The sequence below is a fragment of the Desulfobulbaceae bacterium DB1 genome (assembly GCA_001914235.1).
Lineage (GTDB): Bacteria > Desulfobacterota > Desulfobulbia > Desulfobulbales > SURF-16 > DB1.
This window is the reverse complement of record MQUF01000012.1, coordinates 1-57,671: the sequence shown is the minus strand read 5'-3', so window position 1 is coordinate 57,671 and position 57,671 is coordinate 1. Positions and strand designations below refer to the sequence as shown.

General features: G+C 52.6%; 43 protein-coding genes (1 of these 43 running past the window's edge). 22 read left to right on the top strand and 21 right to left on the bottom strand.

The genetic code is table 11. The annotated features are described in order from the left end of the window. From BM485_11495 to BM485_11440, 12 genes are all read right to left on the bottom strand, one after another. On the bottom strand, positions 1-632 hold the 5' portion of the coding sequence (locus BM485_11495) for a hypothetical protein (protein ID OKY74854.1). It extends 460 nt beyond the left edge of the window; 632 of the gene's 1,092 nt are visible here — the first part of the coding sequence; the start codon lies at positions 630-632; its stop codon lies beyond the left edge, outside the window. An 18-nt stretch (positions 633-650) separates the two neighbouring features. Then, the gene (locus tag BM485_11490) at positions 651-1,541 is read right to left on the bottom strand and encodes a hypothetical protein (GenBank protein OKY74853.1); all 891 of its coding nucleotides are present in this window, start codon (positions 1,539-1,541) and stop codon (positions 651-653) included. 66 nt (positions 1,542-1,607) lie between these two features. Further along, on the bottom strand, positions 1,608-2,780 hold the full coding sequence (locus BM485_11485) for a hypothetical protein (GenBank protein ID OKY74852.1): 1,173 nt from the start codon (positions 2,778-2,780) through the stop codon (positions 1,608-1,610). Then, positions 2,780-4,723 carry a hypothetical protein gene (locus BM485_11480; protein ID OKY74851.1) on the bottom strand — a complete coding sequence of 648 codons (1,944 nt, stop codon included), beginning with the start codon at positions 4,721-4,723 and terminating at the stop codon, positions 2,780-2,782. The genes BM485_11485 and BM485_11480 overlap by 1 nt, the downstream gene beginning before the upstream one ends. Next, positions 4,704-6,341, bottom strand: a complete 1,638-nt coding sequence (locus BM485_11475) for a hypothetical protein (protein ID OKY74850.1) — start codon at positions 6,339-6,341, stop codon at positions 4,704-4,706. Before BM485_11475 ends, BM485_11480 begins: the two co-directional genes overlap by 20 nt. Then, positions 6,329-6,967, bottom strand: a complete 639-nt coding sequence (locus BM485_11470; GenBank protein OKY74849.1) for a hypothetical protein — start codon at positions 6,965-6,967, stop codon at positions 6,329-6,331. Before BM485_11470 ends, BM485_11475 begins: the two co-directional genes overlap by 13 nt. Further along, complete coding sequence (locus tag BM485_11465; GenBank protein OKY74848.1) at positions 6,949-8,427, bottom strand: hypothetical protein; 1,479 nt, start codon at positions 8,425-8,427, stop codon at positions 6,949-6,951. Before BM485_11465 ends, BM485_11470 begins: the two co-directional genes overlap by 19 nt. 10 nt (positions 8,428-8,437) lie before the next feature. Beyond that, positions 8,438-9,112 (bottom strand): hypothetical protein, encoded by a 675-nt coding sequence (locus tag BM485_11460; GenBank protein OKY74847.1) that lies wholly within the window; start codon positions 9,110-9,112, stop codon positions 8,438-8,440. 51 nt (positions 9,113-9,163) lie between these two features. Next, positions 9,164-11,248, bottom strand: a complete 2,085-nt coding sequence (locus BM485_11455; GenBank protein ID OKY74846.1) for a hypothetical protein — start codon at positions 11,246-11,248, stop codon at positions 9,164-9,166. 408 nt (positions 11,249-11,656) lie between these two features. Further along, positions 11,657-12,790 (bottom strand): hypothetical protein, encoded by a 1,134-nt coding sequence (locus tag BM485_11450; protein ID OKY74845.1) that lies wholly within the window; start codon positions 12,788-12,790, stop codon positions 11,657-11,659. 543 nt (positions 12,791-13,333) lie between these two features. Further along, positions 13,334-13,651, bottom strand: coding sequence for a hypothetical protein (locus BM485_11445; protein ID OKY74844.1), 318 nt, complete (start codon positions 13,649-13,651; stop codon positions 13,334-13,336). Positions 13,652-14,041: 390 nt separating this feature from the next. Then, positions 14,042-14,278: a preprotein translocase subunit TatC gene (locus BM485_11440; GenBank protein OKY74843.1), complete on the bottom strand. Its 237-nt coding sequence runs from the start codon at positions 14,276-14,278 to the stop codon at positions 14,042-14,044. Positions 14,279-14,584: 306 nt separating this feature from the next. Here BM485_11440 and BM485_11435 point away from each other — a divergent pair, with 306 nt between their 5' ends. Then, positions 14,585-15,970 carry a hypothetical protein gene (locus BM485_11435; protein OKY74842.1) on the top strand — a complete coding sequence of 462 codons (1,386 nt, stop codon included), beginning with the start codon at positions 14,585-14,587 and terminating at the stop codon, positions 15,968-15,970. A gap of 105 nt (positions 15,971-16,075) precedes the next feature. Next, entirely contained in the window at positions 16,076-16,609 is a 534-nt protein-coding gene (locus BM485_11430) for a two-component system response regulator (GenBank protein ID OKY74841.1), read from the top strand. Between the two features lie 11 nt (positions 16,610-16,620). On the opposite strand, the gene BM485_11425 is transcribed toward BM485_11430, so the two are convergent. Next, positions 16,621-17,925, bottom strand: coding sequence for a hypothetical protein (locus BM485_11425; GenBank protein OKY74840.1), 1,305 nt, complete (start codon positions 17,923-17,925; stop codon positions 16,621-16,623). Between the two features lie 32 nt (positions 17,926-17,957). Next, positions 17,958-19,040: a hypothetical protein gene (locus BM485_11420; protein ID OKY74839.1), complete on the bottom strand. Its 1,083-nt coding sequence runs from the start codon at positions 19,038-19,040 to the stop codon at positions 17,958-17,960. A gap of 530 nt (positions 19,041-19,570) precedes the next feature. Between BM485_11420 and BM485_11415 the strand changes: the two genes are divergently transcribed. The 12 genes from BM485_11415 to BM485_11360 all read left to right on the top strand — a co-directional run bounded on the left by BM485_11415 (position 19,571) and on the right by BM485_11360 (position 34,455). Beyond that, positions 19,571-19,939, top strand: a complete 369-nt coding sequence (locus tag BM485_11415; protein ID OKY74838.1) for a hypothetical protein — start codon at positions 19,571-19,573, stop codon at positions 19,937-19,939. 175 nt (positions 19,940-20,114) lie between these two features. Further along, positions 20,115-21,362, top strand: a complete 1,248-nt coding sequence (locus BM485_11410; GenBank protein OKY74837.1) for a hypothetical protein — start codon at positions 20,115-20,117, stop codon at positions 21,360-21,362. A gap of 631 nt (positions 21,363-21,993) precedes the next feature. After that, complete coding sequence (locus BM485_11405) at positions 21,994-22,725, top strand: cytochrome C (protein ID OKY74836.1); 732 nt, start codon at positions 21,994-21,996, stop codon at positions 22,723-22,725. Between the two features lie 354 nt (positions 22,726-23,079). Continuing rightward, positions 23,080-23,910: a hypothetical protein gene (locus BM485_11400; GenBank protein ID OKY74889.1), complete on the top strand. Its 831-nt coding sequence runs from the start codon at positions 23,080-23,082 to the stop codon at positions 23,908-23,910. A gap of 206 nt (positions 23,911-24,116) precedes the next feature. After that, entirely contained in the window at positions 24,117-25,889 is a 1,773-nt protein-coding gene (locus BM485_11395; GenBank protein ID OKY74835.1) for a hypothetical protein, read from the top strand. Further along, complete coding sequence (locus BM485_11390) at positions 25,886-27,235, top strand: hypothetical protein (protein ID OKY74834.1); 1,350 nt, start codon at positions 25,886-25,888, stop codon at positions 27,233-27,235. The genes BM485_11395 and BM485_11390 overlap by 4 nt, the downstream gene beginning before the upstream one ends. Positions 27,236-27,389: 154 nt before the next feature. Continuing rightward, complete coding sequence (locus tag BM485_11385) at positions 27,390-28,613, top strand: hypothetical protein (protein OKY74833.1); 1,224 nt, start codon at positions 27,390-27,392, stop codon at positions 28,611-28,613. A gap of 17 nt (positions 28,614-28,630) precedes the next feature. Continuing rightward, complete coding sequence (locus BM485_11380; protein OKY74832.1) at positions 28,631-29,065, top strand: hypothetical protein; 435 nt, start codon at positions 28,631-28,633, stop codon at positions 29,063-29,065. 43 nt (positions 29,066-29,108) lie between these two features. Beyond that, entirely contained in the window at positions 29,109-30,743 is a 1,635-nt protein-coding gene (locus BM485_11375) for a hypothetical protein (protein OKY74831.1), read from the top strand. Positions 30,744-31,061: 318 nt separating this feature from the next. Next, complete coding sequence (locus BM485_11370) at positions 31,062-32,528, top strand: hypothetical protein (GenBank protein ID OKY74830.1); 1,467 nt, start codon at positions 31,062-31,064, stop codon at positions 32,526-32,528. Positions 32,529-32,601: 73 nt separating this feature from the next. Beyond that, positions 32,602-32,997 carry a hypothetical protein gene (locus tag BM485_11365; protein OKY74829.1) on the top strand — a complete coding sequence of 132 codons (396 nt, stop codon included), beginning with the start codon at positions 32,602-32,604 and terminating at the stop codon, positions 32,995-32,997. A 141-nt stretch (positions 32,998-33,138) separates the two neighbouring features. Then, positions 33,139-34,455, top strand: a complete 1,317-nt coding sequence (locus BM485_11360) for a hypothetical protein (protein ID OKY74828.1) — start codon at positions 33,139-33,141, stop codon at positions 34,453-34,455. Between the two features lie 3 nt (positions 34,456-34,458). Here the strand turns inward: BM485_11360 and BM485_11355 are convergent, their stop codons facing one another. Both BM485_11355 and BM485_11350 read right to left on the bottom strand, forming a co-directional pair. Then, positions 34,459-36,195: a hypothetical protein gene (locus tag BM485_11355; protein ID OKY74827.1), complete on the bottom strand. Its 1,737-nt coding sequence runs from the start codon at positions 36,193-36,195 to the stop codon at positions 34,459-34,461. 77 nt (positions 36,196-36,272) lie between these two features. Then, complete coding sequence (locus BM485_11350; protein ID OKY74826.1) at positions 36,273-40,100, bottom strand: ATP-dependent RNA helicase HrpA; 3,828 nt, start codon at positions 40,098-40,100, stop codon at positions 36,273-36,275. A 409-nt stretch (positions 40,101-40,509) separates the two neighbouring features. Between BM485_11350 and BM485_11345 the strand changes: the two genes are divergently transcribed. After that, the gene (locus BM485_11345; GenBank protein ID OKY74888.1) at positions 40,510-41,595 is read left to right on the top strand and encodes a hypothetical protein; all 1,086 of its coding nucleotides are present in this window, start codon (positions 40,510-40,512) and stop codon (positions 41,593-41,595) included. A 16-nt stretch (positions 41,596-41,611) separates the two neighbouring features. On the opposite strand, the gene BM485_11340 is transcribed toward BM485_11345, so the two are convergent. Beyond that, positions 41,612-44,230, bottom strand: a complete 2,619-nt coding sequence (locus BM485_11340; protein ID OKY74825.1) for a hypothetical protein — start codon at positions 44,228-44,230, stop codon at positions 41,612-41,614. 305 nt (positions 44,231-44,535) lie between these two features. Between BM485_11340 and BM485_11335 the strand changes: the two genes are divergently transcribed. The 4 genes from BM485_11335 (at position 44,536) to BM485_11320 (ending at position 48,935) form a co-directional block, all read left to right on the top strand. After that, entirely contained in the window at positions 44,536-47,310 is a 2,775-nt protein-coding gene (locus BM485_11335; protein ID OKY74824.1) for a glycosyl transferase family 51, read from the top strand. A gap of 186 nt (positions 47,311-47,496) precedes the next feature. After that, complete coding sequence (locus BM485_11330; protein OKY74823.1) at positions 47,497-48,015, top strand: hypothetical protein; 519 nt, start codon at positions 47,497-47,499, stop codon at positions 48,013-48,015. A gap of 22 nt (positions 48,016-48,037) precedes the next feature. Continuing rightward, entirely contained in the window at positions 48,038-48,433 is a 396-nt protein-coding gene (locus BM485_11325; protein ID OKY74822.1) for a hypothetical protein, read from the top strand. A gap of 112 nt (positions 48,434-48,545) precedes the next feature. After that, on the top strand, positions 48,546-48,935 hold the full coding sequence (locus BM485_11320; GenBank protein ID OKY74821.1) for a hypothetical protein: 390 nt from the start codon (positions 48,546-48,548) through the stop codon (positions 48,933-48,935). Here the strand turns inward: BM485_11320 and BM485_11315 are convergent. Further along, positions 48,858-49,520 carry a hypothetical protein gene (locus BM485_11315; protein ID OKY74820.1) on the bottom strand — a complete coding sequence of 221 codons (663 nt, stop codon included), beginning with the start codon at positions 49,518-49,520 and terminating at the stop codon, positions 48,858-48,860. The genes BM485_11320 and BM485_11315 overlap by 78 nt on opposite strands. A gap of 194 nt (positions 49,521-49,714) precedes the next feature. Here BM485_11315 and BM485_11310 point away from each other — a divergent pair, with 194 nt between their 5' ends. After that, a complete protein-coding gene (locus BM485_11310) occupies positions 49,715-49,933 on the top strand; it encodes a hypothetical protein (protein ID OKY74819.1) in 219 nt (72 codons plus the stop codon). Positions 49,934-50,068: 135 nt separating this feature from the next. On the opposite strand, the gene BM485_11305 is transcribed toward BM485_11310, so the two are convergent. Both BM485_11305 and BM485_11300 read right to left on the bottom strand, forming a co-directional pair. Then, on the bottom strand, positions 50,069-51,964 hold the full coding sequence (locus BM485_11305; GenBank protein OKY74818.1) for a 4-hydroxybutyrate CoA-transferase: 1,896 nt from the start codon (positions 51,962-51,964) through the stop codon (positions 50,069-50,071). Positions 51,965-52,040: 76 nt separating this feature from the next. Then, positions 52,041-54,134, bottom strand: coding sequence for an acyl-CoA synthetase (locus tag BM485_11300; protein OKY74817.1), 2,094 nt, complete (start codon positions 54,132-54,134; stop codon positions 52,041-52,043). A 175-nt stretch (positions 54,135-54,309) separates the two neighbouring features. On the opposite strand from BM485_11300, the gene BM485_11295 reads away from it, so the two are divergent. Both BM485_11295 and BM485_11290 read left to right on the top strand, forming a co-directional pair. Next, on the top strand, positions 54,310-55,191 hold the full coding sequence (locus tag BM485_11295; protein ID OKY74816.1) for a membrane protein: 882 nt from the start codon (positions 54,310-54,312) through the stop codon (positions 55,189-55,191). A gap of 169 nt (positions 55,192-55,360) precedes the next feature. Further along, a complete protein-coding gene (locus BM485_11290; GenBank protein OKY74815.1) occupies positions 55,361-55,621 on the top strand; it encodes a hypothetical protein in 261 nt (86 codons plus the stop codon). Between the two features lie 754 nt (positions 55,622-56,375). Here BM485_11290 and BM485_11285 read toward each other — a convergent pair. Further along, complete coding sequence (locus BM485_11285; GenBank protein ID OKY74814.1) at positions 56,376-57,596, bottom strand: IS256 family transposase; 1,221 nt, start codon at positions 57,594-57,596, stop codon at positions 56,376-56,378. Between the last annotated feature and the right edge of the window lie 75 nt (positions 57,597-57,671).

Below are 57,671 nucleotides of genomic sequence, written 5' to 3'. Positions count from 1 at the left end.
GGCTGGTACTCGAATTGGCTGTCTTCCAGCCCTTGGACGGAAAGGAGAAAACGATAACTTTTCGCCAGGGTCGTGCCGTCTTTCCATGCCGTCATATTATTGGCATGGTGGCTGCCATACATGGCCGCAAGCTGTCCGGTCTTCGTCCGGTCGCCATGACAGCCGACTGAACCGGCGCAGGTTAATTGGCCGGCAAGTTCCGTCCCACCCGGAGGAAGATTCCCCAAACGAGCATCAGGGACTGCAATCCCGGCCACATTATGCCCCATGGCGTGCTGGCCGCTACTGACCCAGTAAAAACTGCCGCCGGCCAGGGTGTGGCCTTCCGTTCCGGTGTCACCGTATGTCGGCTCCTGAAATTGCAGCACGTAGGGTATTTCCCGGTCACCGACACTGTTATCTCCAAGATGGCAGCCGATGCAGTTGGTTTTCAGTAAAGCTTCATTTGGATTCGCGGTAGACTGCCATGAATCAGTCGACAGATTTGCCTCATAGGCCACCGCCGCGCCGTCCTGGCTGTTGTGCATGGTATGGCAGTTGCCGCACTGCCCGCTCACCTTGGCAAGGCATACTTCCGGGATCAGGGAGAGTGACAGGACAAAATAGATACATGCGGCCTCTCTTTTCTGCATAGCCCACCCCTTTTTTTATCAGCGGCCGAAAATTTCCACTCGACCATTGCCTTCCTCGGTCACGCACAAACGCCCCCATGGGTCAAACTGGATCTCAATGGGATAATAAAGTTCTCCCCGCGACCAGCCTTTGCTGAGAAAGGAATATTTAAATACTCCTTGTGCATCGAAAACAGCGATGCCGGCCCCATGCCGGTCCAGCACATAAACATTCTCCGCTTGATCCACGGCCAGGGAAACGGGGAATTGCACATGGGGCGCCACGGAAAAACCTTTCTCGGGTTTTCCATCCCGGGAAAAACGCTGCACCTTTTTATCAAGCTGATCCAGCGCCCACAGGCCGTTCTTTGTCAACTTGAAATCAACGATGCCGCCCCGGCATTCCTCACAGACGAACCAACGCTCCACCTGCAATTTTCTGCTCAGCACCGCCACGGCCCCACGGGATTTGTCCAGCACATAGAAAGTGCTGTCCTGATAGTCCATGCGATCCGGCACCATGACCCGGCCGTTGTCCTGCAGCACATTGACGGATATGTTTTTGGCCTTGACGTCGATACTTGTCAGACTGTTGCGCCCTTTTTCCACCACCCAGATGACATCCCCTTCATCCCGAATCATGTCAAATGGAGTCTGCAGTTTGCCCTCCGCGCCGAAAGAATGGACAAATGCTCCTTGCCGGTCAAAGGACATGAGTCTGTTCCCACCGCTGTCCACCACATAATAGCGTTCACGCTCGGCATCAACATAAAGCGCTGTCGGCATTTTCATCGCCTGGCCTGAAGCGGTGCCGTCAAGGGTTGACTTCCACGACCACGGACCCGCTGCCTGCGCAGCGCAGTCGGGAAAAACGTTGGACAGAACCAGCAGAAGGGCCGTCACGCTCAAAATTTTACTCACATGCTGCATATAATTACCCTCATGATTACGATTGTGGGTGTCCTTCACCGCGTTGACCGCCGCCTGTCACCATCGTTAATATTTTTTATGGCACTGGACACAAAGGTCTTTTGTTCCGCTGAAGACAAGATGATATTTGAAATCCGAACCCATCGGGGTATGACAGCTGACACAGCTCACCATCTGATCGGAGCGGGGGTCGCGCACCTTCTCGCCCACCGGATGGGTAAATTTTCCCTGGGTTTCATGACAGCGGGTGCAAACGGTATTCCCGTCTCCCTTCAGCATTGCCAATTCATTCGAGCCATGCACATCATGGCACTCCGTACACACCCCGGAATCCCTGTGCCGGTACATCTTGGCATCATAGTAGGCCATGGAGTCCACGTGGCAATTACGGCAGACCTGCCCCTGTCCGCCATGCAGCATTTTTTCGTCATCGGCGGCATGGGGGGAATGACAACTGGTGCACTTATTTTCCGCCGCACCGGTTAAATGACTGTGGCGCGTGTGCATTTTTTCCGCAACAGCGCCATGACAACCAAGACAGACAGCGGTTCCGTCCTGCTGCCCTCCTGTTCCATGGCAATCGTTGCATCCCTTGGCAAAGGGGGCATGCAACACATTGCGCACCAGCCCCTTGCGATCACTGCCGTGGGGATTGTGACAGGAAAGACAATTGCCGACCTGGGCTGGATAATTCGGGTGTTGCCGAGATATATCCTGGGACTTGTGGCATGACAGGCAGACTTTATCCGGTTCATCCTTCAACAGCTGATTGTAATTTGACTGATGCGGTCGGTGACACGCAAAACACTGCCCCTGGGCATAGGGTGTATGGGTATGTTTGAATTTTTTCGGCAATTTTTCATGGCAGCTGAAACAGGTTTCCGTCAGTTGGTCCCGCAAAAGAGCTGCTCTGCTGCCGGCATGAGGCTCATGACAGGACAGACACTTGCCCGCGCGCACCGGCTGATGCACCGTCCCTTGACTGAAGGATTCTTTTTCCTTCTGATGACAGCTATAGCAAAGTTCGGCACCCTCTTTATCCAGAAGTCCCTTGAAATGGGCGACATGAGGATTGTGGCAAGCGCTGCATTGCCCGGCAGCGAGGGGTTGATGAACAACTTTATTGGAAAACTGTTCTTTCTTATGACACTGGAAGCAGACGTTTTCCGCTGCGGCATGACCAGGAAAAAGAAAGGCAGCAAGCCAGAAAATAACCAGAATACGGAGATGAGATATCATTATTTTCCGCCCTCCCCGGGATGACATGGACGACACTGGCCCTGGGCAAAAGGATTATGACTGACGGGAAACAACAATCCCTTGGCCGGGCCGCCATGGGGGTCATGGCAGCCCAAACAGGAATCGCTTCCCGGACGAATTCCCTGATGAACGCCGATAAATCGCGCGTCACTGATGGTATGGCATTCGGCGCATAGATCTCCGCCTTTTTTCAGCAGGAGTCCCTTTGTAGCCGACCCATGGGGATCATGACAGGTGGTGCAGTTTTCCTTTGCCGGCTGGTGGGCAACGCCTTCCTGCCAATATTTGGAAATTTCCTCATGACAGGAAAGACAGAGATCAGGCTGATTTTTTTTCAGGATTTTCGGCTGCGCGGAACCATGGGCGGCATGACAAGCCCCGCAATTCTTGCTGCCGACAGGCGCATGAACATGAGCGGACTCCGTTATCTTGCGGCCCATGGGGCCATGGCAGGAAAGACACTTCTCCCCCGGATCGGCAATTAAATTAAAGGCGTAATCTCCCCCATGGGGGGAATGGCAGGATCGGCAATCCTTTCGGGCAAAAGGCTCATGTGGTGTCACGTTCGCAGCCTGTTTCTCCAGGGTCTGATGACAGGAAAAACACAATTTCCCTCCGGCCTCGGTTTCTTTCAACAGTTTTGGCCGTTCTCCCTGATGCGGCTCATGGCAGCCGCTGCAGTCGCCGTCGGCAAAAGGTGTGTGAAGACTGAAGCTGCCCATTTCCTTGGCGCTTTGCTGATGGCAGGCGAGACAAAGTGTTTTTTCGTTCTTGACCAGCAATTTTTTCTCCGTGCTTTGGTGCGGATTATGGCAATCAAGGCATTTCCCCTGGGAGGCGGGTGAATGAGCACCCCTTCCCCGGCCAAATGTTTTGCTGTCATGGCAGGAATAACAGAGCTCTCCGGCCTCGGCGGCCAGCAATGCGTCACTCTCTGCGGCATGTCCCACATGACAGGAAAGACACCGCCCATCCGTGTATGGGGCATGGGTGCTTTTTGCGACATCATCCTTTTTTAGCTGGTGGCAGCCGACACAGGCTTTTTCCGGGGCAACGGCAAGCATATCCCGGTAATCACTGGCATGGGGCGAATGGCAATCAAGACATTTCCCCTGGGCAAACGGCGCATGCACCTTTTTTTTCTTATCGTCAAGCCCACTATGACAGGTCAGACAATTTGCATTGGCATTGCCGGCGTCCTTGAGCGCCATCGTCTCACCCTTCGCCGCATGGCAACTGCCGCACTCACCCTTCACCATGGGTTGATGGACGACGCTGCGCAAAAGCGACTGACCGTCCGCACTATGAGGATTATGACAGAGCACGCAACCGCTTTGCACGGGGAAGCCATAATGTTTCTCGCGAAAGGCCTTATCCGGGGTGTGGCAGGTAAGACAGAGTTCGTCAGCTCCCTGCTTCAGCAGGAAATCGGCATTCGAGCCATGGTTCAGGTGGCAGGTGGCGCACCCCTCTTTGACCGGAGCATGAACATTCTTTCGCAAAATGGTTTTGCTGTCATGACAGGAAAAACAGAGGTCTGATCCGGGAATTTTCAATAATCCCTTGTGCGGACTGTTATGCACCTCGTGACAGTCCACACACTTCCCCTCGGCAACGGGCTGATGCACGCTCTTCATCTTGGCTTCTTCAGCCTGTTGCCGGTGGCAGACATAACACTGCTCAGGGGGATTCCGACGCAGATAAACACCGCCGATCATACCGTGATGCAGGTGGCATCCCTCACAATTATTTTCCAGAACCGGCTTATGCACAACCCCCTGTTTATAGGCGGCAGCAAGATCCGCATGACATTCAACACAGTTTTTCTTGGGCTTTTTTGCCGGTTGGCCGGTAACGCAGGCAGAAACCAGACAACCCGCCAATGAAAGAACAAGCCAGAATTTAATTTTCCTTGCCGACATGAAAATCACCGAGCTCCTTTTTGAGTTTCTCCCAGACACGGTTGTTAATAGTGACCTCCGACCTTGCCTTCAACGCAGTCAAATATTTATCCCGCGCAAGCGCAAACTGTTGCATTTCAACCTGCTTGGCAACGGCTTCCCGGACATGATCAAGGGGCATGGGGGTGGCAGGAGTTTTCTTGATCAGCTTGATGATCGTATGGTGTCCGTTAATAAAGAAAGGAGCACTCACCTCCCCCGGACTGAGTTTGTCAAGCACCTCCCTGACCTTGGGATCAAGCTTATCATACTGCATATCCTGCGTCTCCGGTTCGCTTGAATAATAACGTGCCGCCACCGCAAAAAAATCCGTCCCCTTTTTCATCTCCCCATACATCATGTTGACAAGACCCTCTTCATCCTCCACCAGGGCGATGGAAACCATGGCCGGCCGGGAATAACCGGCAAGGTTGTCATTGTAATACTTTTCGACATCCGCCTCGCTGACCATGATCTGCGGGCTGAAAAGACGTTTTTCCAGTTCTTTGATCAAACGGTGCTGCCGATAAAACTGATACAAAGGCCGCAACGGCTCTTTTTCCTCGTAATGCTCGTCCATCGCCCCCCGGCTGGTAAGCGTCTGGGCCAGTACGCCGTCAAGCAATTTTTTCTTGAAAGCATCCTCGCCTCCCACTTCATAGCCGTATTGGTTGCGGAACTGCATCTCCTTCGTGGCCAGGCCGAGAAAAACCCTGGCGGAATATGTTCCATTGTCCATGGTAATCAGCGTCTGATCAAGAAGTTTTTCGTCCGGAGCCTTGATGTCTAATTTATCAAGGAGTTCCCGGTTGATGGTGACCTTATATTTCTTCTTCAGTTCGTCAACAAGCTCCCGGGTCAACCGCTCCTCTTCTTCACTTCGTATTTCATCGGCAATGATCGGCTTGAGTTTTTGAAAATCTTCTTCGTCAAACCCCTTGCGCTCCATCAATTTTATGATGACATAACCTTTGCTCCATGGAAATGGATGGGTTATTTCGCCGGCAGCGATGGGCGCAAGAGCGGTCCGCCATTCAGGCTGCAATTGGTTTTCCCGCAGCTGTTTTTCCTCAAAAAACAACGCATCACTCTTTTCCTTGATCGCGGCATGAGCATAATCCGCTGCATCGATTTTTTTCTCCGTGATGCTGGAAAATGCCTGCTTCGCGGCCGCTTCATCGTTAAAATAAAGCAATTGCAAGCCTAAACGGGGGAGATATTTTTTCTCATACCGTTTTTTCAGCTCACTATCAGAGATCTCGACCCGGTCGGCGATCTTCTCTCCCTGATAGATCAACAGGGTTCGCGCCTTGAGAAAAACATCAAGTTTATGGCGGAATTCCGGCTCATTATAGAGTTCCATGCTTTCCGCCTCCTCAACCAGCATGTGCCAGTCGACAAAGGGATCAGGCGTGTCGGGCAAGGATGTTCCTTCTTCCTTCCAGTTGACCCACCAATTTCTAAAATCATCGCTGGTAAAATTCCGGCCGTTGATCACCGCCAGATTCTCAGGGCCCCAGAACCATGCCTGCACTTCACTCTGAACAAACACCATCGCCCAGAGCATGACAAGCCCTGCAATCAAACCTATTCTCCGCATTTCTTCACTCCTTCTTCAGCCCACACTTCAAGTATCTCATCCGACATAATTTGACTGAGCTGGGTAACGGTATTTACCAGCCCAAAATGCATTACCTTCCGAAACTCCTTCCCTTCTCTCCGATGATAAGTGGTCCACAAAATTTTTCCCGATTTTCCGTCATAAACCTGCATGTCCACCGACAAAACGGGGTTGACAAAATTGTCCCCCATCTTTTCCTCCATTTCCGTAATTCTGCCGCCAACCAGCAGATCCGCCTTGAGACGACTGCCGACGACTCGTAATTGGTCGATATCAGGCATCGCATTCGGATAAATACGAAGCTCGGTATATATCTTCCGTACATCTCCCTCCGAGGCAATATCGATGCCGGTATTACGGCTCATCTGAGATGCAAAAATTCGTTGAAAAACAATATCGCCTTGATCAAAACGGCTGGTATTGCCGAAAGGAAGTATTGCTGCCCGGCAAACGCCGTTTCCCTGATAAGCTATCTTTTTCTGCAACAGAAGGCGAGACGGGGTGCAGGAAGCGCACCAGATCGACACTCCGGCCAGAAACACAAAAAGACGGATGATACGAAAAATTTTCATTTCTTTCATGATTATCAGAATTCCGGTATCCATTCTTCCTGCTGCTTTTCCGTTTCGGCCTGTTCCTCCGGATGAACAAACTGCATGAGATCTTCAATTTTCTGCTGTGCCCGATTCCCCAGGACATCTTTCATAACAATGAGGCATTCAAGTTTTCGTCCTTCCGATTTCCCCGGATACGGTACACGGAAAGCAGCCGGAAGTTTTTCTCCCTGTTGCTGCTGCAGAACTTCGCCGTCGGCATACATCACCTCGGCACTCCAGAAATTGACCGGGAACCCATCCTCGCTGGCCAGTTCGACCTCAATGACATCTGTGCCGAGCGATGCAGTGACCTTCGGCCTGGGCGGATTATTCCGCAAAAAAACCTTACTGATCGCGGTTGCGACATTGTCCGCCCTGTCCCACACCTGCACGATAATTTCATGCACCCCGTCTTCCGCATTGCGGCCGTCCTGTCGTTTCCCTTTCCAGGTAAAACGTTTGGGCAGATTGCCGTTGCCTTCACTCCCGGCAACAGTCTCGCCGGCCAGGTTCCTCACCTGCAAAGTCCAGCGCGATATCGGTTCAGGCGCTTGCCACAAGGGGACAATAACAATACTCTCCTTGAAGGTGGGTATATCATGAACATCCAGCCCCTTCACCTTCAAAACCAGTTTGGGCGAACTGTTATCTATCTGGTAACTGCCCGCGTAAAAGACCTGTTTCTCTCCGGAGGGATAGACCAGGACAAGACTGACCGGAAGAGAGCCGTTCCAATCCGGAGCAAACCAGGAAATGGAAAAATTATTTTCTGCATTTTCAACAAGCTCAAGATAATTGTCATCGCCAACCATGAGCAATACCTGGGCCGGCGCTTCTTCCCCGCCGGCCAGACAAAGGGTCGTCGTGAACTGCACCTTGTCGCCCGGCTTGACAAACCGGGGCGACAGCGTTGTCTTTTCAACAAGGGAACATTGCTTGCCCGCATTCTGTTCAATGCTTGCAGGCCAGTTTTTCAGGAGATCCCCGGCAAGAAAAGGAAGCAGATCATCCATGCTCCGCGGCTCGTTGATGGCAAGAAAATTGGAAATATCCGCCTTGCTGCGGCCTCCCGCCTCGGTCCAGATCACCTTCCCGTCACTGGTGCGGACACAGGTAAGCACCATGCCGATGGCGGCCATGGGCAGTTCCTGGCGCTGACTGACGGTGCCGTAAAGAACCAGATCCGCCCCCAGTTCCTCCCGTAACTGAAAAATGTGGCTCGTCTCCATGAAGCCAAGCCATCGCAACCGGTTACGGGCAAGAAAGGCAATCATATCCTGTGACGGAATCACATCAAACCCTTTTTTTTCAAAGCTTTGCCGGAGAAAGTCGGTCAACGGAAAATTGACGCCATTACGCCCCTGGCTCAAATCTTCCACCGGCAACAGCGCAATGGTAACGGCGCCGGCCTTGGCGGCAACCAGCAGCGCCATAAAAAACACTACCATGACAAAACGTTTTGTGTTCATGGACCCCAACTCAGCCTTTCGGAGCGGCGTCTTTCTTATCATCGTTGGTGTCGTCATTTTCGTCACCTTTGCCGGGCGCAACCTCAACCGCCGGAACCGCTTCCTGTCCGACTTCGGCGGGGATCGTCCCCAGCAACTTCCCCACAAGTTTTGCGGCGACCATGAAGCGGTCGTCCGGAGTGATACCGAACAACCGCCCGATTATCGAATCACCGTCATAGTGGCCGCTGCCCTGCCACAGGACAAGGCCGGACTTGATCTCGACCAGACGCAGGGTAAGACTCATTTCCGGGACAGTGACCGAGCCGACTCGATTATCTCCGGCAATATCAACCGAACCGATCATAAGCGCCTGGACATTCAATCGTTGTCCCAAACGGCTCAACATCATCTGGCTGACCGGAGTGCCCGCCTCCACCGCCTCCTCATAAAGAACACTGTCGACTATTCCCTTGTCAACAGCGTCAAAGAGATTCATTTCAAGAATTTTGGTATTGATCACGTCACGCGCGAGTTCCGCGGCATACTTTTCATCAGTATTGTTCTGCAGAGGCAGAACCGCAACTCGTTTGACAAAATCAAGGGTGACATCTTCCCGGACAAAGGTGATCGTCTTCCTGCCGCTGCAACCACTGATCAGCAAAACAACAATGAGTACCAGGAGAAAATACGCTCTTCTTCTCATGAAATCAGTCCTTATCATTTTTTTTAACAAAAACCCGGAACAACCGCAAAATCAGTACCGGACATTCAATTGACCTCCGAAAGCCAAACGGCTGTCATTACGGTCATCGTTGAAAAAACGGCTCACCCGGCCGGTTTCGGAATCACTTTCCTTTCGATCAACATAATTGGCATAGAATTGCAAGGAAAAGATATCGTTAAGAATCCAGGTGTAGTTGGCATTGTAACTATCAGTCTCCTCCTGATGACTGTATCCAAGACTTAATTGCGTTTTGTAGGTGGGAGCCAAGGAAATCGTCATATTATAAAGAAACGGGGTCGAATCATCACTTTCCCAGGTCTGGGTTCCGGAAACACTCATGGCCAGGATATCGGAAGCCCGCCATGAAACAGTCAGATTGGCGCCCTTGCTCCAGCTGTCGGTTTCCCCACGGCTGGTGGAGTAAATCCCGGCAAGTTCGGTGGTCAAGCCGGGAGTCAGACGGGCGATGAAGCGCAGTGTCTGGCTGTAATCCTGGCTAAACAGATCGGTTTCCTCTTCACGACTGGTAAAATAAACCAGATCAAGGGTTGAGGTCAAATCAGGAAAAAGCAGTGCGGTAAAATAGGCATTATAATTATAGCCGCTATCGATCAGAGCATCATCTTCATAGTTCTCACTCCGGGTGACGCCAAGGTCCATATCAAGGGTCGGCAACAGCTGGGAGGCGCAACTTACCGCATAGGAACGGCCTTTTTCTTCCGGATCATCCGCCACCTCCTGACTCCTTGATTCGGAGGCGCTCATCCTGGACGAAAAAAAATCAACCGGCACCCAGGAGAGATAGGCCGAATTGGCGGTACGGTCGATATCATCGCCCAGCGCGGTTTCGCCGTCTTCCAGGGTAAGGCTGTAGCCGGTCATCCAGGCTTCGGTAATCTTCCAGCTGATACCGGTGTCCGCGGTGTAATGAGTCGTTTCGCTTTCAGACTCCACCTTTTGACCGGCAGTCCCGGTAATGATGGGGACTGCCTGCACGTTGGTGATGTTAAAGTCTTCAAGCAGCTGAATTTGCCTTTCCTCAAGCATAATATACCGGGCATGCTGCTCGGGTATCTCGAGCTCAAAGCGCTGCATGGTCCGATTGTAAATCGGCAACGGAGAAGGGGTTTGCGCCGTCCATTTCTTCCCATCCGAGCTTTGGTAAACATCCCAGCGGAAAAGCGCCGCATCGGCGGAGAGATCCTTGTCCGTGTAGAGATACAGCACATTGACCTGCTGGGGAGCATCAAGCTTGACGGCAAGATTGTAACGCCTGAGAGATGTAACCTGCGGAAGAGGCGACGCCATATCCTTTTCCCATTCCGGCATTTTAGCGTCATCAAAGTCAACAACCCCCCGCATGTCGGTTATCGTGACTCGAGGGCCGAGAACGGTTCCGCTGCTCCCCAGATCAGCCGAAAAATTCTGTTTATTTGATGAATATTGCCCTTGAAAAGAAATATTGACCCGATCCTGCCAGAGGGACTTGTCGGAAGTAAGGCGGAGATACTGGTTGGTGGCCGTGTTGGTGCTGTTTGCCGCATAATCGTCACTGATATTCTTATTGATGGTGTAGTAGATTTTCCCCACCAGCAGATCCCAGTCAACCATCATATCGCTGTTATTGTTTTTCGAATCGATCCTGGCTGGATCCTCGTCGTCAATGGTCTGGGACTGACCATACCCGAACTGGATTACAGGCACGTAATCTTTCTGCCAGTTACTGCGCCATCGACTCTGCCAATTTTTGTTGTCCAGATTCGAGCTCTCGGAATTGCGCATTTGCTGGGAGGTTCCTGAAAGATCCAGATAAAAAATATCATTGTTCAGCTGCAAATTGACGGTGGGAGCGATTGATTCGGTATCACGATCCTCCTCATAGCTCGTGCTGTAGCGGACAGACTCATCAAGGCCCAGGACCGGCGTCAGGGTCTGATCGAAATTCAACGTGGTATTCTGATTGAAACTGCTTGTGCCGCTTTCATCTTCCTCTTTACTGTAAGAGGCGGTACCGTTGAAGGTAATGGGTTTTGCATGGGCACAATCCGCTATGAGCGCCATAAGCAGCGTCAAAAAAACGGCCACAATGCTCTGTTGCGTAATCCCAGCCTTCATACGTTTTTTATTTCCCAAGCCCTGAAGAGATGTGCATGTTATGAGCGACCACTCAAACTCGTCTCCTTTAAAAGAACAATTCAAGAACGCAGCGACCAAGAGACAACATACTGAAAAAAAGGAAAAAAAATATACCGATTCATTATGAAATGATATTTTTTGACAAAATCACCATTCAGCAAATAAAACAAAAAAGATCCCCAATGACAAGTTAAACCGAAGCAACCATGAAGCATCATTCATTTTTTTTGCAAAAAAAATTCCGGCCCGGAAACGATTAGGAGGGAAGGGGTATCGTTTCCTGGCCGGAATTTATATCATGAGGCTAACTGTTTTCCGTTAGCAATTTCTCTTGTCAATTAATACGCACACGGAGTGCGGGCTTTACGCATAAGCAAAGATCACAAATTAAACGTCATCCTTGGTGGAGTGGCAGACAAAACAACCGCAATCAGTTTGATTTGATCCAGCATCTGCAGCGTTGCACTCATTGTAATCCCAACGGAGCATATCCTTATATGGAGATCCATGCACCCGATGACAGGAGATGCAGTTGACAATGGCATCGCCGTCAACATAAATGTCCGCGGAAACATCTTTATCCACAACGCCGGCTGTTTCGCTTTCAGTTGCCACCGGGGTGATCGGATTATACGCGGAGCTGCCCTCGTTATATCCGGCATAGTCCGGCTTTGTTTTGACATTGTTCATGTCATAGTCGGTGGGATGTCGCAACCATGCTGCCCCGAAACTTGCATCATCAGCACCAAGATCTCCGTCTCCGGAGTGGAAATTCCCGTGACATTCAGCGCAGAGATAATTGATGGTTTGCGTGGCGAGCCCGGCAACAGGCTGTGTATCATCAGCCCTGTCAAGTCCGAAATATTGATTATGATCGGCAGACCCGACTGTCAACTCCCAGTCATCATCTTCAGTGCCGATAATCTGATACAGAAAGCGATAGCTGGCAGCGGTTGAAGACCCGTCAATAGTGGTATCATCACCGTGATGAGCACCGGATATGGCACTGAAATCATCAAGCCCGGAACCCGCGTCGGTATGCATGCCGTGACAGCCGTAGACCCCGGCACAGGTCAACTGATTTACCCCCCAGTCTGCCGCGCCCGCGGTGGCGACCTGGGTATTGGCATCGAATGTGGAATTCCAGCCGGGAGGAGTTTTCCCGATAAGCGTATCCGCCACCGAAATACCAACCACGTTATGACCGTAGGTTTCATCTTGGGTTACCCAGTAAAAGGAACCGCCGGCGGTTTCCGTTCCCGCACCAGGTGCAGGACCCATAATATATGGTATGTTTTTTCCGTCGCCATTTGTGCCCGTGTGGCAACCAACACACCCATTGGCATTCGTCAAGGCGCCATAGGGGCCATCGCCGCTCACAGGATCGCTGTCCTGACTGTTATGCATAGTGTGACAGTTAACACAGGGGCCGGTCGCCTTGGAAAAAGAAAGCGACGGCAACAGAAAACAAACTCCGGCCATACCGACAAACAGCGCAACTCCCTTCATTCTTTTATTCATGAATCCCTCCATCTCGTTTTTTAGCTTGCCTTACCACGACTTTTACCTAGCATGATTTGAGCGGAATGGAAATGCGGCAAATTGTCGCACCGTCTCACGCCAACGTTATCCTCTTCCCACAATGTACCAGAGTCGCATAAAACATGCCATTCATCAATTTATTGTACGCTCTTCCTTTTCATCAAGACTATTGAACCAGTCTCATTAAAATATTAAAAAAACTTCAATCCGGCAAACACACAGTCAGTGTGCATTTCCACCGGAATCATCACCTGGCAAGGACAAACCGGCCGTCGCCGCGGCTTGCCGCGATTACCGTCCCGACCTTTTCTGAAATTTAGAGATACATTTTCTCCTGAACACTACAACTTAACTATTGAAACATTGAACAGTTACGGCATGAAAAAAACTTAAACACTAAAAAAAGTTAAGCGAGGAGTTAATTTTTTTTAGCCCACATCCTCTTTCACCTGCCTCCTTGCTAAAACCTGCAAAAACACAACAAACGATGTCGTTTTTCATTTTTAAAAAAGCAGGGGAAAATCAACTTGCCCGGATAAATTTCAACCCGGACCTGAACCCCTGATTATCTCTTCGCGACCACATAACGACCGCCTTTTTCGACATATTTTCCTGGGCATTACCAGCTATATTGACCATTTGACCAAGCTCAAGTTCGCCGTCGGTCATGATGCCCATGCCGGTTTCGCTGATGTTCAGCAAACGGGCCTCCATGCTGTCCAGGGAAAGAGCACGTATCTCAAGCATCATTGTCGATTCGCCGCCGAACTGTTCACAGGTAAGTCGTTTTGCCAACCTGCCGTCGGATAAAACGGTTGTGCTGTCACCTTCCATTTTCATTATTGCTCCCCGGACTTTATTATCTTCACAACCTTTGCGGCCGCAAACCTGATGCAGGCGCAACCGACATTACAAAAAAAATAGAATTAACAATCAATTAATTTAATTAATAACACAGATCCCCCTGTGGCGGTATGCGGTGAATTGTCGCACCCTGAAAAAGTGTCTCGCCAGGTGTATCATGCTGAAAATTTGGCCTGATAGCCCCGCTTGTAAGCACGTACAGTTGTTAATTTGATTCCACGAATGCAACTTCAGAAAAAAACAGGGATTGCCGCAGCAGCCGACAAGGCAACAGGTAGGTAGGTAGGTAGGTAGGTAGGTAGGTAGGTAGGTAGGTAGGTAGGAAAATCCGAGGAAAAGAAATCCCCGGATTTTCCCCGGCAGGAATTATTTTCCGCGTCGAATATAAAACTTGAAAAAACCACCGCCGTCTTCAGCGCCGAGAAACTCATGTCCCGATCGCTCGCACCAGCCCGGGAGATCGTTTTTTGACCCCGGATCCGTGCCCAGCACCTCAAGCACCTCGCCCAGCTTGATTTTACCAATAAACTGCTTGGTCTTAAGCAACGGCATGGGACAGCTTAATCCTTTTGCGTCCAACGTCAAATCAGCCTTCACATCCATGAGCTCCTCCATTTTAGCGTTGTCAGTTGATGAATAAATTGACAAGTTACCCTGAAAAGTATTTAACACACATAATGATTTGTACAGATGTGGTATAATGTCGCATATTCATTTTTTTTGTTGCTGTTCAGGAGACAGGAGCCGGAATAACATGCGGCAAAGGAACGAACCGGCATCCATCCGCAACTGACTCGATTTGCAAGCAGAACCTATGCGCGCAATTTCTTAGCCGGAAAAAGGTCCTGCTCCCGGTTTTGTGATACTGACTCCTGATTTCCGTCTTGCGGCCTCCAGAAGGAATATTCAGTGAATACAACCGATCAAAAAATCATATCCCCAACCTCGTACAGCAAGCAGAACATCACGTTTCTCTGGCTTCTTCGCCTCCGCTGGGCAACCATTGCCTGCCAAATTCTGCTGCTCTTCTTCAGCTTGAAAATTTTTCACCTTTCAATTTCACCCCCCCAGGCTTATATAACCATCGGCCTTGGCCTGATCAGCAACATTCTGCTTTACGGTCTATTGCGGGCAAAAAAAGAAATTCCCTGCAGGATGCCGTCGCTGGTCATGTCGCTTGACGTGACATTGATGACTCTGCTCTTTTTCAATGTTGTTTCCATTTTCAACCCCTTGAACATTCTTTTCATCATTTATATTGTCCTGGGCGCCTTGTTGCTGGAAAAAACTTGTTCTTACTCCCTTGCCGGCTTCACTGTCTTCTGTTACTCACTCTTTTTTTATTTTTCCGATCCGGCCCGGCTTGACCATTCCCTGCTGGCAGGCTCAGACCTGGCCGGCTTGCAACCCGATCTCCTGGCTGTTTTCAACAATCAAATGGATGCCTATTTGCGCAGCCACAGTTATTTCATGTTTTTCATCTTTTTCCTGGTGGTTATTCTTATTGTCTACCCGGTGGGCCAGATCAAAAAAAACATGCAGGAACAGGAAGCCGTGCGCAAGGAACTTGACGAAGAAAAAATGCGAAACGAAAAACTCGCCTCCCTGGCCACTTTTGCCGCCGGCGCGGCCCATGAATTTTCCACACCGCTCTCCACCATTGCCGTGGCCGCCGGCGAAATGCTCTTTCATTTCAAAAAAAACGGTGGCGACAAAAATTTAATAGACGATACACGGCTTATCCGCGATCAAGTATCACGCTGCAAGGAAATCCTTTACCAGATGTCGGCCGACAGCGGTAAACTTCTTGGAGAAGCGGTTGACAAATTCAGCATTAAAGAGCTAGTGTATGAAGCCATGGCCTTGTTCAATTTTGAGAATCTGCAACAGGTCAATTTTATCAACCAGGTTGGTGATCTTCAGGTCGTGATGCCGGTTCGCACCTTGACCCGCACCATCCGGGAACTCATGAAAAATGCCATGGATGCCTCTGAGCCGGGATCACCGATTGACATCACATGCCGAAAAGACGCAAATTTTCTTTATTTTGAAGTGTTGGATCACGGGACGGGCATGGACCCGGATTTTCTCAAGCGAGCAATTGAACCGTTTTACACCAGCAAGCAACCAGGAAAAGGCATGGGCCTTGGCCTCTATCTTGCTAAAATTATGGCCAACCGATTCGGCGGCGACTTAAAGCTCATCTCCAAACCGGGGGAAGGAACAACCGCCGTGCTTACTTTTGCCCTGGAACGGGTTGAAGCAAGCCGTTTGCGAAGAAACACCAATGGCTGACCCAGGTTGGCCGACGACAGTAAACCATGAAAGTCCGGCATTCGGCCTGGGTAATTTTGAGGCGGGTCCGATGTGACTATAAATGCAGGGGAGAACGTTTTACAAATGGAAGCTATTCTTATCGTCGACGATGAAGATCTTTTTCGAAGCAGGATGGGCAGGGCTTTTGAAAACAGAGGATTCGTCGTTTACATGGCGGCAAATTACGATGAGGCCATGGAAATCATCGAGCGACACAAGCCGAAACTCGCGGTGGTGGACATGAAGATGCCCGGAAAATCGGGACTTGAACTGATCAGGGATGCCCTGCAAATTGACCCTGCGCTCAAAGCGGTTGTCTTAACCGGTTACGGCAGCATTGCCACGGCAACGGATGCAGTCAAATTAGGGGCTGTTTACTACCTGCCGAAGCCCGCGGACGTGGGCGATATCCTGAACGCATTTACCCGTAATCCCGAAGTGGAAATCGACAACCAGGAGGAAGATTTCATGGCACCCTCCCTGGCCAGAACGGAATGGGAACATATCAACCGGGTTCTGGCGGATTGCGGCGGCAACATCTCGGAAACAGCAAAAAGGCTTGGCATCCATCGAAGAACCCTGCAAAGAAAGCTCTACAAGTACCCACCCGACAAATAACTTCCCTCCTGCTACTTCGCCGATTTATCGCCGGGGCCGAACAAGGAAACAGAGGCCTCAAACTGCACATCCAGCACCTGCACCCTCTTATTAAAGAGGTCTGCCACGATGAGATTTCCCTGTCTGTTCAAAGCCAGATCCGCCGGAAAATTAAACCAGCGCGGCGACCGTCCAAAGCCGCCGATTTCAAAAAGAAATCGTCCGGCAAAATTATAGAGCAGAATCGTGTGGCGCATATAATCAACGACATAGATGCTCTTTTTCTCCTCGTCAACCGCCAACGCCCGAGGACGACTCATCTTGCCTTCGGAACCGCCTTTCTGGCCGAAGGAAAAAAGATATTGTTCCGCGGCGTTATAGACATACACCTTACTGGTTTCTTCACTCAAAAGATAAATATGCCCCTTGGAATCGCACACCACATCCGTCAATTGTACCGCCCCGGCCGGATCAGTAACATTCGCGCCTTCTTCGGCTTCTTTTGTCACCGGCCTGAGAAATTCCGGTAAACCTTCCATTTCCGCCGCCCGTTGATCCCGGGGTTGCGGTTCCTCATTGCCGGCTGGCGGCGTCTCGGCTTGAGGCTCGCCCTCTTCGGTCGCATCGCCCAATGATTCCGATTCCCGCAAGCCGCCGACGCCTTCCCCCGCAACAGGCGCTTCTTCCTCGACCTGCACTTTATCCTTCGGTTTCAGCCAACGAAGAAATTTTCCGTCCTTGTCCAAAACGAGCGCTCCGGGCATATTGGTGGGAACAATATACATATTGCCGTTTATGCCGACGGAAAGACGGCCGGGAATAAAGGATTCGGCTCCCGGGATGTCGGCAAAGGTAATTTCCTTTTCAAGGAAAAAAGCACCGTTCAGGATCGTCAGCCGAGGAGGTTTCCCGGCAGACTGCCCCTGGCAGACAAAAAGACGCCCATCGTCGGCGACATGGAGACCGTTGGGCGTTTCTACTCCACGGCCGACACCAAGGGAAATTTTTGGGAAATAATCAGACCCGTACACACTAATCCGACCCTTGCCACCCGTTACCACATACGTTTCATCCATCGTTTTATCAAAAAAAACAATGGAGGGAAACTGCAGCGGCGCACCCTGATCATCTTCCGTTATAATCGCAACCGTCTTGACAGGGACATGCCATGGCGAACCGTCATCCTGCTGGGCGCGGAGGGACGGGACAAAGACAGCAAGAAGAATCGAGCAGAAGACAAGAGGCAGCATGACCCGCATTGCCGACCGCGGAAAACAATTTGATCTGCTGCCGGTTATTGTGTCCATGAATGTGATAAGTAATTCCGATGAATTCATTAGGAGAATCGAAAGCGGCTCACAATCCACCGTCAGTTATGACACTTGGAACAAACGTGCCCTCCCAACAGATCGCCAACCAGCAGATACTGGTAGACCGACCCATGAGGATTATGACAACTCGCGCAGTTAAATTCCTTGTCCGGCTGCAGGGGATTTGTCGGTCCGGCAACGGGATGACCGCCGACAGGATGTCCTTTGACGACACCGGCCAGTCCGTTATGGCAGCCGGTGCACAGTTCGTTGACCGGCTTGTAAAGCATATACGGGTTTTCAGAGGCATGGGGGTCATGACAGGCGACGCAGCCGCTGCCGTTAATGATGCCGTGCACCGTCATACCCTCAACCTCGTTTGTCACATATTTTTCCTTGTCCACATGGCAACTGATGCACAGTTCCTTCTTGCCGTCCGCCCACAGCTGAAAACGATTGGCGTCACCATGGGGATTATGACACATGGAACAGACGCCAAAGCCGACAGGCTGATGAACATAGGCCATTTTATTCCACACCCTTTCTTTTTCCACATGGCAGCGATAACAGAGAGCGGCATCCTTTCCCTTGGAAACAAAAAATCTCCCGGCCTTGGCATCCTGCGGATGGCATGTTTCGCACAGCAGACTCTCAGCCGGGCTGTGATGCCAGGCGGTATCCTCGAAGATTCGCCTATGGCAGGAGTAGCAGATGGCGGAGTTCATGCCGAAGGGAAGCGGTTTGTTGGAAAATTTCTTCGGCAGCTTTTCCACTTCGTGACATTGCCGGCATTCAGGCTGCATGGTTCCGGCCCGGTGGAACATGTAGACACCGGGAACATCGAAATTGACATTGAGCACGGTGCGCATCGGCTTATAATCGATGGTAAACTGCTTGTTGCCGGGTGACAGGGCAAAAACGTTGTTCCCCGGAGTAAGGGGAAGCTGGAAATGAGCATAAAACCTCGCGCCGCCGGAACGGACGGCCAGCGGGGGGATACTCAGCGAACCGGCCTTGACCCGCAGCTGATCCGCCGCATTTTTATCTCCGACTTCAACAACCGCGTAATAGGAGGGAACCCGCGCATAGACGATGTTGGTCGCCTCGGGCGTCAGCAACTTGATTTCCCCGGCAGTGACCACGCCTGCCTTAAAAAAAAACAGCACGGAAAAAATCAACATACAACATGAACCGTGTCTCATCAATTTTGCGGAAGAAAACATTTTTCCTACCCAATCCGTTTTTTCATTTCACAATGGCGAAATCAAAGAATAGCTTTGAAATCCCGCCGTTATATGTTTGATTTTTCACCTACCATTTTCATTTTCCATTGTCAATAACACCACGTGTTCACCCCATGACCCGCAGGATCTTTTCTTTTGTGGATTGCTCGGCAAGCTGTCGACAAATAGCGACATAACATGATGTTATTACGGCATTATCTTTTTTCTCCCCCAACAATCTCAACCACCCGGCAAAAAGAAAAAACCAGTAAAAACGCTGACTCTGCGACAATTTGCCCTATTCCAACTCGTTTTTTTTTTTGCTAAAGATAAAATCGATGATTCTCTCAAACCACATACCGTACTAATTTAATGAGGGGCGAAAAATGACTTCCCACTACAACGTACTGAACAAAAGGAGATTCCCCAGATTTAAACCAAAAAAAGAAATGTATGTTCTCCATTACAACTTCGGTAAGGTTGTCGATATCGGCATGGGAGGCATAGCATTTAATTATGTGGACAAAGAGTATTTGACGGAGAAGCCGCCGGAAAGGGGCATCCTTTTCGGCTATAACGACCATTATATGGATGAAATTCCATTCACCACGATTTCCGATACGACTATTTCAAAATCAAGCACCAGTAAACCGGTCATCAAACAGCGAAGAATTCTTTTCGGAGACTTGACTCCCGGCCAGCTTCAGCAGCTTGAACGATTTATCCTGGATAACGCCAACATCCCCCAGCTCGCCCAGGAAGCCCAATTAAACGAAACAACAATGCTGAAACCGCAAACAGACATGTATTATTTTTAATAAAGATGAAAGAGATCATCATCCAAAAGAGCACGAAGAGTTCGTGCTCTTTTTTTTTCAGTCACGCCAGGCAATCTCTATTTGAAAAACAGCCCCCATCCTGCTACATTTTACCAAAGAGTCGCATTCGCTTCCTTTTCATCTCAGCCGGGGTTCCCGCATGACAGCGCACACGATGACACGATATCGCTTTCTTTTTTCTTTTCTCGCCATGACGGCGATCGGCGTCACCCAACCTCTCCACGCCGGCACATATACCGACTCAGCCCACGGAGGGACAACCGGGGTAAAACGGACGGTCTTGCCCGATTATTCCCAAGGCAATTGCGCCCATTGCCACGAACAGCACGCCGGCATCGACGGCGCTGAACCGACGCCCCAATCCGGCAGCGCCTCGCCCTTTGCCCTGTTTGCCGCCAACTTCGACACCACGGCCACGGTCAAGCCCTACGCGCAGTCGGACAACTTCTGCTTTTATTGCCACACCACGTCCTCCTCGCTCCAGTCCGGCGGCATCGACAACAAGGACTATACCGCCACCTTCGGCGGCTACACGACGAGTTCGCCCGCGGGCATCTTTGAGGCGTTCAACCAGGCATCATACCATAACCTGAACGATATCGTTGTATTTGCCGAACCGAAGTTCAGCTATTTCAAAGCCACCTCCAATCCCTGCACCGCCTGCCACAATCCGCATCTCGCCCGGCGCAACAAGGCCAATGTCACCGACCCGGCCTACACCGCCATCTCCCGGCCGACCGACCACTTCGACCTGTGGGGAAACGACGCATCCGAGCGCATGGACGTATCCAGCGTCAACAAATACCAATCCCCCTACTACTATAATTCCGCCGTCACCTATGAGCCGGGCGCCACGGGAACCAGTGACGGCTCCCTCACCCCGGACTACAACACCTTCTGCACCGACTGCCACGACGCGGTGAACACCATCTACAGCACCACCCTCGGCCGGAATCTCAAAAAAATCGACTGGAACAATGAAAAACACGGCAAGGGCAATGCGGACGGCGACATCCGGGTGAGAACACCTTACACCGTCGGCAGCGGCAGCCTCGGTTACGTCCTTTCCTGTCTCGATTGCCACGAACCGCACGGCTCGCCCAATCGCTATCTCCTGCGCCGGAAGATCAATCGCATTCCCTTAACCGGGACAATCACCGACGGTTACAATCTCTCCTACCTGTGCGACCAGTGCCACGACAAGGGTGGCGCCACCTGGGAGAGCATCCACCATTCCACCATGAGTGTCGGCAATGACTATCCGTACGCAAAATTTCAATGCGCAACATGTCACGGCGGCTATCCCCAGCAATGCGAGCGCTGCCACTTTCACGGGGCGATCACCGGCACCAGCGGCATCCAGCAACCGACCAACGGCGTGACGAACAGACGAACCTTTTAAAAGCCAAAACAAGGACTCTCCCATATGGCAATATGCCCCGCCGTGACTCGGCCATCTCCTGAATGATCAATCATGCCGGATTCCCTGCGGCTCCGGCATGCACCAGAGGCGCCTTCCGCCGGAACGCTTTTTTGCGACGCACAAGCCGCGGTTCCGAAAAACCATTGCCGTCGCATTTTTTTCCTTTCAAAACAAGTGAGTTGCGCAACGGACGGCACCACAAAAACATATTGCGGCGCAAAGACAAAATTCTCAACAATCCATTCAAAAATATTGCTTTTTTTTGCAGAGTGTGCGAGTATTTCAACTATTTTTCAGATAATGAATTGCCATTCATGTTCTTTTTTTTTACTATAAGAAGGAGCCATGGGCGGGCAGCTTTTTTGCCCCCGGCAGATGTTTTATATCACACGCCTCATGCATCGGTTCCGCCGGCATCGCATGACCGGCGTGCTATTTTGCGCAACATCAAGGTTATCGCCAGGATACTTTGCTGCCATGTATTATTGCGAAGTCGTCAAATTTCAACATCGGGAGGATAAGGTAAGTGAAAACGTGGATAAAAGGTAAAAGGAATCAATTGATAAGGCACTTGTTGACAACATTTGTCATCTTCCTGACAGCAGGGGCGATGGCCCCTCTCGCTTCAGCCGCGGATGAAGCCCGGCCCACATTGAGCACGGATGACTGCGCGAAGTGTCATGACGCGGCCCCCAAGGCCATTGAAGAACAGGGGATGAAACATAAGACCAGTGTTACCTGCATCGACTGCCACCAGGGTCATCCGCCGAAGGACACCAACATTATACCCCAGTGCGGCATGTGCCATTCCGGCAAGGACCATTACAAATTGGAAAACTGCCTGCGCTGCCACACCAATCCGCATACCCCGCTGGTGATTACCCTGGCCGACGAGCATACCGACGCCTGTCTGACCTGCCATACCGAACAGATCGACCAGCTGCGTCAGCACCCGACAAAACATACCCAGCTTTTCTGTACCACCTGTCATACCGCCCATGGCGAAATTCCGAACTGCACCAACTGTCACAGCCCCCATTCCAATGACATGGTCCAGGCCGATTGCCTCACCTGCCATAAGGCACACATGCCGATGCCGGTCACCTATCCGGACGACATCTCTTCCAAATTCTGCGCTTCCTGCCATGACGTTGCGTACAACCTGTTGCAGGCCAGCCCGTATAAGCATAAGGATGTCCCCTGTGCCGACTGCCATAAAACAGAACACAAAATGATTCCGCAATGCCAGGACTGCCACGGCGTTCCCCATCCGGATGCCATGATGAGCAAATTCCCCACCTGCGGCGCATGCCACGGCATAGCCCATGATGTAAAAAAATAGACTGGACATTCCACCGGAGCGGCTGGATCACATCCCCGCTCCGGTCGACTTTGCGTTTGAAACAAAAAATTTGATGAACTCGTGACAGCCGCCGAACGAAACGAACGGCACATTCGCTCACCAAGTTCCAGAGCCTTTAACGACGGCCTGTTTTTTTCCAGGGCCGCGGATTTCCAGAGCTCTTCAAATCAATTTTAACCAACATAAGGATTGCATATGAAAAAGGAACGAAAGATTCTCTACAATGTCCTCTCTGTTTTCTTTATCTCCTCGGCAATTTCGTGCATGCCGATCAATGCCACGGAACTGGAAGCGGAAAAGACAGCCGGCCACCAGGCTGAAAAACCCGTGGTAATGGCACAGGCCGATGTCGCTGCCGCACAACCCGCTCCCGCTCCCGCTCCGGCTGAAATGACCATGCCCACCGGCAAAAAAATCACCCCGGGTGGCGCGTCACTTTATGAGCAGGCTCCCCAGATGCTGACCGTCAGCCAGTGTGCCCAGTGCCATACCAATGTTTTCAACAAACTGCGGAGCGAGGGCAGCGGGCACCAGATTCATTGTCAGGATTGTCATGAACAGTTCCATTCGTATAGCCCGGTAAAAAACAACTGGAATGAAATCATGCCCAAGTGCAGCCAATGCCATATCGAGCCGCATGGACCTAATTTCCTTAACTGCCTGACATGCCACAGCAATCCCCATGCCCCGCTCAACGTCCCCATGAATGACATGCTGGGAGGCCAGTGCGGCAACTGCCATACCGGGCCGGCAGCACAATTGGCGGCTAAACCGAGCAAGCATACCCTGGTTGCCTGTACCGAATGTCACCATACCAAGCACGGCAACATTCCTTCCTGCATGGAGTGCCATGAGCCCCATATTCCGAATCAGCCGGTCGAGGCATGTCTTTCCTGCCATCCGGTTCATCAGCCCCTGCAGATCACCTACGGCGCCGGCACGGAAGACACCTGTGGATCCTGCCACACAGCCGTGTACAAAACCTGGTCCGGCACGCCGAGTAAACACTCCGGTGTCGCCTGTGCCGATTGCCATGAGCAGCATGGCCAGATTCCCCAGTGCACCCAGTGTCATGAGCAGCCGCACGATCCAAAAATGCTGGAAAAATTCCCGCGTTGTCTCGATTGCCACATTGACGCGCATAATCCTCCGGTTAATAAATAATTTCACTTTCACCTGATTGCATCGCAAAACAAAAGCCCCGTTTATCGGGGCTTTTGTTTTGGCTCAATCCGTTCATTCCCCTTTTCACGATCCCCAGCTCCGCTATTCCCGTTTTTTTAATTGCTAAAAAAAAAACATTGGGTAAAGATACCACACATTCAAATCAGTCTCGCTTTCCAATTATTTACCCAGCAGGCCGCAAAATAATGCCGTTTTCTTCCAACCTGAAAAGAAAGATTTTCACTTATGTGGCTATTGCAGGTCTTGTTCCGCTGCTGATATTCGCTTTCCAGAACTATTTTTTCGGCAAAAGGGCCATTGAAAAACTGGAATCCGAGCATATGAATTACGCCTTAAAATCACGCATGCTTTGGCTGCGGGAATGGTCACGTCATACCAAAAAAGAATTTTTCAGACTAGGCTCCCTGCCGACAAACATCGATCAGCAAATTACGCAGGACGATATCAAGGCATTACAGGTAGCAGCGCAAAGCCTATTTCACGGGCACTCCAGGTATCGTTCCCTTACCATCTACAGCCCGAAATGGACAATTATCCGCCAAATCACCGAAACTCCGGGAAAAGAGGTCAATCACCCCAGTGATGAATTCAAACAAAAACTGAAGAATTCCGATGAACTGTTTTTTGGTCCCCAGTACACCACTCCGGAAAAAAATCTGATCTTGCCCCTTGGTCAGACGATCATGGACCGCACCGGAGAACCGCTTGCCTATCTCGTTGCGGAAATGGATACCGGCAAATCCCTGGAACGGATTCTCGGCGATACCTCCGATCTTGACAAGAGCGGCACGATGTATCTCATCAACCGCGAAGGCTCCCTGCTCTATCACAGCGACCCCTATCACTCCGCGGAAAATCCCTGCTCCGACTCCACCTTAATCGCCCCCACCCTTGTCAACGGCCCTTTCTGGACTTTAGTGAAAAGACGCGACTGCTCCGGTGTTCCCGTTCTCTCCGTATCCGCTCCCATCCCTGAAATGAACTGGGTGCTGATTATTCAGGTTGACAAAATGCAGGCATTGAAAGAACTGGAAAAATACATGGGTATCGGCAGCTGTACCGCCCTTGCGGTTCTGCTCATCATTCTCATAATCTCCTGGAGAAGCGCCAGTCGTTTGGCCGATCCTCTTGACGAACTGGCCAGGGTGGCCCGTCACATCTCGTCCGGGAACCATCAGGAGCGGTTACCGAAATTCAAGGACAGCTATCTCAACAATGTCGGGGAGGCCTTCAACAGCATGCTGGACACCCTGGAGGTCAACAAAAAATCAATGATCCAGAGTATTTCTCTGAGTGCAGTGGGCAAGCTCAGCTCCAGCATTGTCCATGAAATGCGCAATCCTCTTTCCTCGGTTAAAATCAACCTGCAGGCCCTGGGCCGCAAGGTGAAAGACGATCCGGCTTATTCCGAGATGGCGGCCATCGCCTTGACCCAGGTGAAAAGACTCGAATCCATGTTCTCCGATCTCCTCCAGTTCAGTAAACCCATCGAACTGACTCCGGAAGAAATTTCCTTTCCCCAGTTGGCCGATGAGGCACGGGAAATCCTCACCCAGAAAGCGGCGGACAAAATTATCTCCCTGGAAATCATTAATCATCTCGGCAGCCGGCGAATCGTTGCCGACAAAAAGCATCTTTTACTTGCCGTAATCAACCTGGTGGATAATGCCGTCCAGTGGTCTCCTCCGGAAAGTATTGTGCAGATCATCGGCGATCCGCTTCCGAACCAGGCGGAGGGATTTATTATAACGGTGAAAGATCAAGGTCCCGGCCTGAATGAGCAATTCATTGAAAAACTTTTTCAGCCGTTTTACACCACAAGAGAAACAGGGACGGGCCTTGGTCTGGCCAACGTGAAAAAGATTGTCGAATTTCATGGCGGCACGGTCAGCGCGACAAACGTCTCAACCGGAGGCGCACAATTTTCCATGATCTTTGAAAAAAGGCCCACCCCATGAGCACCATTGCCATTATCGATGACGACAAGGCCCTCTGCCGCAGCCTGCAGATCCAGCTTGAAGCGACCGGACATTCAATCCACATCGCTTATAATATGACCGCCGGACTTGAACTCGTGTCCTCGATTCCCTTTGATCTCGTTCTGCTCGACGTCAATCTCCCGGACCGCAGCGGTTTAACCGCTTTGCCCCAGCTCCTCGAAAACAGCAGGGACATCAATGTCGTCATCATGACCGGCAATCCGGACAACAAGGCAGTTATCGAATCAATGCGCAACGGCGCCTATGATTATCTGCGCAAGCCCCTTGATCTGGACGAACTTTTCACCATGATCGACAGGGTGGAATCCCGCAAAAAGAAAACTCCCCCCACCGCAGAAGAGCCTGAAAGCGGGCAGCAGCCCTCCCCCGATGACATGATCGGTTCCCACCCGAAAATTATCGAATTGCTCAAGCATATCGGTCTGCTGTCGCGAAACCGTGTCACGGTTCTCATTCGCGGCGAGTCCGGCACGGGCAAGGAGTTGACCGCTCGCATTCTGCATCAGGCATCCTCACCCGACAAACCTTTCGTGGCAATAAACTGTTCGGCGGTGGTGGCCACCCTGTTGGAAAGTGAACTCTTCGGGTATGAAAAAGGGGCCTTTACCGGGGCGGAAAAAACCAAAATCGGCAAATTGGAGTTTGCCGGTGAAGGTACTGTTTTTTTTGATGAAATCGGCGATATGCCGCTCAATCTGCAAAGCAAGCTGCTGCGTGTTCTCCAGGAGGAGGAATTTGTCCGGGTGGGCGGCCTGGAAACAATCCCCCAGAAAGCACGCATCATTGCCGCCACCCATCGGAATCTTGAGTCCATGGTGGCGGATGGCGATTTCCGCCAGGATCTTTTCTACCGGCTCAATGTATCGCCTCTTTACATCCCCCCGCTCCGCGAACGCCGCCGGGATATCCCCTTGCTGATCAACCGCCTGCTTGTCAAGATATGCGCCAAACTGCAAAGCCAACCCGTATCGGTCAACGAGCATGCCATGGCGAAAATGATTGACTATGACTGGCCGGGAAACGTCAGGGAACTCGAAAACGTCCTCACCCGTGCTGTTGCCCTTTCCCGCGACAACAAAATTCTCGCTGAAGACATTGCCTGGCAACCGCAGATGGCGACTGGGCAAAATCCAACGATGGCAAACGATTCGACCACTCTTGCCGAGGCGGAAAAACAGCACATTGAGAATGCCCTGCTCCGCCATGAGTGGAACATTACCCATACGGCCCAGAAACTGGCCATCTCGCCCACCACGCTTCGCAAGAAAATCACCGATTTCAATATCAAAAAAGCCGGTGGGTAACATTCAGCACCTTTTTTGTTCCGGAAAATCATTTAGTTGCAACCGTAAAAATCATGAAGCCAAATACCTTCACCGCGAATCGTCTTCCGCCCGACCGGGTCCACCAGTCATTCCGGAAGTTGACGCCATCCTTGTCCAGGAATATACCTGTCTCATGAAAAGCCTGAACGCCTTCATCTTCTCCCTTCTCTTGCTTGTTCTCTTTCCGCCAGATTGCGCGGCTGCATCTGACCGTAACGACATCATCCAGTTTCACGGATTTCTCTCTCAGGGATACCTCGACAGTTCGGACAATAACTTTCTGGCCGACAGCGAGGAAGGTACCTGGCATTTCAACGAAATAGGACTGAACCTCAACGGTCGGATTAATCATCAACTGCGCTACGGCGCCCAGATCCTTTCCCGGTCCATGGGGGATTACGGCAACAATACGGTCCGGCTCGACTGGGGCCTGATTGATTATCATCTCCAGGACTGGGCCGGTCTTCGCATCGGCAAGGTCAAAATCCCCATGGGATTTTACAACACGGAACGTGATTCGGATTTTCTCCGACCCATGATTTTTCTTCCTCAAAGCATTTACGATGAAACACGCCGCGACAACTGGCTGGCCCACTGGGGCGGCGAAATTTACGGCACGGTGGCAACCGAATCCGCGGGTGATTTTGACTATCAGCTTTTTTACGGCCGGGTGAAATACGACGACGATTCAGTGGTCCATGACGCCACCCTTATCAGCATCAACAAGCGCCTGGAAGACAACCGGAACGCTCCGGTTCCCGATCCGACACTGCCCGCCCGCATCAATAATTGCGACCAGGACAATGAATATCTTTACGGAGCAAGTCTCGTCTACGCGCCGCCCATTGACAACCTGCGGCTGGGAATCAGCTATGTCAGCCAGAAAGATACCGGCTATGGCGACGGAACGGAAATCGGCACCTACAAAACCAACAGCAACTTCGTCCTTTCCCTGGAATACATTTGGCGAGAATTTATCCTGCGCACCGAATACGGTGAAAATGACCGGACCCAGACACTGCTCGACGTGACCACATTTGATGGGCCCAATCAGTCCTGGTATGCCATGCTCAGTTATGCGCTGACTGAACAGCTGACCCTGTCAGTGCTTTATGATGAATATTACAGGGACAAGCATAACAAAACATCATCCATCCATGCCAGCGGCCGCATCAACACCACTCCCTGGCGGAAAGACTGGGGATTCGGCATCCGCTATGACGTGAATGAACACTGGACCCTGAAAGGGGAATGGCATACGGTTGACGGAGTAGCACAGCTGCAGGAGTTCTTCAACCAGGATGGAACAAAGAGATACTGGCAATACGGCGCATTAAAAATATCGTTTAATTTCTGACGACTTGCGGGAATTTCATGCCCACCCATTTGAAAACAATATTTTTTCTGCTCCTTGCCCTGATTTTTTTCGGCGGCACCCATTGTGTTGCCGCCGAGATCGTTCTTGTGGTTCATAACAACAACAGCATTTCCACTCTGAGCAAAAGGAACGCGGAATTGATTTTTCTCGGCAAGAAAACTCGCTGGTCATCCGGTGACCCTGTTCATGTGGCGGTCAACAATGAGAAGGATGCCTATGACACGTTCTGCCGGGAGATTCTCAAAAAAACTCCGGGCCAATACCTTCTCTACCGGAAAAAGATGCTTTTTAACGGTTCGGGAATCCCGCCTCTGACCATGGAGAATGATGATGAGGTAAAAAATTTTGTTGCCGAATCACGGCAGGCAATCGGTTTCATCAACAGGAAATCTCTTGACACTCGGGTAAAACAGCTGATTATCATTGAATAAAATCGATGCGGTTGTCAAAATGATGCATTAGGGCGGACATGCTATGACGATCTTAAAAAATATCAGGGCAAAAGTATGGGGTTGCGTCTGGATTGCTCTGTCTGCCTATCTGCTTGCCACCCTGGCAACGTCGGTTGCCAATATCCGTATTTCCGACAGCCTGACCATTCTGGAAGAAGTTCATTTTCCCCTGGCACTGAAAGGAGAAAAGGCCTTCACCATGTTCAGCGAACAAACAAAAAACTTTGAAAGCAGCCTGCTGACGGGTGAAACCGATGACCTGGTCAAGGCCGAGCTCTTTCACAGCGAAATAATGGACCTGCTCAACGCCCAGATTCTTACGGCATCCTCCAGCAACACCCCTTCCTATCCGCACCTGCTTGCCCTGCGGGACAGTTATGAGGACTATTACACTGTTGCCTCGGAACAATACCGGATTGCCTGCAACAGCGGTGATCCTTTTGCCCAGACCCAGCAAATGCTGCGCATCGGCAAACTGCGGGCCCATCTCATAAGCGATTTCAGGGACATCGCCAACGAGCTCACCCAGCGGGTCATCGATGAGATCACAAACAACAAGACGCGAGCCGCGGACAACAGCCGACTGCTGCAGATCCTTTTTGTCGCGGTTCTCCTCGTTATCACCGGGGCGATCAACTATGTCGCCAATAACCAGCTCATCAAGCCGCTGAACCAGATGAAAATGATGATCGACAACTTTTCTCTGGGAAAAAAAATAAGCAAACCGGAGATCTGCGACGAGAAAGACGAAATCTGTCAGCTTGCCCTTTCCTTCTGGGACATGACCGAAGAGTTGAAAAAAATATCGGTATCCAAGGAATACCTGGACAGTATCATCATGTATATGTCGGACAGCCTGATTGTTCTTGCCACCAACCTCACCATTTCACAGATCAATCAAGCCGCCTTGAACCTGCTGGCCTACGAGGAAAAAGATATTCTCAACCAGCCCGTGCATCGCCTTCTCGCCCCGTCGGGTACGTTCATCCACACGGTTTTTGATGAACTGTGCCAGGGCAAATCAATCACCAACATTGAACTCAACCTGAAATCCCAAGACAAGGAAACCATTCCGGTTCTTTTTTCCGGCACCCCCTTCTACACCGCAACAGGACAAATTGAAGGAATAATCTGTTTGGCCCGCGACATCCGTGAGCTCAAGGAAGAACTGGTCAAAACGGAAAATATATCCAACTATGACCCCTTGACCAGCCTGCCCAACCGCACCATCATGCAGGACAGACTTACCCACGCCATCAGAAGCGCACGACGCTACCACCGGATGGTCGCAATACTCCTGTTGAGTATCGACGACCTTGTTCGCATCATCGATACGAGCGGCCATGACGCAGGGGATCGGATTATCGTGGAAATTGCCGGCGCCATCCGCTCCACCATCAGGGATACCGACACCCTGGCGCGGATGAAAAAAGACCGGTTTGCCGTCATCCTGGGCAATTTGAACGACAAAAATGACGGTTATCTGGTGGCGGAAAAAATCATCAAGAAAATTTCACAGCAAGCCGCTGTTGCCGCGAGTGAGGCCATTGCCGTCAGCGCGGGAATCGCCTACTTCCCGGATGACGGAGCAAAGGCCGCGGAGCTGATCGAAAAGGCCGCTCTTCTCATGTCCCGCGACCGGAAAAATGAAAGATAATGGCCGGGTAACAATTCCCGCCGCCAGAAGCTGATCACCCGGTCACCAGAAACTGACCGCACGGTCATCAACCGGCGGTGAAATCGCCGCTCACCCCTTTCTTCCGCACCCTTTCTTCCACAAAAAAGCCAAACGAATCAAGGCTGTTAGACACTTTTCCCATCATGTTTCGCTCAACCTCCACGTTGTGGCACCGGAAATGCTATTCCCCTGACAAGTGCGGCAAATTGTCGCAGTGACATTTTGCCGCACTTACTCACACATGGCTGCTCCTTTAGCGGAGCTGAACACTTCAAAAAAATGATGGAGGATTGTTAAATGAAGAAGACCAGGAAACTGATTTCAGCGGCGGTTGCCTTAGGCGCGCTGGCCACTTTCAGTGTCGCCCAGGCGGGAATCATCACCGAGTGGGACCAAAGCAACGTGACGCCCCGCACCCCCACCAACATCGCCGATCCCGGCTTTGTATTCGACCAGTACAACTACGTTGAGCCGGGCTATCTCATTGACCCGATCACCGGCGCGGTTTCCGCCGGCGGATTCATGCCGAGCGGCTGGGCCAAGTACAGTGGCGGTTCAGGGGCCATTTCCAATGCGGCGGGCACCGTGGTCGGCGCCATGACCTGGAAGGAAAGAGACACCCAGGGACCCGGTTTAAGCATCGTCACCGGCGACGATGTTACCGGCGACAACTGCATCATGTCAGCCGGCTGGAATCCGGATTCGACCGTGGTGCTGGACGGTTCCGGCAACGATATCACCGAGATGAGCGACTGGTGGGGTATTGACAAAAAACAGTGTTCCGATCCCTTTCAGTCAAGCAAGCGTTTCAAAGTCGTCAGTTACCTCCTTGACACTCCGGTCGACCTGAACTTTAACGTAGCCAACAACGGCCAGACCGAGCTCTACCGGCTCCTGATGAAATTCGGCAACCAGACGGGCAACAGGGTCACCGGTTTCACCATGCAGGTCGGCTTCCTTGATGCCGCCGGCAACTTCACCGAGGCAGGAGCGAGTGACGGTCTTTCCTTTGCGGCCCGCAGCGGCGCAAGCTACGACTATATCGTGCCGACCACCAGCGACATCATGAAACAGGGCGAACTTGACGCCCTGCAGGCCCACGGGCTTTTCGGCGCGCCGGATCAGCACCATACCAGCTACGGTTATTTCAACCCCTATGTCCGCGCCACCTTCCTGATGACCGCCAACCAAACCCATATCGTCGCCTCCGACATGTCTGCCGTGCACACCGATCTCTTCGGCGAATGGCTGCCCTCCAGCAACCTGAAAGGCGGACTTTATTTTGACGCGGACGGCATTATTTACACCGACAACATCCTCATGGCCAGCTGCCCGGGCAACTTTGACGAGACAGCAGGTCAAAGCGGCGTCGTCAGCGCCGAGTGCGACCAGGCATGCGTTGACAACCTCGGCTGCGACGCCCCCTGGGTAACCTACCGTGAATCCGTCAATATCACCGCCAACGCCGACGGCACCTGGAACATTCCCGCCGTGGTCGGCACCGATATCCGTCAGCCGATTGCGCTGACCGCGGCCGAACTCGACGCCATCAAAGCCAACCCGGCCTGGTCTTCGGCCGACATCGACGACCTGGCCAACGTCAACATCAATGCCTTCCTGAACGTCGGCGATCTCCCCCAGGGCAACTTCACCCTGCGCATCACCCCGACCTTTGATGCAACCACCGCCACCACCGAACCGGGTACCTCAGCCCCGTCGGATTTCGTTATCACCATCAATGCGCCGAACACCGTTATTCCTTAAGCGCAAAAACAGTTGAGCAAACCTAATTAACCGACGAAAAATAAAATTTTATCGATATACCGGAGGATATACAATGAAAGCAGCAAAAATACTCATCCTGGCGATTCTTCTCGCTTTCACCACGATAGGAATGGCGCTGGCAGCGGGATCCGTCAAAATGAATGCTACCACCACAGTCTCCGCTTCAGTAGAAAACACCAGCGACAGCAGCGTGTATGCCGCGGTAAAAATGATGGCGTATGACAAGGTTGGAACAGCAGTTGCCCATCTGTGCAAGGATGTCTATCTGCGCAGCAACACGACAACCCCGGTCAGTTTCACCTGGCAGGCGCCCAACTATGAAACCGGCCTTTACTGGACCGCCAAGGTCGACAAAACCGCGGACTGCGGCACCCATGATTATGATGACCGCGACAGTGACAGCGACAGCGACGGCGACTCCCTGCATTTCGACAGCGACAGCCATTAATAAGCACCTTGCCTTCAATCCAACGAATGCATGGCAAAACGACATCACATCCTGATGTTTGCCTTTATCGCCCCTCACCGGAATTATGCAGATCCCTGCCCGGTGAGGGGCGCCCCGCGGAAATCATGCAGGAGACCAGGCATGAATAAAAAATATGACGCACCGGCATGCTACTCGCTCTTTTTCCTTATCAGCGCATTTTTTGCCCTGATCATCCTCCGCTATCCAGTGGCCTATGTCTGGGCCACCTATGAGGATCTCCTGGGGGAATGGACCCAGTTCTCCTTCTTTGCCATCGCCTTTTTTTTCTCCGCCCGACTGGCCTTGTCAGGATCACGCTTTCGCATTTTTTTTACCGCTCTCGCCCTGGCCTGCCTTTATGTATGCGGGGAGGAAATTTCCTGGGGCCAAAGACTGTTTGACGTTGCCACCCCGGATTTCTTCAGCCGGCACAACCTGCAGCAGGAAACCAATCTCCACAACTTTTTCACCGGCCCTTACAGCACGACCTTAAAACGGCTCATCGAACTGCTGCTGGCCGGAGGATTCATCCTTTACGGCATCCTCTACCCTTTGCAACTGCGGAAGGGCCGGAAACCGGCGCTTCTGCTCACCCGCCTCGGCGTTCCGGCGCCACCGCTTTCTCTCTGGCCTTTTTTTGCCGCCGCCGCCCTGTTCGAACTGCGCATTTTCTCCTTCAACGAAGCCGAAGTCGCCGAAATACTCCTCTCCCTGACACTTGCCATTATCAGCCTTTCTTATTGGCAAAACCACGGATCGGCACGACAAACGCTCAGTTCCGGGCCGGCACCACAGGCCATGGCCATCATCCTGCTCTTTGTTCTCGGAACGGGACTCGGCGCCACCGCCACCGCCGTCTGCTACCAGGTTCCCCGTCTGCGGGCCGATATGGAGCAAAGACTGGAAGGAGGGATCAGAAAATTCGGTGAAAGATACGGCCGTTACGGCAGCTGGCAAAATGCCGCAGGTCTCTATCAGCGTCTGCATGACAAAAAACCGCAGAACATTGAGATACTGCGCAGTCTCGCCGCCTGTTACAAGCAGATGGGCAGGGACGACAAATTTACTGAATTAACCACCAAGGCGATCCGGCTTGATATGACCAGATACGGCCGCAACCCCGAGGATGTCCAGATCAATCTTTCCCTGCGTGCCACCTTTCAGCAGGCCGGCTACCGGGACAAGGCCGATTTCCATCTGCAAAAGGCGTTGACGGCCGGCAAAAACCAGGTCCGCCTGGAACCCTATAATGCCGGGGCCGCTTACTGGCTTGCCAGATCCTATCTGGCTGCCGGCGACATGGACAGCGCCCTGCGCGAAATGGAAAAAGCGGTCTATCTGAAACCGGAATCAACCCTTTACCAAAAAACCCTTGCCCGGCTCACCCTGCGGCAGAAATACGGACCGGACGAAGAAGAAACGGGAATCGAGGGCTGATGGTTACTGCTCCAGCAAATTTTTTAACAAGCCGCGACCAATTTCCTCAATCGCCTTTTTTTCAAGCGTGCGGCTGTCGATCGTGACCTTGGGCTTTTGCAAGTCCCCCGCCATTTTCAGCTTGATCGTGGTTCGTCCCTGTTCATCGGCCAGATAGCGGACAAGGGATGTCTTGCCGACAAGCTTCTCGCTCATTTCAGGTGACAAGGTAAGGACAAGAGGGAGGTCAAGTCCGGCATCAAGACCGATTCTGCCGTCCGCCCGCATATCGACATCCCGGCCGTCCATGGCGCTTGTCAGCAGCACGTCGCCCCGGCTGATCCGCAGATTGCCGCTGTAATCGTTGAAGACCAGCGTGCGCAGTTCGTTAGTCCCCAAGGCATCGGCAATGGAATGGAAAAAAGGTGAATTTTCAATGCGCCCTTCAGCCAGGCTGAAATCCCCCTTTCCGGTCAACTGTTCGCGTATTACCGGCCACTTACTGCCTGATCCCGCCCAGGTGAGCTTTGTGGTCAAAGCGCCGAAGAGCTTCTCCCTGATGGTGGGAAAAAAAATCGGCTGCAACCGGGCAAGCTGAACGGCCTTGAGGTCCAGATCACCTTCATAGGCCGGTCCGGAATCATTGAGATCAACGGCAAAAGCGCCGGCCACCGTGCCCTCGGCGGTTTTGAAGGTCAAATCGTCCACCGTGAAAATTTTTTTTTCCAGCCGATAGACAAAATGCAGATCATTCATCGCAAGCCCCTGATAAAGCGCCTCGGCAATATCGACCTGGCCATGGGCAAAGAGACCTGCCGGCAGTTTGTCGCCGATTGCCCGGGGCGGTGACTTGCGGTCATTGCCGGGAGAAGGCGTGCCGCCTCTTTCAGCTTTCTTTTTTTTGCCTTTTTTTTCTTTTTCCCCACGAAGTTTGGTGATCGCCGGCAGTTTGTCGATATTGAGCCGGGGACTTGCGAGATTTACTTCCACATCCGGAGTCTGCGGATAATTGCCGATTAGGGCCGACACCGTTGCCTTTTCCTCCTGCAAAGCGACATCACAATTGATTGCAACCCGTTCTTGATCAAAATCCACTGTGCCCCGCAGCTGCGGCTCCACCCCCTGATACCGGGCCTTGAGTTCATAGCGGCCGTCACCCGTGAAGCGGAGCGCATTCATCCCGCCGGACAAATCGATCCCGACGTTGATATCGGCCGTTGCCTGAATCGCCGGCAGCGCACCCTTTTCATCACGAAAGTCAAAGAGGGCGTCACGCAGCAAAACCCTGTCCAGTGTCACGGCAAGGGGCGGGGCCGCAGCGCCGGCAGGGACCTGGGTTTTTCCGGCTGATTTACCTTTTTCTTTTTTCCCGCGCAGCGCCGGGGTTTGGAAATTGAAATTGCCTTGTTTATCACGCCAAATACGCACGACGGGCTTGTCCAGAGTGATCTCCGTCAGGACGAGCCTCTTCTCCAGCAGGGGCATGAGATCATAACGCAGGACACATCTTCCGACCGAAACAAAATCCTCTTTGCCGTCCATCTCCTTGACGGTGAAATCCGTCACCTCGATGCCGTGAAACAGGCTGACATCGATGGAACCGATGGCGACATCCCGACCAAGGGCCTTCCGGACCTGGGGCAGCAGCATTTCCGCAACTTTCTCGCCGCTCAGAAAATACCCGACGAAAACGGACAAAGCGCCAACGGCCAGCAAAACGACGATCACCAGACCGCCAAGGATCTTCACAACAATTTTCATGGCAAGGCTCCTCGCGTGTTGTTCCGGCACTTTTGGAGATTTTCGAAGCCCTCTTTTTTTGTATTATCAAAAATCAGCTACAAATTATCAATTGCTTTTCGAATTTCCCGCCATTGACTGTCAAGCCGCTTGGCCGATACCGGAAAGGCGGTTTTCAGCTCCTGGGCAAAAAGAGAAACCGTGAACTCTTCAACCATGAGCGCAAAATCGCCCACCAGTTTTCGCTGTTCCGTGGTCAGTTCGGTGAGCCCAAGGAGTCGTGCCAGCCTTTCCCGGTGAACGGCGAGCTGCACCGCCTTTTCTCCGTCCTTGGCCGGATTATGGGTTTTCCGCTCCATGCGGATGCGGATCGCTTTGAGATAACGGGGAATACGGGCCAAGTCCGCCTCGCTGATCGTGAGCAAAAATCGACCGGGCAGAAGATGCGCCACCTCCTGTCTGAAAAAAAGGCAATCTTCGACAGTGATGCCCGGTTTCGGCTTGGTCCGGCAGGCCTGCTCCATCTCGGCAATATAATCAAGCAGCGCCCGTCTTTCCCGCAACAGCTCAATGACCTGATCCACCAACCGCCGGGCGGCCGGATAGAGTCCCTGCTCCTGCAAACGGGCCACTGTTTGCGCAAACTCGTGCCGACTCGGGACAACGTCCTGCCGGCAGCCGAAAATCTCGGTCATGACAAACTGGATGAGGTCGCAATTGAACTCCTCGTGGGAGGCGATCCCTTCATACAGTGCCCAATGGGAACGAGGCAGGGCCACGTCTTTCTGCAGGGCCTTGCACTGTTTGCCGAAATGCAGCATGTACAGGGCGCGCAGGCCGCCGGCATTCTTTTCTGACCGCACCCTTTCTCCGGGGAAGAGACGCAGGGCCACCCGGCCGTCTTCTTCCACGAGCCCCGGATAGGCGAAACCGGCAAGCCTGCCGCTTTTGTCCTTGACGGCGATCCGCTGGGGTAATTCGGCAAAATCCCAGTCCGTCACCCCGTCCTTTTCCCACACTGCGCGCAACGCGGCAAACTCCGGCGCACCGTCGACCTGGGGCGTGGTTTTGGCAAGGGAGGCATACTCGCGCCCCTGTTCCACGGTTTTGCCCACCCCGTCCAGCAGCTCGTAACGAATTTTCAAATGGGGGGGAAGGGCGTCCCTGGCCCAAAGGCTGCGCTCGATCCGCAGCCGAAAACGGCGGTACAGGAGCTCTTCCAGCTGGTCATACAGTGATCCTTCGTAGAGGCACAACCGGTCGAACAGCTCGGCCGCGGTTTGCGGGATGGGAATCAGGTTGCGTCGGATGGACTTGGGCAGTCCTTTCAGGAGAAGAACTATTTTTTCACGCAGCAAACCCGGCACCAGCCACTCAAATTTTTCCGGCTGCACATGGGTGGCGAGATCAGCCGGGATCTTCACCGTCACCCCGTCGTTTTCCTGACCCGGCGCAAAGGAATAACTCAGGGGAAAAGTCAGTTCACCGCAATGCATGTTCCGTGGATAGTCGGCCAGTTCATCGGACTCCGGCGGCTGCCTGAGGATATCCTCCTCCCGCATCAAAAGAAAATCGTCCCCTTTTTGCTTCACCAGCCGGGCAAGGGCGGCCCGGTCAAAGATATCTTCAGGCAGCCGTTTATCGTAAAAATCAGAAAGCAGAAAATCATCCACCAGAATGTCACGGCGGCGCATGCGCTCTTCCAGGTCGGCCAGGCGGGCGATGAGCTGCCGGTTCTTTTCCAGAAAGAGGAAATGGCCCCCCAGATCCCCCTCCACCAGGGCCGCCTGGATAAAAATCTGCCGGGCCTCCTGCGGATTGATCGGCCCGTAATTGACCTTGCGGCCCGCCTCGATGACCAGCCCGAACAGGCTCACCGCGGCAAGGGCCGCCACCTTGCCCTGTTTTCTTTCCCAGTGGGGCGCCGAATAGCTGTAGCGGCAGAGTCCGCCGGCCAGCGGTTCAAGCCACTGCGGTTCGATGGCCGCCACCGTCCTGGCATAAAGCCGGGAGGTCTCGACCAGCTCGGCCGCCATGATCCACTGCCCCGCCTTGTTGAACAAACCGGAACCGGGAAAGATCATCAACTCCTTGCCCTGGCCGCCCTGGTAAATATTCTTTTCCTTTTTCAAGCCGATGTTGCGCAGATTTCCGGCAAGAACAGCCTGATGAATGGCGTTGTATCCCTTGCCGTAATCCCGCTGCGGACCGCTCTCATCTTTTGCCAGACACGAGGATTTGAGAAAAAGGTGACCCATCTTCTTGCTGCCCGCCGTGGCAAGCTGGGACCAGATCTGTTCATGGATGTCACGCCATTCCCGCAGTCGCTGGTAGGAAAGAAAATTCTTTTTGCAGAAACGGCGCAGTGCGGATCTGCTTTTTTCGTTGCCGACCATGCTCTCGTACTGATCCCACAGATGCAGAAAAGAAAGAAAATCGGACTGTTTGGAACGGAAACGGCCATGGGCTTCATCCGCCTGTCCGGCGTTTCCCGCCGGCCTGATGCGCGGATCCTGGATGCTGAGCGCCGCGGCGATGATCACCACCTCACGCAGACAGTTGTTTTCCCGGGCGGCCATGATCATCCGGCTGATGCGCGGATCAAGGGGCAGGCGCGCCATGATCCGGCCCATGTCGGTCAGCTGCCGCTCCCTGTCAAGCGCACCGAGCTCAATCAACAGATTATACCCGTCATTGATCGCCCGAGGCATGGGCGGATCAATAAAGGGAAAATTCTTCGGACTCCCCAGATGAAGGGCAATCATGCGGAGAATGACTTCGGCAAGATTGGAGCGTACAATCTCCGGCGGGGTGAACTGGGGGCGGGCCAGGTAATGCGCCTCGCTGTACAGTCGGACGCAGATGCCCGGCCCCACCCTGCCGCAGCGGCCGGCCCGCTGATCACAACTCGCCCTGGACACGGCGGTGACCGGCAGCTTGGTGGTGCGGGCCCGCACGTTATACGAAGATATGCGGGCAAGCCCGGTATCGACGACAAAACGGATTCCCGGCACGGTGACCGAGGTTTCCGCCACATTGGTGCTGACCACGATTTTGCGGGTTTGGCTTTTGCGGAAAATACGGTTCTGGTCGGCGCCGGAAAGGCGTCCGAAAAGAGGCAGAATCTCCGGTTCCCTTTCCTTGATGCCGAACCGCGCCGCCTCGTTTCTGAAACGTTTTCCCAAAAGCTCAACCGTGTCCCGGATATCGCGTTCAGTAGGCATGAAGACCAGCATGTCACCGCCCCCGTCGCGGCGGCAGAGATCAAGAACGACATCCACCGCCTGTTCGACAAAGCCGATATCAAGCGGTGCTGCTTCGTCACCTTCGAGCGCCTGTTCTTCCAGGTAACGGATCTGCACCGGATAGGCGCGGCCGCTGACCTCGATGACAGGCGCATTGCCGAAGGCCCTGGAAAATTTTTCCGTGTCAATGGTGGCGGAGGTAATGATGAGCTTGAGATCGGTTCGCCTGTGCAGCAGTTTCTTCAGGATGCCGAGGAGAAAATCAATATTCAAACTGCGCTCATGGGCCTCGTCGATGATAATCGTGTCATAGGCGCGAAGCAACGGATCCCCCTGGCTTTCGGCCAGAAGGATGCCGTCGGTCATGAACTTGATGCGGGTGTCCGGACCGGTCCGGTCGAGGAAACGAATCTTGTAGCCCACTAAAAAAGCCGCCGTACCAAGCTCCTCGCGCACCCGTTCCGCCACCGAGGTGGCGGCGAGGCGCCGGGGTTGGGTGCAGCCGATCAATTTTGCCTTGCCCCGCCCGGCCTCCAGACACATCTTGGGTATCTGGGTGCTTTTGCCGGAACCGGTGTCACCGGCAATAACCACCACCTGATTCTCCCTTATGGCCTCGACAATTCGATTTTTTTCCGCCGCTATGGGCAGATCCGCTGGATAAGAAATTGTATCTGTCATGAAATAAATTGATAAATATTTGAAACAAACTCAGAAAATTGTTTATAATCCTAGATTGATACTATATATAAAATACATTACCATTCGAGCAGTGGAATTTTACGCAATTTTTTGATCGCCTCGCCAAAAGCCTACGTGAAGGTTTGCTCAAGCAAAGAGGTCGGCAGCACGACACCTTTTGGCGGCGACATTATTTTTATTGCTTCTACTAAGGTAGAATACGGGTGTTGGCAACTGAATTTTACCCGGCAGGCCGGTAACACCTATATTTTGTGGTGGCAGGGAATCGCACATGGCACATTGGAAAAAAAGAAAAAAAAACAGGGCCATAGACAGTTTTTCAATTCCGACAACCACAAACGTAATGCAACACAATCCCGAACCAGAGGAAATTGAAGGGGGAAAGAGCATGCCACAGGAAATGGAACATATTGAAACCGCCATCGAGGCATCACACAAGGCGGTTGTTTCCAGGGAAAAAGAGATTGGTGAAGAAGCTGAAAAACCTACCGGCCCCATTGGGCTGGATATCGGCACCAGCCATATTGTCCTGTCCCAGAACATGGGCAAGACCATCCATACCGTTAAACAGCTGAACGCCTTTTTTACTGTTCCGTACTCCAAATTCACCAAAAAAATACTGGTCGAAAACGACGTCACCTTTCTGGAGAAGCACAACCAGTTTTACATCCTGGGATATTCGGCGGAAAATTTCGCCAACATGTTCAACACCAATACCCGCCGCACCATGGAAAAAGGTTTGCTGAGCGCCAAGGAGGACGAAAGCATCAATGTCCTTCAGGCCATCATCGACACCCTGATCACCCGACCGGACAAAAGCAATGAAATCGTCTGTTTCAGTTTGCCGGGAGAGCCGGTTGACGGACTCAACTCAGTGGTTTACCACGAATCGATTCTCAAGATGTACTTGAGCAGCCTCGGCTACAAACCCATTTCCATCAACGAAGGGCTGGCCACCATCATGGCCGAACTGTCCAACGACAACTTCACCGGAATCGGCATCAGCATGGGCGGCGGCATGTGCAACATCTGCATGTCCTATCTGTCGGTGCCGGTCATCTCCTTCAGTATCCAGAAGGGCGGCGATTATATCGACTCCATGGTCGGCGTTTCCCTCGGCGAACCGGCAACAAAAATCAAAACCATCAAAGAAGGTTCGTTGAATCTTTCCCGACCGGCCCAGGATCGCATTGAAACCGCCCTCGGCATTTACTATGTTGATCTCGTTTCCAGCCTGCTCAACACCCTGGAAAAAGTCATGCAAACCAGCGACAAGATCCCGAAAATATCCAAGCCGGTGCCCATTGTCCTGAGCGGCGGCACCGTGCTGCCGAGGGGATTCAAGGAGCTTTTCGAACAGGGACTGAAAAAAGTTGACCTGCCGGTTGCCGTCTCCGAGATACGCGTCGCGTCCGATCCATTGAATACCACCGCCAAGGGCGCCATGGTGATGGCACTGTCCGAGGCAATCTGATATCGTTGCGCGAAACTTATTCCAGCCGCTCGAGCCGGGACTGAAAGCGTTCCGGGGTGATGACGGATATTTCCTGGCTGCCTATCCTGCTTTTCTGGAAATAAAATTCCACCCGCCATCGCCCCAGAGCAACATCGCTTCCGGCAAGATGGTATGAGGCTACCTGACGACGCAGATATCCGGTGGAGACCGACTCTGAATGCACCACTTTCCCATCGGGATTGATCCATTTGACCAGAATGGGAATTTCCTGACTGCCGGGCATAAAATTAACGGTGTACAGCACCGCAAGCATTGCTTCCGTTTCTGCCGGCACCCCCTCCCTGTCGCCGGTGAATATCCGGTGTTTCACCAGGTTCGCCTCGATCTCGCTCAGCCCCAGAAAAGCTTTGCCCAGATCCTTTTCCTCATTAAAAGGCGGACGGACCGTTCCAAAACCTTCCACCGTTAATCCCCAGATTTTTATTGATCTTCCCGGCCCTTCACTCTCCGCCGCGACTGCACTGCCGGCTTCCACGGCAATTGCCGCCAGTCTTTCCGGCGGCTCTTTCCGGGTCGCGGCCATTACTTTCTCAAGTTCTTGCGGGTCAAGGTGAAGGGCCCGATCAAGATTTTCGGCATCGTGGATCACTGCCCCGGAAAAGGCAACCTGCTTGAAATCGGCCCGGTTCAAATCGGCATCGGAAAAAAGAGCTTCCCGCACATCCGCCTCGCTGAGATCGGCGTCGGTGAGATTGGCCCAGCGGAAATCGGCCCCCCCAAGATTCGCCTGACGCAAATCCGCCCTGGTCAGGTCGGCGTTGGTGAAATCCACATAGCGCAGATCTGCATGGGCAAGGATCGCGTTGGTCAGATTGGCGTTGCGCAGATCAAAACGGGTGAAACGAATATCGGTCAGCAAAGCGGCGCTCAGGTCCTTCATCCGCATGGTGAAATTACTGGTCAGATTGATACCGGTGAGATTGGCCCCCTTGAGGTCGGCGCTGGTGAGATCGGCACTGGTCAGATCGGCATTGGTCAGATCGGCATTGCTGAGATAGGCGTTTTTAAGACTTGTCTTGTGCAGTTTCGCCTCCCGCAGGATGCCGTTGGACAGGTTGGCCTGATGAAGATTGGCCAGGGACAGATCAGCCTTGGACAGGTCGCAATTCGTCAGATTGGCCTTGACCAGGCTGGCCTTGTCCGTCAGCCTCGCACCTTGGAAACCGGCGCCGGTGAGATTGGCGTGATTGAGATTCGCGCCGCTCAAATTCGCGCCGGTGAGGGTCGCGTTGGTCAGATTGGCTTCAGTCAACAAAGCCCCGGTCAAATCAGCCCTGTCAAGCACCCCGCTGGTCAGGTTGGCCTGATTAAAATCAGCCTGCTGGAGATTGGCGCCAAACAGTACCGCCTGATGCAGATTTGCCCTGCCGAAACGGGTTTTCGCGCAGTTCGCCCCGTGCAGCTGGGCCTTGCTCAGATCGGCACCGGCCAGAAGTGCTCCGGCAAGATCAGCGCCGCTCAACTCGGCACCATAGAGATTCGCGCCGGAGAGGTCTGCCTCGACAAAAAGAATGCCCGCCAGTTTCGCTCCCGCCAATTTCGCCTCCTTCAGGCTCGCTCCGGAAAGATCCGCGCCGCGCAGATCGCAGGTGGCAAGATTGGTTCGATCAAGCTTGGCGTCGTGAAAATTGGTTTCCCGGACATTGGTCCCGGAAAAATCCGCGCCGGCAAAATTGGCCCCACCGGCATCCGCCCTGCTCAGATCCGCCTCCACCAGAATGGCGCCGAACAACAGGGCCTTTTTCAACACCGCGCTTTGCAGATTTGCCCTGGAAAAATCCGTCCTCGTCAGGTTTGCTTCTTCCAGATGGGCACCGGAAAAATCCGCCTTGCGAACCAGGGCATCCTGCAGGATAACGCCACGCATCCGACAACCGCTCAGATCGGCGGACTGCAAATCAGCGCCGCGCAGATTGGCACCGCGCAGATCCGCCTGGACCAGATCGGCTTTGGACAGATCGGCCTTTTCCAGATTGGCTTCCCGAAAATCCACGCCGCGCAGGTCCGTGGAAGAGAGATCGATGCCGCGCAAATCCTTTCCTTTGAAATCCCGGGATGATTGAAGAATACGGGCGACTTCAACCAAACGCCGGTATTCAGGGGATTGCACCGGCAACTTCTCAAGGGCCACCGGCCGATACCCCGGATCCACAGGGACGGGAGACTGACGGCCCGAGACAAAGAAGGCCACAAGGATGGCGACAACCGCCAGGGGGGCAACGATCAGGAACCCCTTTTTCACCCTCGAATTTTTTATCAGATTCTTCCACGGCAAGGAAACTGAACGAAGGGTTACGCCGGCCGGGGTTCCAGGGCCGGCAACAGCAACAGGTGTTCTTCGGGGCGGGGTATACGGCACAACCGCGGCCTTGCTGCCGCACTTGGGACAGGGGGCGATTTTCCCCACGTACCGCGCAGGTATTTTCTTGGCAAATCCGCAGTCAGAGCAGGCAAAAAGGGCCATGGCCGACTCCACCCTGCCCCGGTCAATCGGCACCGTCAGCCGGGACCCGCATTTCGGGCAATCGACCGACTGCTTGTTGCCGTCATCATGAATCTGACCCTGAAATCCACATTTGCAGCGAACCAACATAAAAAAAACTCAACTTTTCAATTTACGTATTGTGAAAATCATGGAAAAACCGGGCCGCTTCCGCCCACAGGATTTCCCGGCGCCATTGCACAGCCATTTTCCACTCTATCGGCTGCAACCGGTCCGGACTCAAAAGAAATAATTCAATAACTTTTGTTTGAAGTCCGAAACGTTACACAGTAAACTTTTTCTTCAATCCTCGCTCAACAGGTCACCCACCTGCAATTGTATCACGAAACCGGCGAAGGAAAGGAACACAAAAAAACAAACCAAGCAAGATCAAACAGATAGACAAAAAACAGCCAATGCCAAGCGACGATTCGCATTCACAGAAGCAGCATAATTCTTCAAGCGCGGGATCTGAAGAAAAAAACGATCAGCAGATATTGAAACAGCAGGCTATCAAATTCAAGGCCTATCAGCATACCTTTTCCAAACGCGACATCAAAAACGGCATCTCTGAAAAAAATATCGGCAAACGGCTGCGGGAAAGCAAGCAACTTGAGGACAGTTATTACAAATACCTCAAGGAACTGGAAAAAAACCCGAACAAAAAAATCATTTTCCCTTGGGAAAATCCTTACAAGAGGATGATTTTCCTCCTCACCTACTGGACGCCGCGCTTCTTGCAATGGATATCGGTGACGGTCTTTTCTCTTTTGCTGCTCAACACCATACCCGGCCCAACCCAGCATATCGTAGAATTTTTCATTGCCCGCACCATCTATGATACCGCCCCCATCCAGCGGCTGCCGGAAAGCCTGGCAACCTATGCCCATTCCGCGCAAATAATCGATAGCCGCGGCGCGGTCATCAAATCATACGGCAAGCGGGAACTGACCGAGGAAATACCCGGCGCGGCAAAGATGGCACTGCTTGCCTGCGAGGACCATTACCTGTTGCCCCATCCGAAGAACCCCTGGCACGTCAACAGCTTTCTCATCCATGCCGGGGTCAGCTGGGTCAACCTGGCAGGCGCGATGAAAGACACCCTTTTCGGCAACCCCAGGGGCGCCAGTACCATCGTCATGCAAAATGCAAAAAAAATCCTCGGCAACTCCGACCGAACCGTCGCCAACAAGCTGGAGGAGATTATTATCGCCTACATGATGGTTGCCAAATTCGGCAAGGACAAAAACCTCGATTTTTATATCAACACAGTGCCGGTGGGCAGTAACATTTACGGCTTCAGCTCCGCGGCCCGCAGCTATTTCAAAATGGAACTGTCGGAATTGTCCCTGCAGCAGCTGGTGGCGATCTCCTCCTTTATCCCGAACCACAATCGACAGCTGGCATTTTATCAGGTGGTGAGAGGGAAAAACTTTGAGCAACTGGACGCAAGCCAGCTCCGCCATGCAAAAGAGGCGATCAACAAAATCAATCTCGCCCTTGCCTACCTGCGCGAACAGGAGGAAATCTCCGCCGAACAATATCTTCAATGGCGTCTTAGCGATGAAGAATCGATCCGCGACATCGGCTTCCGGGAGTACCGTTCCCCTCTCTACGGGGAAGAGGAATGGACATCATGGAACGTCATCAAGGAGGTCTCCTCCCGCACCTACATGCTCGACGGCCGCCGGATAAGCGGAGCGGAGCTGATGCTTGACGTGCGGGGCGACGTGGTGGTGGAAACCGCCGTCGACCTCGACGTTGTGGAAAAAAGCAAGGAGTTCATCGTCTCATATCTGAACAGTCCCGGATATCAAAAAATTCTCCAGCAGCGAAACGCCGACACCTGGAAAAAGGATCGGGAACGGTATGAGCAGAAAAAACAGATCCCGCCCTACACCGATTTCAAGGGCTTCATGGAAAACCTCTACCAGAACGTCAATGCCGGCCTGATCATCGTCAACCAGTCGGGAGAAATCATCTCCTATGTGGGAGGCAAGGAATTCATTCTCGGCGGGCTTGACATCCCCCTCGACGAAGGGGCCGAACCGATCATCATTGACCTGATGAACAAGCAGGCAACCCTTACTCCGTCCTCAACCATCAAACCGGTTATCGCCTATTTCGCCATGACCGACAACCAGGCGAATCTGCAGACCTTGCTGGCCGACAAACCGATGGAATACAAGTATGTGGAAAGCGCGGGCAAAGAGGTCTGGCTGCCGCGCAACTGGTTTCCGTATGACCAGGAACACTTTCTGGGGCGACAGTACTCCCTGCTGGAGGCCCAGGTGCTTTCCGTCAACACCATATTTGCCCGGCTTTATGCCAACAAACGGATCAGCAGCGCACTCCTGCTTGCCTTTGACCGCATCGGTCTGCGCTACAACAGGGACGACGCCCGCTTCTGGCCATTCGGCATCGGCGCATCCGACGTGCCGGTTCAGCAATGGCTGGGTGTTTACAATGCCTTTCTGGACGGCAATTTCCGCGAGCCCTCCTTTGTCAAGCGCATCCTGGTTGACGGCCAGGTTCTCTTTGAGCGGCATCGTGAACCCGTCGGCCGCACCATTGCCCTGTTTGACTCGAAAAAAGAAAGGGAGGACGAAATGCGGGCCCTGTATGAGGTGTGCAACCGGGGCACCGGTGCCGGCATGAAAACGGAATTCCCCTTTCACAAGAATCTGGTCTCCGGCAAAACAGGCACCGCCCCCCAGGGCCGGTCCTCCCTTTTTGTCAGCCACTTCAACCCCTACCAGGACCGGCAGGGCCATGCGGAAAAAAACATGACCATGATCGTCTTCATGACCACCAACAGCGGCGGAGTCACCAGCATCGGCACCTCGGCCCAGGGTCCGGTCAAAATAGCGGGTCAGATCTATCATCATCTTTTTGAAAAGGAATTGCGAAACATGATGGATGAGGAAATTGAAAAAGCCAAACGATCCAATCCCCATTTTCGCAACAACCATATCTACTGGGCCAATGTCGACCGTTATATGAAACGGCTGTTCGAAGAAAAATCAGGAAAAGAGTATATTCACGACAGCATTTTCGGGGTCGACATGTACCAGGAAGCCCTGCAGCAGATATTAAACAGCACCAACCAGATCTATACCGGCAGAGACGACCTTTTCAACGAACTGGTGCGCTATTACACCAATCAGGAAAAAATTGTCAAAATCAACTGATGCGGATTGACAATTGACCGACGAAAATGGTTAATTGAGGTTCGTAATGATGTCAGAAGAGCCTGAGAACCTTGGAAAATCGGCGCCGATACGGCACTTTTGCAGCAAAGTCTCAATCCATATCCAACCCGTGATCGGATACGGTGAAACAAAACAACTGTTTACTCTCAATCCAGAGGACGCAACATGAAAATAGGACGCAACGATCCCTGCCCATGCGGCAGCGGTCAAAAGTATAAGCGATGCTGTTATGGAAAAGTTGATTTCAAACCTGCTCAGGGTCAGCCGCAACCGCAGGTAACCCTGAAAAGCGAGATTGAAAAACTACAGGAATCCGCCGTTAATAAAGAAAAAATGGTGAAACCCCTTGGCGTTTTCATTCTTCTTTCCACCGAGGACGGTGACGGTTGGCTGCTGGAAATAAGCGAGATGGACGCTGTTCAGGTGGCTGACAAGGGAACAAAAATCGATGTGGATCTCGATGAAAATCCGGAAACCATTGAAATCAACTGGACCCATCGTTTCGGTATCCGCCGGAAAAAATTTATCACCACGGCCTATGCCGATGACAAGGAAACCATCTGGGAAGACTATCCGGCCCATTCTATTTTTGCAGCTATTCAACGTGTCCGCAAAAAATTCCCCAAGGAACTGTTGAACAGTATTCATTTAAACGAAGATGATATGTCCGTCGGCCGGGCGTAGTACGGCCTGCGCGGAGAAATCGGTGAAAAAACACTTTCCGGACATCAGTGGTCTGCGTTTTTTACCGATGGTCGGCATACTGGCGGCAATTTTTTCTTCCGCCAGTGTGCCCGGCAGAACCCTCTTCTTCCTGAACCTCCACCATTTCGACAAAATTCTTCATGCAACGGCATACGCCGCTCTTGCCGCCAGCTGTATCTTTGCCTTTCGCTTGCAGGTTAATAATGCCCGATCGCGGCTCCGGACAAGCGGCCAGGTGGCTGCCATGTGCCTCCTGTGCGGCGTCATGGAAGAATTTTATCAGCATTTCATTCCGAACCGGGTCATGGATCGCAAAGACGTTTTCGCCGACATGATCGGCGCCATGGCGGTGGTGGCGGCATGGAACATCAGGGCATATCTTCAGCGCAAAGAGTAGCGGTCGTGGCAAAAAAAATCATATCTTTCAACAATGACGCTTGCGCTGCGGGGACGCCAAGGCCGGGATGTCATTTCGTTGCGACGGATTAGGGGGCTGAGTCCGAAAACAGATGGCTCTTCGATTTTTTCCCATGGCGCTGGTCATGGCGGCAATCTTCCTGCTCTCCCACACTCCGGGGAACAATTTTCCGGCCGCCGCGGCAGGCGTTGATAAACTGTGCCATGCCGTGGCATACGCCACGCTTGGCGCCACCTTCCTCTTTGCCCTGCATCCCCGTGTCCGCAACAGAAATTTTTTACCGACCGCGGCAGTCGTGGTCCTTTTCTGTCTGCTTTACGGAATCACGGATGAATTCCACCAGTCCTTTATTCCCGGTCGTTTTCCGAGCCGGCTGGATATCGTGGCCGATACGTTCGGCGGGCTACTTTCCGTTTTCTGCTGGCAGTGGTGGCGGAACAGGCGGCGCAGCCGGATGAGTCCCATTGCCGACAGCCGATGAACGGACTCTTTTTTCCGGATCAAAATCCTCGAATTGTTCAAGATAAAGACTGGCCAGACAGGCGCATTGCAGGGGAAAAAGCAGATACTGGAGAATTGCCAGGGGTGGAATGACTGTTGCGGCAACGGCAATAACAAAAACCGGCACAACGGAAATCATCAGCAGAAAGACAAGATGCATGAAAAAACCCTTTTCATTCACCTTGTGTCGGCTGGCCCGCATGGCGTCCCGGAGAGAAAGATTTTTTTCCGCCATCAAGGGCAGCACATACAGCCACCAGACGGAAAGCACGATCCCAGGCAATAAAAAGAACAAGCAGCCGAGAAGAATAAGCAGTCCCATGAAAAAAATCGGGAAAAGTTCGCCGAATCGTCTCATTCCAGCAAAAAGGTCATTAAACTCGCACCCCTTCCCCGTCCTGAGCCACTGCAGCATAAGCAGCATGTACCCGCCCATCAGCGGGCCGGCAAGCAGCCCCAGGGTCACCGAACAAAGGAGCTGAACCAGCAGTCCGCCGACAAAAAGAACCACCAGCTCTTCCTGCATCATTTCCATCATGTTCTTCAAATGGGCCTGAAAATTCATACCTTTGCAAAAACTCCCCACATTTGATTTTCAGAAAAAAAAATTTCCGACCACTCATGCACGGAACGCATGCACTTTTTCTGAAGGACAAAACAAATACTTCTCGTTTCTTTCATTTTTTTCTGGACAACCAGGCACCCCTGTCATATATTTAATTAAATACTTAATCTTTTCCGATTACAAGGAGTATACCCATGCCACTTTACGAATTTCGTTGCCAGCAGTGCAAAAACCTTTTCGAGTCGCTTTTGAGCTCAAGCTCGGCGGAAGCGCTTGCCGAAGTGAAATGCCCGAAGTGCGGCAGCGCCGACGTGAAAAAAACCATTTCCGCATCATCTTTTCGCCTTGCTTCCAGCAGTTCCGGTCCGATCAAACCCATGGGCGGCTGCGTTTCCAGGGGAGGTTTCTCCTGAGCGTGACACCCTCGGCCGGTCGGCCGATGTTTTCCCTCCTCAACCTGCAACGGAATCAGATTTCCCACTGGTTCCGTTGCCTTTTTCAGATTTCGTCACGCCCATCTTCTGTCGCGCCACTCGCATCCGGCATCATCAGAAATCAATCCTGAAGCTGTACACTCCCTCCTCCAGCTGACTTTCCATTTTGTAGCCGGAATTATTGAAAATCGCCTGCATCCGTTTATTTTCCCGCAGCACCTCGGCGGTAAAGCCGGAAATACCGTTCCGTTTGGCAATGGTAATCAGATGGCGGAAAAGAAAGGAGCCGATATGCAGGTTCTGCCACTTGTCACGGATGACAAAAGCCACCTCGGCCCGGTTGGTCCGCTCATCCAGGTAATAACGGCCCACCGCGACAATTTCATCGCCTGACGCCTCGGGCACGGTGCCGACAATGGCAACGTCCTTGCGGTGATCAATGTAGACAAAATTCTGGATCTGACTGTGCTCAAAGCGCTTGCTCTGGGTCATGAACCGGTAATAAACGGTTTCACGGGAAAGGTCATAAAGAAGATCACGCATGAGCGGCTCATCCGTGGGATGAATGGGCCTGAAATTGATCTGGGTGCCGTTATCGAGGAGAAAGGATGTCTTCATCTCCTCCGAGGCGACCACCAGCTTGTCGCCCACGGAGGCGAAATCCGGCTTGACGTATTTTGCCTCAATCGCCTCCTTGAGCAGCTGTTCCCGGAATTTCGGATGGGCAATGCTGATCAGGGCCATGGTCCTTTCCTGGATGTTTTTCCCGTGCAGATAGGCGATACCGAATTCAGAGACGACATAATGAATCTCGCCCCTGGAGGTGGCCACCCCGGCCCCCGGACTGAGACGGGAAACGATACGGGAACGCGCCCCCTCGTCGGCGGTGGAGGAAACGACGATAATCGGTTTCCCCCCTTTCGAGCGGGCGGCCCCACGGTTGAAATCAACCTGGCCGCCGATGCCCGAATAAAATTTGCCGCCGTCGGAATCGGCGCACACCTGACCGGTCAGATCAACTTCCAATGCCATATTGATGGAAACCATCTTGTTCTGTCGGCTGATGACATGCACGTCATTGACATATTCCGTCGGTCGGAAGGAAAAGATCGGGTTGGCGTTGACAAAATCATAAAGCTTTTTGGTTCCCATGCAGAAACTGGTGACGATCTTGCCCTGGTCCGTGGTTTTTCGCGCGCCGGTCACCGCCCCTGATTCAATCAGTTTGATGACGGAATCGGTTATCACCTCGGTATGGATCCCCAGATCCTTCTTTTCGGTCAGATAAAACATGCAGGCCGCCGGAATGCGACCGATGCCCGGAATGCGACCCAATCCGAATTCAACGGTGGAGCCGTTTTCAATCAGGGAAGCAATGTGCTGACCGATCTTTTTGGTCACTTCATTGACAGGCTTTGACGGCCTCTCAATCAGCGGGATATCAGCCGGTACCAGGATATCGATGTCATAGATGTCAAGCAGGGAATCACCATGGGTCCAGGGCATCTGTTTATTTACCTGGGCAATGACCAGGGAACCGTTTTCCGCGGCGCTCTTGACGATATCAACCGAGATGCCGAGGCTCACCTTGCCGAGCATGTTCGGTTCACTGACATGGATCAGCACCACATCAAGCGGCAGCTTTCCCGACTTGAACAGCTCCGGAATATCGGAAAGGAGCATGGGCGTATAACTGCCCATCCCTTCCTGAATCAGTCCCCGCACATTCTGACCGATAAAAAAACTGTTCACCGTGAAGCTGTCGGCATATTTCAGATCGGCATAGCGGGCATCTCCCTTGGTCAGGAGATGCACGATTTCCACATCGGCCAGATCGGCGGCCCGGTCGGTCAGGGCCGCTACCAGGAGCTGAGGCTCTCCGCAGCCGGTGCCGACAAAGACACGCTGGCCGTTTTTGATATGAGAAAGCGCCTTTTTGGGCGTGTTGATCATATCCGCGTATTTTTTCTGCCAATCCGGATCAAATTCAACTCTGGTTTGCTGCATCATATTTTCAACCTCGATGTGGTCTTGCTGGTCGGGCTACGCGTCGTGCCGGTCTTCTTGACCTGATGCGTCGGACGCATCAAATTGGTTTCAGGGTCATGCGGGCGTCGGCCACCACTGCTTCCGCGCCGATTCCGCCGACAATGAAGGGATTAATGTCAAGTTCAAGGATCTGCGGAAAATCGGTGGTCAACTGGCTGATCCGCTGAAGTCCGCCGGCAATGGCCTCCAGGTCCACCCCCTGCTGGCCCCGTTTCCCTTTCAGGATTTCGTAGGATCGGGTGGCAAGCAGCATCTGCATCGCCTCATCCGAGGTGATGGGGGCCAGGTGGAACGTCACATCCTTCATCACCTCGACAAAAATGCCGCCGAGGCCGAACATCAACATGGGGCCGAACTGAGGATCCCGGCTCATGCCGATAATGACCTCAAGACCGGGGTCCACCATTTCCTCCACATAAACCCCCTTGATATGGGCACCAGGGGCCTTCTCGCGGATGCGGAGCATCATCAGATCATATGCATCGCGAACCTTTTCCGCCGAGGCCAGGTTGAGCTGCACCCCGCCGAGATCCGTCTTGTGCACCACATCCGGCGAAACGATCTTCATGGCGGTGGGGAAACCGACTCGTTTGGCGATCTCCACCGCCTCGTCCACGGTGGTGGCGAGCCGTCCCTCCGGGATCTTAAAACCATAGGCCTCAAGAATGCTCTTTGACTTCACCTCGCTCAACTGCAAACGGTTCGTCCGCTGCTGGCGGATGATAATGCGCTCCACCCTGCGCCGGTTCACCGGGAAACGGGTAACGATGCGCGGCGGTCTCTGTTGCCAGGAGGCATAATCATACATGGCTTTCAGGGCAGACACCGCCCGTTCGGGCGAATCGTAATCCGGCAGACCGGCGCCGCCCAGTTCCCGTCGGCCCGGCATCACTCCTTCTCCCCCCATGAATGAGGCGAAAACCGGTTTCTTGCCGTCAAGCTTGGCGGCAATGGCCCGCGCCGTTTCCGCCGGCCGGGTCATGGCCTGGGGGGTGAGGATGACGATAATCGCATCCACCGCATCGTCTGCCTGAGCCGCCTCAATGGCCGCGACGTAGCGTTCGGGATCCGCGTCACCCAACACATCGACGGGATTGCCGGTACTGGCGGCCCCGGGAAGTTTCGCCCCCAGGGCATTGGCAATATTACGGTCAAGCTCCGCGACCGTGAGTCCGGACTTTTCCACCGCATCAGCCACCATGGTGCCGGGGCCGCCGGCATTGGTAATGATGAGCACCCTTTTGCCCTTGGGCAGCGGCTGCATGGAAAATGCGATGACGAAATCAAAAAGATCCTGAAACGTGTCGGCCCGGATGACGCCGGATCTCTTAAAGGCCGCGCCATACGCCGTATCCGCGCCGGCCAGCACGCCGGTATGGGACGCCGCCGCTTTCAGTCCTGCCGCGGTTGTTCCGGATTTGAGGATAATGACCGGTTTTGCCGAGGAGGCCTCTTCCGCTGCCTTGACAAAATCATCGCCGGAACAGATGTCCTCCAGATAACCGGCAATCACCTTGGTCTGACTGTCCCGGGCAAGAGCCTTGAGCAGGTCCACCTCGGACAGATCCGCCTTGTTGCCGATGCTCACCACCTTGGAAAGGCCCATATGGCGTCCGGCCGCCTGATCAAGAATGGCGGTGCACAAGGCGCCGGACTGAGAAATAACGGCAACCCCCCCCTTTTCCGGCATCATGCCGGCAAAAGAGGCATTCAGATTGCACCCCGTGTTAATCAATCCCAGACAATTGGGGCCGAGCAGGCGCACGTTGCGGTTGCGGCAAAGGGAGGCTATTTTCCGTTCCAGCGCAGCCCCTTCCTCGCCCGTCTCCTTGAATCCGGCCGAGATGACGATGATGCCGCCGCAACCGGCATCAAGGGAATCTTTTACCGCTGCCTCGACATGGGCGCGGGGCACGACGATCACACTGAGATCCACCCCCTTGCCATAGGCCTTCAGGCTGGTATGACATTTCAGGCCGAGAACATCATCCGCCGAGGGATTGACCGGGATGATCGGTCCGGCAAAACCGCCGTTGATCAGATTTGCCAGAATATCATGGCCGACTTTGCCCGGCGTGCGGGAAGCGCCGATGACCGCTACACTTTTCGGAGAAAACAATGATTCTAACATGGGAACCTGCCGGAGATTGTCCGGGCAACAACGAGACAAAGGAGATGAGGTGTCCCTTGCTTAAAAATCGCCCAGGCTGTTTTTTTTTAAAAGAGAAGATGATACATTAGAAAACTTTAGGCCCAAGTTGCAGAATTTGTCAAACAAATATAACCCCACTCCCAAAAGTCCCGGAATGAAACAGGAAAAAAACAGCCGCCAACCGCTCTTTACCACTCCCGCCGCATTTTTCACGGACCTGCTTTTCATCGCCTTTGGCAGCGTTCTCTGTGCCGTTGCGGTCAACAGCATCCTGATCCCCCACGACTTCGTCATGGGAGGACTGACAGGTCTGTCGGTGCTGATCCACAAATTCGTCCCCCGAATGAACGCGGGCTGGATTTATCTGCTGATGAACATCCCCCTGTTCATCTTGGCCTGGATGGCGGTGGGCCGGCGTTTCTTTTTTTACAGCGTGCTCGGCACCCTTTTTCTGACCTTTGCCATGGCCTTCATCCATATCCCGATAGCCCTGGAAGACAGAATGCTTGCCGCCCTGCTGGCCGGTCTGCTGGCCGGCGCAGGTGTCGGGCTGACCTTCCGCTCCCCCGGCTCACAGGGCGGGCTCGACATCCTGTCCATCATGCTGCTCAAACGTTTTTCCATCAGCATCGGCGGCACCATGCTCTTTGTCAACTGCTGCCTGCTGCTCCTGGTGGCATATTCCTACTCCCTTGAGGCGGTTCTCTATACCCTGGTTGTCCTTTTTGTCAGTTCAAAGGTGATCAGCGTCGTGGTCACCGGCCTCAGCCAGCGCAAGGCGGCCCTGATCATCTCCCCCAAATGGCGGGAGATATCCGCGGAAATACTGAAAGACATCAGGCGAGGCGTGACCATCATCGAAGGAGAAGGAGGGTACAGCGGCGAAAAAGAGCATATCATCTATACCGTGATCACCTTCCGGGAGATCGGTCACCTGAAACGACTTATCCAGCAGATCGACGAAAATGCCTTTGTGGTGATCAGCGACACCCTTGAGGTGAGTAATTACCGCATCGGCAATCAGCCCCACTGGTGATTTTCCCCGTTGAGCCTGTGGACAAAGGTAAAAACATTGATAAAATACGGGCATTCCAGGCTGATTTATTGTAATCTTGCAACAGATGAAAGGAGTAAGACCGCTTACCTTCAGCACTGTAGGTTGGGGTGAGGAACGAACCCCAACATTGTGTCATGAAACCGGAGGGATGCAATGCGTGCGGTACCGGCGCGCACGGCTTAATCCAAAAATAAATCCGACCCCTTTTTTCCTGCCGGCGGATTACGTTGACGTCCTCCGCAAGGTGGTAGGCTTGATAAAAGAGCGGCATCCCTTCACCATCGACGCCATGGTGATTTTGCCGAAACACCTGCATGCGGTGCGAACCCTGCCGCCAAGGGACGCGGACTCCCCCGGGCGGTGGATTGGCCGTATTCGAGGATCCACCGGTATATCGAGTCGGGGATGATGGACCACGACTGGGGCGGAGGAATCTGCGGCAGCGATCAAAGCGGCTATGGCGAGAGAGAATGATGTTGTTGGGGTTCGTTCCTCACCCCAACCGTGCTTGCTGGCCTGGCAGGTATTGCAACGTATGATGCTTTTCGAAAAACGCACAAAGAGTTGATAGACGAAGCCCTGACGCATGCGGGCACCTTCCGTCAAAGACAAAGTCAATGGACTGAGAGCATAGCGGTGGGAAGTAGAAGTTTTACCGAGATGATCAAAGAGAAATTGGGAATATTAGCCAAAGGACGCAAAATTCTTGAAAATGAGGCAGGATTTCAACTTCGGGAAAGCATGGGGACCTATATTGCCAATTTTGATGGCAAAAAAGACGATATAGGGGCTCAAAACGCCTATTATTGGGATCTTAATTATTGATTTCCAAATAGTTACCGTGGCCCGACCCCAGGACCACCCAGGACCATCCTCGCCATCTGCTGAATGAAATCGTTATGTTCTGCTTTTATTATTTTCGTCTCTTTCACGTCTTGATTCAATTTCATGCTCAATTCTTTCTTTGTGCAGGTTCATTAAAGATGATGGTAACTGAAAAGAAAGACTGAAAGCTGCAATTGAAAAAAACAAATATACTCGTTCAATCCAAACATCCAAAAATATAAACTTCCCCTTTGTCAAAGAAGCAACGAAGATAAGTAATAATGTTGTTAGGTAGGGCCTGTAAAGAATTTTGTGTAAATGGTTTTCATTTTTAATTTTCAATATGCAGGCATTCTGTCGCCGAACAAGATTGAAAAGCGGTTCAAGGCAGCCTTCCAGTCTCTGATTGGCATAGTCCATTTTTTGGCGATATTGTTCAGCGCCATGTAAAGCAGTTTAAGCATCGACTCGTCATTGGGAAATGAACCCCGGTTCTTGGTAACTTTGCGCAGTGACATGTTCAACGACTCAATAGCATTGGTGGTATATATCACCTTGCGTATCTCGGGCGAATACGCAAAAAATGGGGTGATTCTTTCCCAATTTCTTCGCCAGGATTGGCCGATGGACGGATGCGTTTTGTCCCATTTTTCTTCAAAGGTCATCAGTTCCATTTCGGCCTGCTCGGCTGTTGGCGATTGGTAAATGGCCTTGAGATCCGCAGCCACCTCTTTGCGCTGTTTCCATGAGACATATTTCAGGGAATTGCGCACCATGTGGACGAGACAGAGCTGGACCTGGGTGAAGGGGAAAACCGTCTCAATGGCTTCAGGAAAACCCTTGAGGCCATCGACGCAGGCAATGAAAATATCCTGCACGCCACGGTTTCTTAGCTCAGTCACTACCTGCAACCAGAACTTGGCGCCCTCGTTTTCGGCAACCCACATTCCCAGGACATCCTTGACGCCGTCCATGGTGATGCCAATAGCCAGATAGACCGCCTTGTTCTTAACATGCCCATTGTCGCGCACCTTAACCCGGATAGCGTCCATGTAAACAATGGGATAAATGGGGTCCAACGGGCGATTTTGCCAAACTTTAACCTCGTCAGCAACGGCATCGGTGACCGTTGAAATCAGGGTGGGAGAGACATCAACTCCGTAAATGTCTTCCAAGTGCCCCTGAATCTCCCTGGTAGTCATCCCTCGGGAGTAGAGAGAGATAATCTTGTCGTCAAAGCCGGGAAAGCGGGTTTGCCCTTTGGGAATGATGACCGGATCGAAACTGCTGTCGCGGTCGCGCGGGACCTCAATCGGCATTTTACCGAAGTCGCCCTTGATGGTCTTTGCAGAGTTACCATTTCGGGCATTACCGCCTTTGGTGACGATGGTTCCATGTTTTTCGTGGCCCAGGTGGACGGTCATTTCCGCCTGTAACGCCCGCTCCAGTAAGGCCTTGGTGAGCTGCTTGAGCAGCCCGTTTTCACCGATCAGTTCTTCGGGCTTCTGGTAATTGTAGTCGGCAAGTAAACGATCCAAAATTTCTTTATCAATGGCCATATGAGCTCCTTTTTAAAGGGTAGTTTTTTGACTTACTCAGTCATAGCCATTTACACAAACTATTTTACACCCTCC

What these genes read in the sequence shown, in the direction of transcription:
- BM485_11490 (OKY74853.1), bottom strand. Translation starts at nt 1,541, where the DNA reads ATGCAGCATGTGAGTAAAATTTTGAGCGTGACGGCCCTTCTGCTGGTT.
- BM485_11485 (OKY74852.1), bottom strand. Translation starts at nt 2,780, where the DNA reads ATGATATCTCATCTCCGTATTCTGGTTATTTTCTGGCTTGCTGCCTTT.
- BM485_11480 (OKY74851.1), bottom strand. Translation starts at nt 4,723, where the DNA reads ATGTCGGCAAGGAAAATTAAATTCTGGCTTGTTCTTTCATTGGCGGGT.
- BM485_11475 (OKY74850.1), bottom strand. Translation starts at nt 6,341, where the DNA reads ATGCGGAGAATAGGTTTGATTGCAGGGCTTGTCATGCTCTGGGCGATG.
- BM485_11470 (OKY74849.1), bottom strand. Translation starts at nt 6,967, where the DNA reads ATGGATACCGGAATTCTGATAATCATGAAAGAAATGAAAATTTTTCGT.
- BM485_11465 (OKY74848.1), bottom strand. Translation starts at nt 8,427, where the DNA reads ATGAACACAAAACGTTTTGTCATGGTAGTGTTTTTTATGGCGCTGCTG.
- BM485_11460 (OKY74847.1), bottom strand. Translation starts at nt 9,112, where the DNA reads ATGAGAAGAAGAGCGTATTTTCTCCTGGTACTCATTGTTGTTTTGCTG.
- BM485_11455 (OKY74846.1), bottom strand. Translation starts at nt 11,248, where the DNA reads ATGAAGGCTGGGATTACGCAACAGAGCATTGTGGCCGTTTTTTTGACG.
- BM485_11450 (OKY74845.1), bottom strand. Translation starts at nt 12,790, where the DNA reads ATGAATAAAAGAATGAAGGGAGTTGCGCTGTTTGTCGGTATGGCCGGA.
- BM485_11445 (OKY74844.1), bottom strand. Translation starts at nt 13,651, where the DNA reads ATGAAAATGGAAGGTGACAGCACAACCGTTTTATCCGACGGCAGGTTG.
- BM485_11440 (OKY74843.1), bottom strand. Translation starts at nt 14,278, where the DNA reads ATGGATGTGAAGGCTGATTTGACGTTGGACGCAAAAGGATTAAGCTGT.
- BM485_11430 (OKY74841.1), top strand. Translation starts at nt 16,076, where the DNA reads ATGGAAGCTATTCTTATCGTCGACGATGAAGATCTTTTTCGAAGCAGG.
- BM485_11425 (OKY74840.1), bottom strand. Translation starts at nt 17,925, where the DNA reads ATGAATTCATCGGAATTACTTATCACATTCATGGACACAATAACCGGC.
- BM485_11415 (OKY74838.1), top strand. Translation starts at nt 19,571, where the DNA reads ATGTATGTTCTCCATTACAACTTCGGTAAGGTTGTCGATATCGGCATG.
- BM485_11410 (OKY74837.1), top strand. Translation starts at nt 20,115, where the DNA reads ATGACACGATATCGCTTTCTTTTTTCTTTTCTCGCCATGACGGCGATC.
- BM485_11405 (OKY74836.1), top strand. Translation starts at nt 21,994, where the DNA reads ATGGCCCCTCTCGCTTCAGCCGCGGATGAAGCCCGGCCCACATTGAGC.
- BM485_11400 (OKY74889.1), top strand. Translation starts at nt 23,080, where the DNA reads ATGGCACAGGCCGATGTCGCTGCCGCACAACCCGCTCCCGCTCCCGCT.
- BM485_11395 (OKY74835.1), top strand. Translation starts at nt 24,117, where the DNA reads ATGCCGTTTTCTTCCAACCTGAAAAGAAAGATTTTCACTTATGTGGCT.
- BM485_11390 (OKY74834.1), top strand. Translation starts at nt 25,886, where the DNA reads ATGAGCACCATTGCCATTATCGATGACGACAAGGCCCTCTGCCGCAGC.
- BM485_11385 (OKY74833.1), top strand. Translation starts at nt 27,390, where the DNA reads ATGAAAAGCCTGAACGCCTTCATCTTCTCCCTTCTCTTGCTTGTTCTC.
- BM485_11380 (OKY74832.1), top strand. Translation starts at nt 28,631, where the DNA reads ATGCCCACCCATTTGAAAACAATATTTTTTCTGCTCCTTGCCCTGATT.
- BM485_11375 (OKY74831.1), top strand. Translation starts at nt 29,109, where the DNA reads ATGACGATCTTAAAAAATATCAGGGCAAAAGTATGGGGTTGCGTCTGG.
- BM485_11370 (OKY74830.1), top strand. Translation starts at nt 31,062, where the DNA reads ATGAAGAAGACCAGGAAACTGATTTCAGCGGCGGTTGCCTTAGGCGCG.
- BM485_11365 (OKY74829.1), top strand. Translation starts at nt 32,602, where the DNA reads ATGAAAGCAGCAAAAATACTCATCCTGGCGATTCTTCTCGCTTTCACC.
- BM485_11360 (OKY74828.1), top strand. Translation starts at nt 33,139, where the DNA reads ATGAATAAAAAATATGACGCACCGGCATGCTACTCGCTCTTTTTCCTT.
- BM485_11355 (OKY74827.1), bottom strand. Translation starts at nt 36,195, where the DNA reads ATGAAAATTGTTGTGAAGATCCTTGGCGGTCTGGTGATCGTCGTTTTG.
- BM485_11350 (OKY74826.1), bottom strand. Translation starts at nt 40,100, where the DNA reads ATGACAGATACAATTTCTTATCCAGCGGATCTGCCCATAGCGGCGGAA.
- BM485_11345 (OKY74888.1), top strand. Translation starts at nt 40,510, where the DNA reads ATGCCACAGGAAATGGAACATATTGAAACCGCCATCGAGGCATCACAC.
- BM485_11340 (OKY74825.1), bottom strand. Translation starts at nt 44,230, where the DNA reads ATGTTGGTTCGCTGCAAATGTGGATTTCAGGGTCAGATTCATGATGAC.
- BM485_11335 (OKY74824.1), top strand. Translation starts at nt 44,536, where the DNA reads ATGCCAAGCGACGATTCGCATTCACAGAAGCAGCATAATTCTTCAAGC.
- BM485_11330 (OKY74823.1), top strand. Translation starts at nt 47,497, where the DNA reads ATGAAAATAGGACGCAACGATCCCTGCCCATGCGGCAGCGGTCAAAAG.
- BM485_11320 (OKY74821.1), top strand. Translation starts at nt 48,546, where the DNA reads ATGGCTCTTCGATTTTTTCCCATGGCGCTGGTCATGGCGGCAATCTTC.
- BM485_11315 (OKY74820.1), bottom strand. Translation starts at nt 49,520, where the DNA reads ATGAATTTTCAGGCCCATTTGAAGAACATGATGGAAATGATGCAGGAA.
- BM485_11310 (OKY74819.1), top strand. Translation starts at nt 49,715, where the DNA reads ATGCCACTTTACGAATTTCGTTGCCAGCAGTGCAAAAACCTTTTCGAG.
- BM485_11305 (OKY74818.1), bottom strand. Translation starts at nt 51,964, where the DNA reads ATGATGCAGCAAACCAGAGTTGAATTTGATCCGGATTGGCAGAAAAAA.
- BM485_11300 (OKY74817.1), bottom strand. Translation starts at nt 54,134, where the DNA reads ATGTTAGAATCATTGTTTTCTCCGAAAAGTGTAGCGGTCATCGGCGCT.
- BM485_11295 (OKY74816.1), top strand. Translation starts at nt 54,310, where the DNA reads ATGAAACAGGAAAAAAACAGCCGCCAACCGCTCTTTACCACTCCCGCC.
- BM485_11290 (OKY74815.1), top strand. Translation starts at nt 55,361, where the DNA reads ATGCAATGCGTGCGGTACCGGCGCGCACGGCTTAATCCAAAAATAAAT.
- BM485_11285 (OKY74814.1), bottom strand. Translation starts at nt 57,596, where the DNA reads ATGGCCATTGATAAAGAAATTTTGGATCGTTTACTTGCCGACTACAAT.